The sequence below is a fragment of the Trinickia diaoshuihuensis genome, from assembly GCF_003390925.1.
Classification (GTDB): domain Bacteria; phylum Pseudomonadota; class Gammaproteobacteria; order Burkholderiales; family Burkholderiaceae; genus Trinickia; species Trinickia diaoshuihuensis.
The window spans coordinates 57,672-115,342 of the sequence record NZ_QUBS01000086.1; the positions used below are offsets into that span (position 1 = coordinate 57,672).

Below are 57,671 nucleotides of genomic sequence, written 5' to 3' on the forward strand. Positions count from 1 at the left end.
CTCGTCTCGAGCGAACAGTTTTCCGCGGGCGGCATGAACAGCGTGCGCGGTTATATGCAGGCCGAGGACACGGCCGATAGCGGCGTGATCGGATCGTTGGAACTCGTGAGCCCGTCGGTCAGCAAGTGGCTGGGCAAGACGGTTGGCGACCATGTGGGCGAGTGGCGCTTCCATGCGTTCGTCGATGCCGCGCATCTTTGGCTGCTGAGCCCGCTGCCGGAGCAGACATCGAGCTACAACCTATTGAGCGTGGGCGTAGGCACACGCATGCAGATGCTTAAGTACGCGAGCGCGGATTTCGAAGCGGGGTGGCCGCTCAAGCCTGGGGTCTACACGCGGGCCTACAGTCCGCGCTTCGACTTTTATGTGCGGCTCGGTTTTTGACGGCGGTTCAGATCGATGCGTGCCGGCTGGCGCCGGCGCGGTCCATTCGGGGGTTATGGTGAAGCGAGCATTGGTGTTGATGGTGACCGCAGTGCTGGGGTTGTTGCCCGGCGTGGCGAATGCGTGGTGGCAATCGGATTGGTCGTATCGCAAGGCGATCACGATCGATATGAGCCCGAAGGGCGCCAACGTGGCGAACTTCTCGGGACGCATGCCGCTCCTGATCCGGTTGCATTCGGGCAATTTCCAGTTCGACGGCGTGGCCGATAACGGCGGCGACATCCGGTTCGTCGCGGCCGACGACAAGACGCCGCTCAATTACCAGGTCGAACAGTACGATCCCGTGCTCGGCGTCGCATTGATATGGGTCGACGTGCCGGCCATGCCGGCCGGCGCGGCGCAATCGATCTGGATGTACTACGGCAACAAGAAGGGCGGCGATGCGGGCAAGGCCTCGCAAGTCTTCGATCCCGATTACACGCTCGTCTATCACTTCGACGATGCCGCCGGCACGCCGCCGAAGGACGCGACGGCCTATGCGAACAACGGCCGCAACGCCGCGTTCAAGACGATCGAGGACGGTATTGCCGGCAAGGGAGCGCGCTTGGACGGCTCGAGCACGCTGGCGTTGCCCGCCTCGCCCTCGCTCGACGGCGCGGCCGGCGCGAGTTTCACGTTCAGCGCGTGGCTGAAGCCGGCGGCGCTCGGGCCCAACGTTCTGCTCTACAGCAAGCGCGATCAAAGCAACGCATTGCTGATCGGATTGGACAACGGCGTGCCGTTCGCCGAAGTGGACGGCGGCGCGGCGCCCGTTCGCACGCCTGCCGGCACGGCCGTGGCCGTCAACCAATGGAGCCACCTCGCGGTGACGGCGGACGGCAAGACGCTGACCGTCTACGTCAACGGCAAGGAGATCTCGCGAATCGCGGCCACGTTGCCGGCGCTGACCGGTGCGGCCGTGGTGGGCGGCGACGTCGATGGGGCATCGGGCGGCTTCGCGGCCTATAACGGCGCGCTCGACGAGTTGCGGCTCTCCAAGGTCGCGCGTCCGGCCGAAGAGATCGCGCTCGAATCGTTGTCCGAAGGCTCGGAATCGAAGCTTCTCGCGTACGGCGCCGACGAAAAGCAATCGGGTTTCGGCTTCGGCTATTTCGGCGTGATCGTGCATTCGGTGACGATCGACGCGTGGGTCGTCATCGGCATCTTGCTCGTCATGGCGGCGATCTCGTGGATCGTCATGTGGACGAAGGCGCAGTACGTGGGAACGGTCGATAAGGCCAACGAATTTTTCGTGCAACGCTTCCGTCAAGTCGCGGGCAAACATCTCGTGGGGCTTGCGCACACGGCGGAGGCGAGCGAGGAAGGGCGGCAGTTGAGCAAGTCCTCGCTCTATCGGCTCTACAAAGCCGGCGTCGCCGAAATTCATAGCCGCGTGGACGACAACGGCCGCACCGTCATTACCTCGGAATCGATCGAAGCGATTCGCGCATCGATGGATGCGACGCTCGTGCGCGAAAACCAGCGGCTGTCGAAATCGATGGTGCTGCTGACCATCGCGATCTCGGGCGGTCCGTTCCTCGGGCTGCTCGGGACCGTGGTGGGCGTGATGATCACGTTCGCGGCGATTGCCGCGGCCGGCGACGTCAATGTCAACGCCATTGCACCGGGTATCGCCGCCGCGCTCTTGGCGACGGTCACCGGCTTGTTCGTCGCGATTCCCGCGCTGTTCGGCTACAACTATCTGCTCATCCGCAACAAGAACGTGACCGCGAACATGCAGGTGTTCGTCGACGAATTCGTCACGCGTCTCGCGGAAGCGCATCGGGCGCCCGATCACGCGCTGATGGCCGATTGAGCGGACTGAACCCAAGCGGAGGACATCATGCAGGTTCAGGACGACGACAAGCCGTACGACGACATCAATATCACGCCGATGCTCGATTTGGCGTACGTGCTGCTGATCATCTTCATCATCATGACGACGGCTTCGGTGCAGGGCATTCGCGTCGATTTGCCGAAGGCGAGCTCGTCCACTAGCCTCGCCAAGCCGAAGACCAAAGCGATCACGGTGGCCGATTCGGGTCAAGTTTATCTGGATGCCTATCCGGTCACGATGGACGAACTCGAAAGCCGGCTGCGCACCGAGAAGGCAACCAATCCCGATTTCCCGATCGTGCTCAAGGGCGACTCGGCCGTGCAATACCAAAAAGTGATGGACGTCCTCGATCTGCTCCGGCGGCTGGACTTGTCGCAGGTCGGGCTCGTTACCGGCCGCGCGAAGCAAGGCGGATAGGGGCCCACGATGGAGATGGCATATCAGGGCGGACCGCCGAGGAAAGGCGTGCTGCGTTACGTCAAGCCTGTCGCGATCGGGCTCGTGCTCATCGGGTTGGCTGCGCTCATTTGGCACTACGCGTCGGATACGGCCGGTGTGAAACGCGTCACGGCGCCGCAGGTGACGACCGTCATTCCGTTGCCGCCGCCCCCGCCGCCACCGAAGCAAAAGCCGCCGCCCGAGAAGGTGAAGGAAGAAACCAAGACGCCGGTCGATAAGCCGACGATCGCGCCGAAGCCGTCGGAGACGCCGAAGCCGAGCGATAACCAGCCGAAGCAAATGACGATGAACGCGCCCGCGCAGGCCGGGACCGACAGCTTCGGCATCGGCGCCGGTGACGGCTCGGGCAACGTGGGCAGCGGCGGGGGCGGGCGCTTCGGCAACGCGAGCTACGCACAGTACATGGTCTACGTGCTGCAACGCGCCATCGAACAGGACAAGGGCGTACAGGACGCCGGCGGCGCGCGCTTTACGGGCAGCTTCAATTTGTGGATGGACGCGTCGGGGCGCATCACGAAGGTTGGCATTGCGCAGTCCACGGGCGACGAGAAGATCGATGCGGCCGTGGTGGCCGCCATCGAGGCATTGGGTAAGGTGGACGAAGCACCGCCGCCCGCCACGACGTATCCCGTGCTCGTGAAGCTGCAGGGACGCAAACCGGTATAGCGCGATGCCCGGCTCTAGCTACGGGCGATACCGAAAAAAACAGCAGTTATGCGGAGAGATTTGATGATTCGAAAGACACATCGACGGGGTTCCCCGCGTGCCGAGGCTCGCATGTTCGCACCGCCGCTGTCGCGGATGAGCGCGACGCTGCTTACGCTCGGGTTGATTTGCGCAGGCTCGGTTCACGCCCAATCGCTCGAGACGCAAGCGGCTACGGGCAATGCCGCGCCGACGGAAAGCACGGTGATCAACCTGATCAATCTGCTCGTCAAGCGCGGCGTGATTACGCAGGCCAACGCGAACGATCTGATCCACGAGGCGCAGGCGGAAGCATCGCAAGCGAAGGCGGCCGCGGCCCGCGCGCCCCGCACGGCCGCGGTCGTAAACGGACCCACGCAGCCCGGCGACGTGGCCGTGCCCTACGTGCCCCAGGTCGTACGCGACCAGATCAAGGATCAGGTCAAGCAGGAGGTCATGGCGCAAGCGAAAGCCGAGAACTGGGCGCAGCCCAACACCTTCCCGGACTGGGTGTCGCGCATTACGATCGACGGCGATTTGCGCGTGCGCGACGAGTATCGCTTCTTTAGCGGCCGCAACGCGAACAACGTGACGAACTTCGCGGCGATCAATCAGGGCGGCGGATTCGACGTCAACTCGGCCACGAACAGCGCGCAGGTGCCCACGCTCAATACCACGGGCAACCGCAACAACCTGGAACGTTTCCGCGCGCGTCTCGGCGTCACGGCTCAACTGTCGGAGCAATTGAAAGCCGGCATCGGGCTTGCCTCGGGTAACGACAACGGACCCGTCTCGACCACCGCGACAGCCGGCGGCGGGTTCTCGAAGAAGAACATTTGGCTCAATAAGGCATTCTTCTCCTACCAGCCCACGCCGTGGCTGAACGTTCTCGCGGGCCGTTTCGACAATCCGTTCTTTTCGTCGGATCTGCTGTTCTCGAGCGACCTGGAGATGGATGGTTTGGCGGCCCGTTTCCAGCATGCGTTGCCGGCTAATCGTGACGTGACGTTATTCGGCACGCTCGGCTTGTTCCCGATTCAATACACGTCCGACAACTTCCCCTCGAACAGCGTCCAGAAGGTAGGCGGCGATACGAAATGGATGCTCGGCGCGCAATTCGGCGCGCAATGGAAGATCGATCCGCACAATACGGTCAAGGGCGCGATCGCTTATTACGACTTCCAGAACTTGCGCGGCACGTTGTCCTCGCCCTGCGCGCTATATGCCGGCGTGACGAGTTGCAGCACCGACAACGAAGCGCCGACGTTCATGCAAGGCGGAAACACGCTGCTTGCCTTGCGCAACATCGTGCAGAACCCGAATCTCGCACCGGGCGCGACGCCCGAACCGCAATTGTTCGGGCTGGCTTATAACTACCGCTTGCTCGATGTGAAGGGGCAGTGGGATACGGTGGTGGCCAATCGCCTGAAGCTGCGGCTGGACGGCGAATACGTTCGCAATCTCGCCTATAACGAGGACAAGGCGTTCGGCGCGGCGTCGCTGCCCGTGAACAATTACGATTCGACTTCGATCAACGCGCAGCGCTCGGATTACCGCAGCGGCCCGAACGGGTACTTCGCGAAAGTGACGTTGGGCGAGCCCGAGCCGAATTCGAAGGGGCAATGGAATTTCTCGCTGGGCTACAAGTACTTGCAACCCGACGCGACGCTCGATGCGCTTAACGACCCGGACTTCCATCTGGGCGGGACGAACGCGCGCGGCTATATTCTGAGCGCGGCCTATGCCGTGGCGCGCGATACGTGGCTCTCCGCGCGCTATCTGAGCGCGCGCGAGATCTACGGCCCGCCCGAATCGATCGACGTTCTGCAACTCGAGCTCAACGCGAGATTCTAAAAATGAAATCGGTTCGCCAGATCGCTATCGCGGCGCAGGTTGCCGCCGCGCTGCTGCTGACCACGGCCGGCGCGCACGCGCAGAGCATGGAAGACAAACTGCGCGGACAACTGCGCTTGACTATCATGCAACTGCGTCAGCTTCAGGATAATCAAACGCAGCTTCAGGCCGACAAAACCGCCGCCGAGCAGCAAAGGGACAGTGCGCTCGCGCAAGTAAAGGCGCTGCAAGCGCAATTGGCGGCGGCCCAAGGAAGCTCCGGTGCGCTCGCGGCGGCCGACCGGGCGCTCGCGCAAGAAAAGGCCGGGCACGCTCAGGATGCGCAGCAACTCGTAAAGTACAAGGCGGCATACGAGGCGCTTCAGTCGTCGGCCAAAGCGGCGGAGACGCAGCGTGCGCAGTTGGCGAGCGCTGCGACCCAGCGAGACGCGCAGTTGCAGGCATGCGAGGCAAAGAACGCGGACTTGTATCGGATCGGGCATGAGATCCTCGATGCCTATGAACACGTGGGTTGGGGCGCGATCTTCAGTTCGCGCGAGCCCTTCGCGCAAAAGGCGCGCGTGAAGTACGATCAGATCGGTCAGCGTTACGGCGATCGGTTGTACGCGGGGAAATTCGACCCGTCGGCGCAGCCGGCACAAAGCGCGTCCGGTGCTGTCGCCGCGGATGCCGCGTCCGGCGCGCAGCCCTAATCGATCGCCGCGCGTAGGCGTGTTTATCCGCCATCAAATTTCTTAAATTGCTACCTTTAAGGATTGACCCATGAACGAGCAAGCGACGAATGCCAGCGTATCGAACCAAGACGGTTGGATCGAAGCGATAGGCATCGAAGAACTCGCCGATCTGTTTCGCGGCGCGGGCTACCGCGTGACGGCGGCCGAACAGAACGGCATCGTGCAGTTGATGAGCGCGAGCCAAGGTATCGGCTTCACCGTGCGCTTCGGCAACGTCGCAACGGGCTTGCTGGAGCAGCAGGCGGCCGGCGGCACGCAACCGAATGCCGTCCGGTATCTGGACTACACGCTCAGTTGCGTCATGCAAGTGCAGGGGGAATTGCCGGTCGAACTCGTCGCTAGCTGGAATCGGACCAAGCGCTTCGCGCGGTTGGCCAGCCATGGCGCGTTTCTCGCGCTCGAAATGGACGTCGTCGTGGCAGGCGGCGTCAGCGCGCGGCATCTGCGTTCGACGATCGAGCTATGGGATCGCCTAATCCAAGAATTTCTGCTTCATCTTCGCAATCGTCCCGCGATGGCCGCACAAGCAGCGTCGCCGGACGCGGGAGCGGATCACGCGGGCGGCGCGCCATCGGCGCCGAACGATGCGTCGTCTGCCGCGACCCTGCAATGATCGATCGATTCGCGAGGCCGCAATGACGAGGCCGCGCGCGCAGCGCGTACAAGACGTCGACCGCAGCGGTTGTATCGCCTACGAAGGGCGTTTCCCCGGGCATTGCCCGCTGTGTTTCGGCCCCTTGGTACTGGTGCCCGAGACGCCGGGGCATGCGCGGCATGCCCACATCCGCCAGGCGGCGCAATGCGTATTGACGACGGATCAGTATCAACCGGCCGATCTCGCGGCGCGCGTGCAGCGCAATGCGCGGGTGGCGACGGCGAACCGGCGGCGTTTCGTACAAGAATGGGAACGCCACTATGCGCTGCTCAAGCATCTGTGCCCGACCTTCAGCATGGCGCGCATGACGACGGCGCTTTCGTATGCGGACGTGCTCGGCGTATGGTCGTATTCGAAACTTCGCGAGGAAACGATTGCACCGTTGTTGCTCGCGCTCTCGGGCTTCATGCGATCGAGCACGGCATCCGATCCCCTCGATCCGCCTGATACCCCTGATGGGTTCGGCAAGAGCGTGCGCTGGTTGCGCTTCTGGTTCGATGCGAGCGTGCGCGATATCGGCGATCTCTGGGCACCTCGTCCCGATGTCCCGGGCTTTTTTCGAGTGGAATACAGCGAGCCGGAATCGACGCCGTTTCCGACCGGCGGACAAGTGATGCGATGGACGATGCTGCACGACATCCCGGGTATGTGGGCGAATCTCGAAGCCGGATCGACCGCACCTATCACGCCGGTCGAACGTAATGCCTTCGAGCGTTTTCTCAAGCAGTCGCGAGACGCCTGAACGACCGGCATAAGGAGTGGGCAATGGCATCGAGACAACACGAATCGAATACGTCGGGTGCGGATGTGTCGAACAAGAGGATGATCGCGATCGGCGCCGTGCTGGTCGCCGTGTCGATGCAGATGCCGGCTACCGCGCCGCGTGCGCAAACGCATGCTTCGACCGCTGTAGCGCCCTCGGCGACTTCCGCGGCCGCGCCGAAAAAATCGGTTTGCGTCGACGCACAAGTACAAGGCGAACGCGCGCTGTCTTACGACTGCCTGTCCGACCAACTCAAACCCAATCCCGCCCCTTCCGCCGGTGCGTCGCAAACGGCCGCCGAGGGGCTAGCGAAGTCGCCGTCGAATCGCCTAGGCACCTTCAATCTATCGACCGAACGCAACCGCTTCGGCTCCAACTGGGGTAAATCGGCGACGCCGCAGCGGCCCGCGCCGCCTGTCGCCGTGCCGCCGAAGTGAGCGCGGTTAGACCGCGGCTCGCTTGAGTCCGACCATCTGATGCGCGAGCGCGACGCAAGGCCGCAGCGCCGAAAGCGGGGGCTTTCCGGCTAGGATCAAATCGTCGATCACGCCCAGTACCCCGCGAAAGAGAAACGTCGCGCTCATGTGCGCATTCGGCGATATCCATACGCCCTGCGTGTGTCCGCGCCGGATCAACGCCGTCAAGTCGCGCATGAACGCGCGGTCGGACGCCGTCCAGCGCGGCGACTCGGGGCCGAACACCACGTCGTGCAAGGGGCCCATGTTCACATAGCCCTCGGCCGCGGCCTTCACCCAAGTCTCCAACCGGCGCGGCAAGTCGTCGGGCGGGCAAGCCGCCATCGCCGCATCGATATGCGCCTGAAACGTTTCGATGACGCTCTCGCGCAACGCGACGAGCAGCGCCGCTTTCGATTCGTAATGGTGATAGAAGGTGCCCTTCGCGGTACCCGCCAGTAGCACGATCTCGTCGACGGTCGTCTCCTCGACGCCTTTCTCGACGAACAACGACGCGGCCGCGTCCAGAAGCTTCTTGGCGCTGCGCAGCCCGCGCGGCTGGGATCGCCGTTGCGTGGCCGTGTGAGCGCCCGCTATTTCTTTCGTCGTGGACGTCAAAAGGGTTTCTCGCATCGATAAGGGTTGAGATTCCGGTGCGACGGCCAAGATGCCGCTTACGCACGCCGCATAGTTTACATCGTGGCCACCCGCCCGGACAGAGCGCCGAACCGCCACGTTGACGAAACCGACTGTTAGTCGAATAATTGCACAATATCGACTGAAAGTCGGGTTCGATTCAATGCCGGGAGTCTGTGATGAACGAACATTCGCCGAAAGGGACGGCGACGCCCGCCGTACGAGGCACGCCTTGGAAAGCCGTGGCGGGAACGGCGTTGGTCCTGCTCGTCGTGGCCGCCGCGCTCTGGTTTTGGCGCACGAGCCGGGCGGCTTCGCAGGGTTGGCCGTCGGGTGGGCCTATCGACGTCGCAGCGATGACGCTCAAGGCGGCGCCGGCGCCCGTGAGCATCGACGCCGTGGGCGAGTTGCGGGCGATACGGCAGGTCGACGTGGCCAATGAAATTCCCGGACGCATCCGCGAGATCGGATTCGAATCGGGCCAACGCGCGAACGCGGGGGCCGCGTTGATCCAGCTCGACGACTCGACGGAGCAAGCCAATCTGGCCGCGGCGAAAGCGAGCGCGGTTTTCGCGGAGCAGCAATGGCAACGGGCCAATGAATTGTCGGCCGTGGGCGCCACGTCGAAAGAGTTGCTGCAACAACGGCGCGCGGAGCGCGATCAGGCCACCGCGCAAGTCCGGCAAATCGAAACGCGAATCCGCAAGATGCGCGTGCATGCGCCGTTCGCCGGCGAACTCGGATTGCGCAAGGTCGATTTAGGGCAGTACCTCAACGCGGGCGACCCCATCGTCACCCTGACGGATTTGAGCACGCTCTATGTCAACTTCGACGTCCCGCAACGCCAACTCGAACGCCTGCGCGTCGGGCAACGCGTGACGGTCAAAGCCGATGCGCTCGACGGATCGCCCCAGCAGGCGACGATCGATGCCATCGAACCGCAGGTCAGCAACGAAACGCGCAATGCCACCGTGCAGGCCACGTTGACCAACCAAACGGGCATCTTGAGGCCGGGCATGTACGTGAGCGTCGCGGTCGCGCTGCCGCCCGAGCCCGATGCATTGCTCGTACCGGCAACGGCCGTCATGACGTCCGCCTCGGGCAGTGCCGCGGCCGTAGTCCGCGCGCTCTCGGCCGATAGGACCGGTAAAGCCGATATCGTTCCTATTACGACGGGGCGCCGGATCGGCGACGAAATCGTCGTCACGGACGGCTTGAAGACGGGCGACGTCGTCATCACCGAGGGACAACTGCGCGTGCGGCCTGGGGCCGCGGTCCGTGTCGTCGATCGAGCGTCGGCTGGTATGAGCGCCCAATCGACGAGCGCCCAATCGACGGGGGGATGAGCGATGAGATTCACAGATTTGTTCATCCGGCGCCCGATTTTATCGGTCACGCTGAGCCTGCTCATTTTGCTGACGGGCATTGCCGCGCTCGCGTCGCTGCCGACGCGCGAGTATCCGAAGATGGAAAGCGCGACGATCACGGTCACGACGCTGTACCCCGGCGCGAGCCAGGAAGTCATGCAAGGGTTCGTCACGACGCCGATCGCGCAGGCCATCGCGTCGGCGAACGGCATCGAGTACCTGACGTCCACCTCGACGCAGGGGCGCAGCGAAATCAAGGCGAAGCTCGTATTGAACGCCAATGCCGACCGCGCGATGACGGAAGTCCTCGCGAAGATCCAACAGGTCAAGTACAAACTGCCGCGCGATGCGTACGATCCCGTGATCGGCAAGGTCACGGACGGCGTTTCGGCCGTGCAATATCTGGCCTTCGTCGGCGACAAAGACAAGATTCCCCAAATCACCGATTTCATTACGCGCGTCGCGCAGCCGTTGATTACGTCGGTCCCGGGCGTGGCATCGGCCGATATCGTCGGCGGGCAAACGATCGCGATGCGCCTTTGGGTCGATCCGGTCAAGCTCGCCGCACATGGCATGACCGCGGGGGATCTCGCCGATGCGCTGCGCGCCAACAACGTGCAGGCGGCCCCGGGCGCCCTGAAAGGCGCCGGCACCGTCGTGCCGATTACGGCCGCGACCGACATGCGTAGCGTCGCGGGTTTTCGGGAGATGGTGATCAAGCACACGGCGAACAGCGTCGTGCGCCTGTCCGATGTGGCCACCATCGAGATCGGCGGCGAGAACTACGACAGCAGCTTCTTATACAAGGGCGCACCCTCGGTGGCGCTCGCGATCTCTCCGACGCCCGACGGCAATCCGCTGACGATCGTCGCCGGCGTCGATAAGCTGTTGCCCGATCTGCAGCGGGCCGCTCCGCCGGGACTGAAAATCGTCAATGCATTCGATACGGCTAGCTTCGTCAATGCCTCGATCGAAGAGGTCATCCATACCTTGATCGAGGCGATCGTCATCGTCGTGCTCGTCATTTTCCTGTTTCTCGGCACCCTGCGCGCCGTGGTGATTCCGATCGTCACGATTCCGCTGTCGCTCGTCGGCACGGCCGCGCTGATGCTCGTCTGCGGTTTTTCGTTGAACCTATTGACGTTGCTGGCGATGGTGCTGGCGATCGGTCTCGTCGTGGACGATGCGATCGTCGTCGTCGAGAACATTCACCGGCATATCGAAGACGGTCTATCGCCGGCCCGAGCCGCATTATTGGGCGCGCGCGAGATCATTTGGCCCGTGATCGGCATGACGATCACGTTGGCGGCCGTCTACGCGCCGATCGGGCTCATGGGCGGTTTGACGGGGGCGCTCTTCAAGGAATTCGCATTTACGCTCGCCTGCGCCGTGATCGTGTCGGGTGTCATCGCGCTGACGCTCTCGCCGATGATGAGCAGTTTCTTGCTGAGCTCCAAGCTAAGCGAAGGGTACTTGGCCAAGCGCGTCGAGCAGATCGTGCAGGGACTGACGCGCCGCTACGGAAACTTGTTAGCGCGCACGCTTCACGCGCGTGCCGCCGTGTTGCTCGTCTGCGCAGCCGTACTCGCCGGAATCGTCTTCATGTTCTTCGGCGTACAGCGCGAGCTCGCGCCCACCGAAGATCAAGGCTATGTGTTCGTCCAGACGAAAGCGCCGCAATACGCCAACGTGCACTACACCGAGCAAGTCGCGTCGCGCGTCGAAACCGTCTTTCGAAAATTTTTCGACTACCACAGTAGTTTTCTCTACAACGGCAGCGACGGGCAGAACAACGGCTTCGGGGGGATCGTGCTGAAACCGTGGTCCGCGCGGGCGCAGTCGGCCGCTCAAGTGCAAGCGGCGTTGAACCAGAGCAGCGCGGGCATCACGGGCGCGTTCGTCACGGCGTTCCAGCCGCCCGCGTTGCCGGCGGGCAGCGGTGGTCTTCCGGTACAAATGGTCGTACGCGCGCCAACCGATTTCGCGACGCTCTATGGCGCGATGGAAGGCATCAAAGGCGCGGCGTGGGGCAGCGGTTTGTTCGCGTTCGTCGATAGCGACGTGGCATTCGACAGCCCCCAAGCGCGCATGACGATCAATGCGACGAAAGCCGGAGAGATGGGGATTGCGATGTCGGATATCGCATCGACGCTCGCCACACTCGTGGGCGAGAACTATATCAATCGCTTCAATTGGTTCGACCGTTCCTATGACGTCATCGCGCAGGTACCGCAGCAGGATCGCCGCGCGCCCGGCGATTTGACCGGGTATTACGTGCGCGCCCAATCGGGCAAGCTCGTGCCGCTCTCCACGGTCGTCGACGTGCACGTCGCGCCGGCGGCGAACCGCTTGCCGCAGTTCAATCAAATGAATGCGGTCACGCTGTCGGGCGTGTTGCTGCCGGGCGTGACGATGGGCCAAGCCGTCGATTTCCTCGAGCGGCAGGCGCTGCCGGCCGGCGCGAAGATCGATTGGCTTTCCGATAGCCGCCAGTTCGTCACCGAAGGCAATCGGCTGACCGTCTCGTTCTGCTTCGCACTCGTCGTCATTTTCCTGGTGTTGGCCGCTCAATTCGAAAGCCTGCGCGACCCGCTCGTCATCCTCGTCACGGTGCCGCTCGCGGTTTGCGGCGCGCTCGTGCCGTTATGGCTCGGCTATGGGACATTGAACATCTATACGCAGATCGGGCTCGTGACGTTGATCGGGTTGATATCGAAGCACGGCATCCTAATGGTCTCGTTCGCAAACGATATCCAAATGCGCGAGGCGGTCGGGCCGGCCCAGGCCATTCTAAGGGCGGCCGTGATCCGGATGCGTCCCGTGTTGATGACGACGGCCGCGATGGTGACCGGATTGATCCCGCTTTTGTTCGCGGGCGGAGCTGGGGCCGCCAGCCGGTTCGCGATCGGTATCGTCGTTGTCGCGGGCATGTTGGTCGGCACGCTGTTTACGCTGTTCGTCTTGCCGACCATTTACAGCTTGATCGCGAAAGACCATCGCGAGCACGCGCGATCGACGCGCGCTCGCGAACTCGAGCGCGAGGTGTCGAGCCATGCGTAACGCGCGTATCGCATTGTCGTCCGCGTTGCTCGCGGCCACGCTCGTCAGCGCGTGCGCGGTCGGCCCCGATTATGTCGCGCCGACGGCGCCGGCCAATACCGTCGGGGCGTTCCTGAGCGGGAACGACATCGCCACGGGCGCGCCGCTGCCCCATGATTGGTGGCGCCTTTACGACGACCGCGACCTCGATGCGCTGGTCGAGCGCGCGTTCGCGGCCAATACCGATCTGCGCGCGGCCGTTGCGAACCTCGAGCGCGAGCGTGGCGTACTCTCGGAAGTCGATACGGCCCGCTTGCCCTCCACGCAGGTGTCGGCATCGAAGTCCTATGGCAACAACGCGTCGTCGTCGGGCCAGGCGTTGCCCTTGCCGGAAAAGCAGTGGACCTCGGCGGGCGCGTTTGCGGTCTCGTGGGAAATCGATCTGTTGGGCCGTGTTAGACGCAGCGTGGAGGCCGAGCGCGCGAACGTTCAGGCAGCGGAAGCGGCGCGCGATTCGGTGCGCGCCATGGTGGCGGCCGAAACGACGCGCAACTACGTCGCGGCTTGTTCGCTTGCCGAATCGGTTGCCGCCGCGCACGCGTCGATCGACATCGCGCGTGAAACGCTGACGCTGACGCAGCGGCAAGTCGACGCCGGCGCGGCCTCCGCGTTCGACGCGGAGCGTGCGGGTGCCTCGCTGGCCAGCACGGAGGCCAGCTTGCCTCCGCTCGAGGCGCAGCGCCAAAACGCATTATTCGCGTTGGCAGCGCTCGTCGGTGCGGCACCGGCCGAGGTGCCTGCCGCCGCTGCCGCATGCACGCACCCGCCGAAGCTTGCCGGACCGATCCCAGTCGAAGACGGCGCGGCGCTATTGCGGCGCCGTCCCGACGTACGCGAGGCCGAACGCAAACTCGCGGCCGATACCGCGCGCATCGGCGTGGCAGCGGCCGATCTCTATCCGCGGTTTTCGTTGAACGGCGCGGTGGGTTATCTGCGCGGCGGCACGTCGGGCGGCAGCGTCGAAACGCCCGCTTGGACGTTCGGCGTCGGCCCCGCATTGAGTTGGAGCTTCCCGAACATCGGCGTGGCGCGAGCACGCGTCAAGCAGGCGAGAGCGCAGACGCAAGCGTCGCTCGCCGGTTTCGACGGCGCGGTATTGACGGCCTTGCGCGAGGTCGAACAGGCGTTGACGAGCCTCGGCGCGCAACAGCGGCGCTACGCGTCGCTCGAGCAAGCCGACGCCCGTACGCGCCGCGCCTATGATCTTGCGAACGACCGCTATCGAGCGGGCAATATCTCGCAGTTGGAGTTGCTCGATGCGAGCCGCGATCGCGTGGCCGCGCAAGCCGCCTTGGCCGATTCGGCGGTATCGCTCAATGCCGCGCGCGTGGATCTGTTCAAGGCGTTAGGAGGCGGCTGGTAAGCGGCCGGGCGCCGGAGCGCCGGACCGGTTCACTCGACGCCGAACAGCGTCGCGGGCGTGATATAGAAGTAGCCCTTTTCGATGGCTTTTTCGATGAGTTCGGACTTTGACGTCACGGTGAACTTGTCTTTCAAGGCGTCGATATGATGTTCGACGGTCCTGACGGAGATCGAGAGCAGATCGGCGATCCGGCGTGCCACGCCCCCGCGCAGCAGGAAAAAGAGAATCTCCGTTTCGCGCGGCGTGAGGTCGATATTGCGCTTCTCGCGGTTGATGACGAAGCTGCCGCCGGGCATCGATTTGGGCAGCCCACGAGGGGCCGCATGCTCGTCGCGCACGAGTTTGAGCATGTTGCTGTTGATATCGGTGATATCGGTACCGTGCATGAGCACGCCGCGCGCGTTCGTCTCGCAATCGACGAACGGCTTTTTCACGACGAGATAGGCTTTCACTCCGATGCCGCCCGCGTGATAGATATTGATGCTTTTAACCGTGGCGCCGCGCTCGATGACGATACGATCCTGCGCGAGATAACTATCGTCGTAGGAGCCGAAGGCGGCCGGCAAATCATGATGCCGCAACCCCAGCATCGGAACGTCCTCGTCCAATCCCATCGACTTCTTGAACGCCGCGTTGCCGTAAAGAAATATCGATCCTGCGTCTTTGCAGGCGCAAACGCCGGGTATCTGATCGATCAAGCTAGAGAAGGCGGGGCTGATCAAATCGCTCATGATGCGTTTCTCCCGAATGGTTCGAACAAGACGTCGCAGGCGACCGATTACGCGAACAGCACATTATCCTCGATCCGTTTTGATTATTCACGCCGCGTAAGTCGAAACCTACTGTAATTGGATGTGGATATAGACAGGTTTGGACGCAATGGGTTCGATTGACGCATCGCAAATCCCATTTCGGTTGGGTAGAAAGTACGGAAGCGGCGGGCGCCCTCGAAAGCTATCGTGGCAACAAGAGTGTTGCCGGGCCGAGGCATCGGCGGCGTGATGCCGCACCGCGCCGCGGCTCGCGATTCTCTTATCCCTTCTTTCAGCCCGTTGTGCCTTTTTTGGGGGTCGCGTATCGGGGCGCCTGTCATCCGGCGCCGGACCGGTATCGCTCGCCGGAAGCGGCACGTTTTTCTCTATTGGAGCCATTCATGTCGAAGAACGAAGCGGTCATCAGCGCAGGAAAAGGCGTCACGTTCGTCAACATCATCGAAGTGTCGCCCGAAAATCAAGCCAAGGTGATCGATGTCCTCAACGAAGGCGTCGAAAAGGTCATCCGCCACAAGGACGGCTTCATCTCGGCGAGCATCTTGGCGAGCAAGGACGGCACGAGCGTGATCAACATCGCGCAGTGGGAAAACCCCGACAACGTGAAGGCCGTCCGCGAAGACCCGGCCGCGCAAGAGTACGTCAAGCGCACGGCCGCGCTCGCGAAGGCGGCGCCGAATCTGTACTCGGTCGTCTCCGTGCACGCCTAACCGATTTTGCAGCGACGCGGCGGCCTCGGGCTCGGTTGAAGATTTGGGCGGGGGCCGCCCTTATACGATTCGCGACTATCGGCGCCAGATCATGACAGTCACCATAGACACCGATTATTTGATCGCAGGAGCAGGCATCGGCGGGCTCACGGCGGCGTTGGCGCTGCACGCCCACGGCGTTCATGATCTGCTGATCATCGAAGCAGCGAAGCGCATTCGCCCCCTAGGGGTGGGCATCAATATTCAACCCGCGGCCGTCGCGGAACTCTATGCACTCGGATTGAACCGTTCGATGGAGCGCTCGGGCATCAAGACCGAGCGCGTGGCGCATTTGGACGAGAAAGGCAAGCTGCTGTGGAGCGAAGCGCGCGGTTTGCCGGGCGGCAGTCCCTATCCGCAAATTTCGATTCATCGCGGCGCCCTCGAAATGTTTCTTCTGCGCGCCGTAAAGGCGCGTCTGGGCCGGCGCGCCGTGCGCACAGGCACCCGCCTCGTTTCGTTTCACGAGGACGGCGATCGCGTGGCGGCAGTCGCGATCGACCAAGAGACGGGAAACGAGGTTTGCTTCCGCGCCAAAGGGTTGATCGGCGCGGACGGCATTCACTCCGCCGTGCGAGCTCAGCTTCAAGGCGACGGCAACGCCGTCAAGCGTACCCCGATCACGATGTGGCGAGGCGTGACCGAATGCGAGCGCTTCCTCGACGGGCGCACGATGATCGTGGCCAACGACGTCTACTCGACCCGTCTCATCGCTTATCCGATTTCGAGCGATCACGAGCGCCGCGGCAGGGCGCTCGTCAATTGGGTTTGCATGGTCTCGGCCGATACGCGTTCGATCCTCGATCGCCCCGATTGGAGCGAGACCGGCAAGCTCGACGACATCCTTCCGTTTTTTTCGCACTGGGGCTTCGATTGGCTGGACATCGATGCGCTGCTCAGCGGCAGCGGCACGATTTTGCAGTATCCGATGGTCGATCGCGACCCGCTCGAGCGATGGGGGCGCGGCAAGGTCACGCTGCTCGGCGACGCGGCCCATCTGATGTATCCCGTCGGGGCCAACGGCGCTTCGCAGGCGATTCTCGACGCCTCGGCGCTCGCGTTCGAGCTCACGAGCCGAAAGGATGTCGAAACGGCCTTCACGCAGTACGAAAGCGCGCGAAGACCCGTCACGAGCAAGATCGTGCTCGAAAACCGGTTGAGGGACCGGACCGAACGCACGTTGGCGCTAAGCAATTCGAACGACGGCGAAAAGGCCGTCGTCGTCGAGGGCATGGTTAGCCGTTACAAGCAAAATGTCGAAAACCAAAAAACGCATCATTCATCCACCGAGGGACAATGATCATGAGCACGGTTCAGCAGCGCTACGATGCGATCGTCATCGGCGCGGGCTTCGCTGGCATTTACGCGTTGTACAAGCTGCATCGCGAACTGGGACTGAACGTCCGCTGTTTCGAGAAAGGCGGCAGCGTGGGCGGAACGTGGTATTGGAACCGGTATCCGGGCGCACGCACCGATACGGAGACCCGCGTATACCGGTACTCGTTCGACAAGGAAATCTACGACGGCTGGAATTGGCGCAGCCGTTTCGCGAACCAGCCCGAGGTTCTCGCCTATTTGCGCTCGATCGTGGCGCGCTATGAGCTCGATCGCTATATCACGCTCGATACGTTCGTCGAGTCGGCCCGGTACGACGAGGCCGCGAACGAATGGATCGTGACGACCTCGGAAGGGGAGTGCTTCGCCTGCACGTACCTCGTGACGGCGATCGGCGTTCTATCGAAACTGAATTTTCCGAAGATCCCAGGCCGCGAGAATTTCCGCGGGACGGTGGTGCACACGGGCAATTGGCCCGACGGGTTGACGCTCGAGGGCAAGCGTATCGGCGTGATCGGCACGGGCTCGACCGGCGTGCAGTTGATCAGCGCCGCGGCGAAGACGGCAGCTCATGTGACCGTATTTCAGCGCAACGCGCAATATTGCGTGCCGGCGGGCGAGGATTTGGTGGGCGAAGCCGAGATCGCCGAGTACCGCGAGAATTTCGAACAGATCTGGGACGGCATCCGAGGAACGCGCGTAGCGTGCGGTTTTGCCGAGAGCATCGTGCCGACCTTCAGCGTTTCCCCCGAGGAACGCGAAAAAGTCTTCGAGGAAAACTGGAAGATCGGAACGGGCTTTCGCTTTATGTTCGGCACGTTTTCCGACATCGCCAGCAGCGAGGAGGCGAACAAAGAGGCCACGCGCTTCATCGAAAGAAAGATTCGCGAGATCGTAAAGGACCCGGAGACCGCGCAAAAGCTAATCCCCGATCAGTTGTACGCCAAGCGCCCGATTTCGATCAACAACTACTATGAGGTCTACAACCAGCCGAACGTTTCGCTCGTCTCGGTGAAGAACAACGAAATCGTCGCGTTCACCGAGAACGGCGTGCGTACGGCCGACGGCAAGGAGTATGAACTCGATGTGCTGGCCTTCGCGACGGGCTTCGATACGATCGTCGGCAGTTTCAAGGACGTCGAGATCGAGGGGCTGAACGGTGTCGAGTTGAAGCAGCATTGGAAGGACGAGGCAACGAGCTTCATGGGCATCGCGACGTCGAACTTCCCGAATTTCTTCATGGTGCCGGGACCGAAGAGCGTGTTCTGCAATATTCCTCCCGGCGTGGAGGCGCAACTCGACTGGATCGGGGCGTTGATTCGCAAGGCTCGCGCGACCGAGGCGAGTGCGATTCGCGTCACGCCCGAGGCCGAGCGCGAATGGACGCAACTATGCGATACCTATGCGGCCTATACGCTATTGCCGAAGGTCGATTCGTGGATCTTCGGGGCCAATGTTCCCGGCGGGAAGCGGCAAACGCTCTTCTATTTCGGCGGCCTGAGCGGATATCGGCAAGCATGGTCCGAGCTTGCGCAGAACGACTTCAAAGGGTTCTTGTTCGACCGCGCGGGTTGATCCGGGCGCGCGTGCCGCGGCGTCGCCGGGTCGGCGGCGCGGCGACGCGCGCCGATAGCGGCATAGTCGATCGCGGGGCGCGAATGCGCCCATCCAAGATAAAGCCTCGACGCAATTAAAGAAAAGACGAAAGTCATTTGCATGCGGCGCATGCGATATGCAACTTTTTCCCGCGCAAGAACAATGACGAAAAAGATACCTTGCGCGAGACAATGTGTAAAACATCGTATAAATCCCACACCTTGATAATTTTCGTTGTACTATGCGTCCGTCCTGGGCAATGCGTGGTGCGTAAGCGGCGGCTCGTGAAACATCAGCCGTTCGAAGTTTCGCCAATCGTTATCACGCAATAGCCTAAAGCCGCGCCGTTCGCCTACAAGGCTTAAACGGTCGAAATATTCCATTCATTGGAATACATTCGAAAAACGCGGTCGTTCCGGCGCCGCTCGATATACGATTTTCGCGGGGCGCCTATCATCCTGATCGAGGAGAGCGACGGATGGCTGAATATGGGCAGATAGGTTCATGTGAAGTGAATGTTAAGGAGTCCGAATTAACGGGGCTCGATTATCGTGCCATCGACCACATCGCGCTCGCGGTGCGCGACCTGGAATCCGCGGTGCGATTGTTCACCAACGTCCTCGGTTTCACGCTGATCAGACGCCGCAGCGTCAAGGGCGCACGCACGGGCATGGTCGCGGCCGAGCTCGAAAGCGGGAACACCAAATTCGTGCTGTGCCAAGGCACCGAGCCCGAATCGCAGGTCTCTCGACTCGTTCAGGCGCATGGTCCCGGGGTGGCGCATATCGCCCTCGAAGTGGACGATGTCGCCCACGCGGTGAAAGCCCTGACCGCCCGGGGCATGTGCTTCGATACGTCAGTCATTCACGGCCCGGGCCTCACACAGGCCTTTACGGCACGAGACCCGAATACCGGCATGAGCTTCGAATTGATCAAGCGTCATGGCGAGGAAGGGTTCGTCGACAGCAATATTCAGTCATTGTTCGAGCAACTCGAACGATCCAATTCCTATTGATTGCTTTGCATACCGCGCCGCGAGGTTCGCGGACGGTATCGGCACGCCCGGCTCCCGGCTTGGGCGAAAAATGGCCATTCGCGTTGCATGCGTCGATCGCAACGGAAATAAAACGAGGAATGAGATGTTCAATGACCCAATAGCGCGGTCTTCGCGGTTGTCCGTCATGAATTTCTTAAACGAGGCGGCAAATCGATATCCGACGGCGATTTCGTTCGCCTCGGGGCGGCCCGCCGAATCGTTCTTCTCTTTGGAACGCTGGTTAGGCGCCGTTCCGGTATTTCTCGATCACATGGCAAGAAAAAATGGATCGAGTGTTTCGCTTGCCGAGAAGCGACTTGCGCAATATGGGCCCACGGCCGGGATCATTGAAGCGTTGGTCGCCGAGCAATTGCGCATCGACGAGCATATCGCATGCGAGCCGGAGCGGGTTGTCGTCACGGCCGGGTGCCAAGAGGCGCTCTCGCTGCTGATACCGGCGCTATGCCGCGCGCCGGGCGACGTCGTCCTGGCGCGCAATCCGACCTATATCGGGGCGACCGGCGTCGCCGATTTTGCCGGCATCGAGATCATGCCGGTCGAGCCGCTTGCAGGCGAGGACTGGGCCCGTACGCTCGCGCGCGTCGCGGCGGAACTGCGGCACGCCGGCAAAACGCCTCGCGGCTTGTACTTGACACCCGAGTTCGACAATCCGACGGGCACGGTATTGAACGAGGAGCAGCGGCGCTCGATTATCGCCGGATGCGTCGAACATCGTATCGTCGTGCTCGAAGACAACCCGTATGGGATGTTTCGCTTCGAGGGCGCGACGACACCCGCGATGGCGGCCCTCGACGACGCCGGCTGCGTTGTCTATCTCGCCACCTACTCGAAGACGCTGTGTCCCGCCGTGCGCGTGGGCGCCGCGGTCGTTCCGAAGCGATTGTTCGGCAGCGCGAGCGAGGCCGACCGGCTGTTGGCCGAATTGAGCGAGCGCAAAAGCTTCGTGACCGTCAACACGAGCCAGGTCACGCAAGCGATCGTAGGCGGCGTATTGCTCGAACAACAGGGTTCGCTCCGCGCGATGGTCGAGCGGCCCAGGCTGCATTACCGCCGAAATCGCGATGCGCTGTTGAGCGCGCTTCATCTCGCGTTTGGCGCACGCAATGGGGAGGTTTCGTGGAATCGGCCGGCCGGCGGCTTTTTTCTGAGTCTCTCGCTGCCGTTCGAGTTCGCCAGGGAGCAGACCGCCGCATGCGCGCGAGATCACGGCGTGATCGTGATGCCGATGACGTTTTTCACGCTGGACGAGACGCATCGGCGCGAGGTGCGGCTCGCGTTCAGCAATACCGAAGAAAGCGAGATCGAAGCGGGGGTGGAGCGGCTCGCACGCTACGTCGACGCGCAAACGAGCTTGGTGCATTGACACACCTGCGGGACCGACATCATGTGCAAAACACTGATCATCGATAACTTCGACTCGTTCACCTACAACGTCTTCCAGCTCATGGGCCAGGTGTGCGGCGTCGAGCCGACAGTCGTGCTGAACACGGCGCCGATCGAGGAGATCGGCATGGAGCGTTACGACTGCATCATCGTCTCGCCCGGGCCGGGCAACCCCGCGGTCCCGGCCGATGTCGGGATTAGCGCCCGCGTAATCCGAGAGACGCAACTGCCGTTGCTCGGGATCTGCCTCGGCCATCAATGCATGGCGCACGAGCACGGCATGGATGTCGTCCTGGCGCCCGAGCCGAGGCACGGCCGCGTGAGCGTCGTTCGACACGACGGCCACGGCCTATTTCGAGGTTTGCCGCCGCAAATCTCGGTCGTGCGCTATCACTCGCTCGTCGTGAAGGAAGTAGCCGGTCCGTTTGAATTGAGCGCCTGGGGCGAGGACGGCGTCATTCACGGGATCCGCCACCGAACGCGCCCGCTGCACGGCGTGCAATTTCATCCCGAGTCGATTTGTACCGAAGGGGGCGCGGAGTTATTTCGCAATTTCCGCGATATCGCGCTCGCCCACAAAAGCCGGCGTGCGGCCTGAAAGCGGGTGCGGACGCCGACGGCGGATATGTCTTGTGTCGAGGAGATCCACGATGAACGCTTTTGAGCTCGAGGTGATGCGGATCCCGGGCCACGCCGATGCGGCCGCGCTGTTCGAGCGCGTGTTCGGGCTAGACGCCGCGGCGTTCTTGTTCGAGAGCAGCCTAGTCGTGCCCGGCTTCTCGCGCTTTACGTTCATGGGCGACGCGCACGGCAGATACGGCGAGCGCATTACTTATGACGTGCGTACCCGCACGGCAACCGTCCATACCGGCGGTAACGCGCGCGCTCAGCGGGTCGAAAGTATTTTCGACTTTTTGGAAGCAAGGCTCGCGCGGCGCACGATCACGTGTCGGACACCACTTCCGTTCGGCTTCGATCTCGGATATGCGGGCGTATTCGGCTATGAGGTCAAGGCGGAGACGATCGGCGCCCATCCGCATCGGTCCGCCGTTGCCGACGCGGCCTTTCTGTTTGCGACGCGCATGCTCGTTATCGATCACGCCGCCGATGAAACCTATTTGCTTCATCTAGTCGATGACGATGTCTCCCGCGAGGAGGCGCGCGCGTGGTTCGAGTCGGCATGTGCGACGATCGCGGCGCTACGCGCGAAGAGCGAAGACGAGGCCGCGCCCCATGCAGCCCAGCGGCGCAAGTTGGCGCTCGAGGAGGTGCAAGCCTGGATCGCCGCGCATGCCGAGATCCGGCACCCCCGCCACACCTACGTGAACAAGATCGGCGAGGCCTTGAGGGAGATCTTGCACGGCGAAAGCTACGAAATCTGCCTCACGAACTCGATCACGTTCAAGTATCGCGAGCGGCCGTTCGCTCTGTACCGTGCGATGCGCGCGCTATCGCCGGCGCCGCACGCGGCGTATTTCAACGCGGGCGAATTCGCGCTGGTCAGCGCGTCGCCCGAGCGCTTCCTATGCGTCGATCGGCAGCGCGTGGCCGAGGCGAAGCCGATCAAGGGTACGCGTCCGCGCGGACGCACGCCCGATGAAGACGCGGCGTTCGCGCAGCAACTGAGGACGAGCGAAAAAGACCGAGCTGAAAACCTGATGATCGTCGATTTGCTCCGCAACGATCTGGGGCAAGTCTGCGAAATGGGCTCGGTCCACGTGCCGAAGCTGTTCGACGTCGAAACGTACTCGCACGTACACCAGCTCGTCTCCACCGTGCGCGGCACATTGAAGCCCGGGGTGTCCTCCGTCGGTTGCATTCGTGCGACGTTCCCGGGCGGTTCGATGACCGGCGCGCCGAAAAAGCGAACGATGGAAATCATCGATCGGCTGGAGCAGGGTCCGCGCGGCATCTATTCCGGCGCGCTTGGATGGTTCGGGACGTCGGGCGCCTGTGACTTCAGCATCGTAATCCGTTCGGTCGCGATCAGCGCCGGTACCGCGCATCTCGGGGTGGGCGGAGCGATTACGGCATTGTCCGACCCAGACGAGGAATTCGACGAGACCATGGTCAAGGCGCGCGGGATCGTCGAAGCGGTCGAGCACGTTTGGGCCGGCGGCTCCTAAGCGCCCGCGCTCGCGGCTTCCCGTTATTCCGGCCGACCCAGGTCTGCGCGGCGCACGTTGCGTCCGACGCCTAAAGCATTCGTACGAGGGACACGCATGATTCGCAGCCCATTGCTTTCAAAGACTTTTCCACTGACCACGGCGCAGCGGGAAATTTGGCTGGACCAGCTCGTTCATGGCGATGCGCCGGTCTATAAGATCGGCGGCTATACGGAAATCGAGGGGGCGGTAGACGCCGAGCAATTCGAACGGGCCGTGAATCTGCTGATCGAGAAGCACGACGCATTACGGACGGTCTTGTTGCCGTCTACCGACGACGAGGGGATGCCACTGCAAGCGATCGCGGAAGCGGTGGCGGTGACGGTTCCCGTGCACGACTTTTCGGCAAGCGGCGATCCGCTTGCCGAGGCATGCGCGTGGGCTGCGCGGCAACTGCAAGCGCCATTTCCCTTGGATGGCGCCGCGCCGCTCTACCGATTCGAACTGCTCAAGCTCAGCGATACGCATTACTTCTTCACGCTGAATTTTCATCATGTGATCGTCGACGGGTGGGCGATCGGTCTGCTCGTCGATTCGTTGTGCCGTATCTATACGGCATTGAACGAGGGCGCGGCGGCTCCGTTGGCTGCGCCGTCTTACACGGAATTCGCGGAGCGCGATCGTACGTACCGCGCATCGCCTCAATTCGAACGGCAACGCACATACTGGCTCGATAAATACCGGTCGGTGCCGGATCCGCTATTCGCTCGACGCGAGCGCGAACGCTCGGAGGGAGGCGCATCGCCGAGCGGACACCATGCGGTGAGAATGCCGCGCGCCTTTTTCGATCGCATCGTCTCATTCGCACGCGGGCACGGCTCCACGCCGTTGCACGTCATGCTCGCCGCGCTACAGATCTATTACGCGCGGACGAAGCAACGAGACGAGATTGTCGTCGGTCTGCCTGTCTTGAACCGTCCGAACGCCCGCTTGAAGGACACGGCCGGGATGTGCGTCGGCGTGAGCGCGGTACGTTTGCCGTTCGACGGTGGCGCGTCGTTCGAGGCGCTGCTGCACTCGATCGGGCGTACGCTGAAGCACGATTACCGCTATCAAGGTTTTCCGCTCAGCGAGCTGAACCGGGCCGTGGAGCTATGGAAGTCGAGGCGCGCGCAAATATTCGACCTCTCGGTTTCCTACGAGCGCGACGACTACGACTTGCGTTTCGGCGCGGGCTTGGCTCGTATTCACATGTTGTCGAGCGGCTATGAGCAACTGCCGCTGATGCTGCATATCCGCGACAATCCCCACGACGATTGTGCATGGATCCACTTCATGTACAACCTCGCCTGGTTCGACGCCGGGGAGATCGAGACGACGGCCGAGCGTTTGCTGGCATTGTTGGAGGAGGCGCTCGCCGAGCCCACACGGCCGGTGGAACGCCTTGCATTGACCACGCCGGCCGAGCGGCGCATGCTCGCGCAATGGAGCCGCGCCAAAGCGGCGTTCGCCGCGACGGAAACCATCCACGAACGCTTCGGGCGAATGGTCGAACGCATGCCCGACGCCGTGGCGCTGACGTTCGGCGACCGCTCGCTGACCTATGCCGCGCTCAACGAGCGTGCGAACCGGGTTGCCCGGCGCTTGATGACGTTGGGCGTGAATGCCGACGATCGCGTCGCGATTTGCACCGAACGCGGCATCGAGATGATCGTCGGCCTGCTCGCAATCCTGAAAGCGGGCGGCGCCTATGTGCCGCTCGATCCGGCTTATCCGCCGGAGCGGCTGGCCTGGACGCTCGAGGACTGCGCACCGGTTGCCATCCTCGTCCACGGCCCGACGCTCGAGCATGTCCGCCATGCCGCGATCGGCATACCGGTGCTCGGCCTCGATGATGCGTATGAGGGCGCAAGCCCCGGAGAGCAGGCGGGTAATCCGCAAGCGAACCACGGGAGTCCGGATCGGCTCGCTTATGTCATCTATACATCCGGTTCCACCGGACGCCCCAAGGGCGTCATGGTCGAGCATCGAAACGTGACACGTCTGTTCGACGCCACGCGGGACTGGTTTCACTTCGGCGAGCGCGACGTTTGGGCATTGTTTCACTCGTTCGCCTTCGACTTCTCGGTTTGGGAAATCTGGGGCGCGCTGTTGCACGGCGCTCGCTTGGTCATCGTCCCTTACTTGACGAGCCGTTCTCCCGCAGACTGCTACGCCCTGCTGTGCGAGCAGGGCGTGACGGTGCTCAACCAGACGCCGTCGGCCTTCCAGCAATTGATCGCCGCGCAAGGAGAAAATGCGCGCCCGCATCGTTTGCGCACGGTGATCTTCGGCGGGGAGGCGCTCGAGTTGTCGACGTTGGCGCCTTGGTTCGACCGGGCGGTCAACGCCGATACGCAGCTCGTCAATATGTACGGCATCACGGAGACGACCGTTCACGTGACGTATCGCCCGATCGATGCAAGCGACGTTCGAGCAGGTGAGCGCACCCGCGCCAACTCGGTCGGTCTCCCGATTCCGGATCTGGAAGTCCACATTCTCGACGCGGGCATGCAGCCAGTTCCAGCCGGCGTCGAGGGGGAGCTGTATGTCGGTGGCGCGGGCGTGGCGCGAGGCTATCTGAATCGTCCCGAGCTGACCGGCGCTCGCTTCGTGCGTCATCCGTTCGCCTCGACCGCCGGCGCGCGGCTCTATCGGAGCGGCGACGTCGGACGCTGGCTGCCCGACGGCAGTATCGAGTATTTGGGGCGTAACGACGACCAAGTCAAAGTGCGCGGCTTTCGCATCGAACTCGGCGAAATCGAGGCGGTGCTGTCTGAAGCCGAGGGCGTGCGCGAAGCGCACGTACTGGCGCGCGAGGAGAGCACCGGCGACAAGCGTCTCGTGGCGTATTACAGCGGCGAATACCGCGATGCGCGGACGCTGCGCGAGCACGTGCGCTCACGCTTGCCGGAACATATGGTGCCGGGCGCCTACGTGTACCTCGAGCGCTTCCCATTGACGCCGAACGGGAAGCTCGATCGCCGCGCATTGCCGGAACCGTCGGTCCAGACGTCCCGGTCGAGCGTGTACGAGGCGCCGCGCGGCGAGCCGGAGCAAACGCTCGCGCGCATATGGTCCGAGGTGTTGCGCGTCGAACGTGTCGGCCGCCAAGATCATTTCTTCGAACTCGGCGGGCATTCGCTGCTGGCCGTCAAGCTCATCGAACGGATGAGGCGGGCAGGCCTGACGGCGGACGTCAAAGTGCTGTTCAGCCAGCCGACGCTTGCCGCACTGGCTGCGGCCGTCGCGCCCGCCGTCCGCGACGAGGTACCCGATAACCGCATTCCGGATGCATGTGCTCGGATCACGCCCGAGATGCTGCCGCTCGTGACGCTCGATCAATCGGCAATCGACCGGATCGCCGTGCGAGTACCGGGCGGCTGCGCGAACATACAGGACATCTATCCGCTCGCACCGCTTCAGCAAGGCATCCTTTATCACCATCTGTCGGCGCGCGAGGGCGATCCGTATCTCATCCAAGTGTTGCTCGGCGTCGATTCGAAGGCTCGCCTCGAAGCACTCATCGCGGCACTGCGCGAAGTCGTCGCACGCCATGACGTGTTACGAACCGTCATCGTGTGGGAAGGACTCGACGAACCGGTGCAGGTCGTACTGCGCCGCGCGCACTTGCAAGCCGAGGAGGTTGCATTGGCGGGCGCCGGTCATGAGAGCGGATCCGTTCGCGAGCAATTGAAAGCCCGCTTCGATCCGCGACGGATACGGCTCGACGTCAGGCGCGCGCCGCTGATGAAGATCGCCTACACGCGAGATCCGGACAGCGATGCTTGGTACGCGGTGCTCCTGTTTCACCATTTGATCGACGATGCGACCTCGCTCAGGTTGATGCGGCGAGAGATCGCGCGGATCATGCGCGACGGCGGCGAGGGGCTCGCGCCCCAGCTTGCTTATCGCCGCTACGTGGCGCAGACGCGCAGCCGTGCCGACGACGAAGGCCATGCGGCGTTCTTCCGTGACATGTTGGCGGACGTTACCGAACCGACGCTGCCGTTCGGCATTGCCGACGTTCGCGGCGATGGGCGCGATGTGCGGGAGGCTAAGCTTGCGCTGTCGCCGGGATCGAGCGAGCGCCTGCGCGATCACGCGAGAGCGCTCGGCGTGAGCGTCGCAAGCCTTCATCACTTGGCTTGGGCGCGCGTGGTCGCCGCGCTCTCGGGACGAGACGATGTCGTGTTCGGCACGGTTCTGATGGGGCGTCTGCTCTCGGGCGGCGACGTCGAACGCGCCATGGGGATGTTTATCAATACGCTGCCGGTGCGCATCGATGCCGGACCGGTACCGGTGCGTGACGCCGCGTTGGCCGCGCATGTGCGCTTGAGCGCGCTGCTTTCCCATGAACACGCGCCGTTGGCGCTCGCGCAGCGGTGCAGCGGCGTGGCAGCGCCGGCGCCGCTCTTTGGCGCATTGCTCAATTACCGGCACGGTGAAGCCGAGACCGACGAAGCGGGCGCGGGGCTCGATTGGGAAGGCATCGACATTCTCGACTTCGTCGAGCGCACGAACTACCCGCTCACGATGTCCATCGACGATCTAGGCGATGCCTTCTCGGTGACGGTGCAGGCCGTCGACGGCATCGACGCGGCCCGCGTATGCGGCTATTTCTCGGAAACGCTGGATAGCATTTGCCGCGCGTTGGACACATCGCCGCAAACGCCGGTGCGCGAGCTATCGATATTGCCGGAGAACGAGCGCGAGACGCTGCTCGAAACGTTCAATGCGACCGCCGTCTCATACCCGCAAGGCGAGACCGTGCATGGGTTGTTCGAAGATCAGGCCAAGCGCACGCCCGATGCCATCGCCATTCGCTATGAGGCGCAAGATCTTACGTACCGCGCGCTCGACGAGCGGGCCAACGCACTCGCTCATCGCCTCGCCGAAGCGGGGGTGGGAGCCGGCGAGCGCGTGGCGATCGCCGTTGAGCGTAGCCCCGAGATGGTGGTCGGGCTGCTTGCGATTTTGAAAGCGGGCGCGGCTTACGTGCCGATGGACCCCGCCTATCCCGAGGCACGGCTGCGGTACATGCTCGAGGACAGCGCGCCCGCGGTGCTGCTGACTCACGGCAGGACGGGGAATCTTTTCGAAGACGCGAGCGTCCCCGTGGTCGATATCGGCGCCTTTGGCCGCCCCGATCTTGAACCGCCCGGGCCGGTGACGGCGCCGCCGGTCCTATCCGGCTTCGATGCATATCATCTCGCCTACATCATCTACACGTCGGGATCCACCGGCCGCCCCAAAGGGGTGATGAACGAGCATCATGCGGTCGTCAATCGGCTGCGATGGATGCAAGCGGCGCTCGACACACAAAGCAACGATGTCGTATTGCAAAAGACGCCGTTCAGCTTCGACGTTTCGGTCTGGGAGTTTTTTCTTCCCTTGATGACCGGAGCCAAGTTGGTTCTGGCCCGGGCCGAGGGTCACAAGGATCCGGCCTATCTATGCGATCTGATCGAGCGTGAACGGGTCACGACCGCGCATTTCGTGCCGTCGATGCTGCAAGCATTTCTCGAAACGGCGCAGGTCTCGCGCTGTACGAGCCTCGCCCACGTCGTCTGCAGTGGGGAGGCGCTGCCCGGTAGCTTGCTGCGGCAAACGCATGCGGCGCTGCCGCGAACCAAGGTCCATAACCTATACGGCCCGACCGAGGCGGCCGTCGATGTCACGGCGTGGGTCTCCGCAGGCTCCTCGAGCAACCCGACAAGCGTCGAACGCCCGCCGATCGGCCGCCCGATCAGCAATACGCGGATCTACATCCTCGATCCGAGCGGTCAGCCTGCGCCGCTGGGCATCGCGGGTGAAATTCATATCGGCGGCGTGCAGGTCGCGCGCGGATATTGGAATCGTTCCGATCTGACGGCCGAGAAGTTCGTGAACGATCCGTTCGCGCCGGCAGCCGGAGCGCGGATGTATCGGACAGGCGATTTGGGGCGTTGGCTGCCCGACGGCAATATCGACTATCTCGGCCGCAACGACGATCAAGTCAAGATCCGCGGCTTGCGCATCGAACTCGGCGAGATTCAAACGCGGTTGGCCGAGATCGAAGGCGTGAGAGACGCGGTCGTCGTCGCGCGCGACGAGACGGCCGGCGGCAAGCGGCTCGTCGCGTACCTGACGGGCGCGGCACCGAACTTTGAAGTCATTCGCGCCTCGCTGGCCGAACGATTGCCGGAGTACATGGTGCCGTCGGCCTACGTGCAGCTCGATGCCCTGCCGTTGACACCGAACGGCAAGCTCGACCGCAAGGCGCTTCCGGCGCCCGACCGTGCCGCTTATCGGCAAGTGCGCTATGAGCCGCCGCGCGAAGGCAACGAGCAAGTGCTGGGTGCGATTTGGGCGGCGCTGCTAGGCGTCGATCGGATCGGCCGGCATGACAACTTCTTCGAGCTGGGCGGGCATTCCTTGCTGCTGATCGCGCTGATCGAACGAATGCGGCGCGTGGGCCTGCATGCCGACGTCCGGCTGTTGTTTTCCGCGCCGACGCTGGCGGAATTGGCCGAGCGCGTCACGTCGAACGTTGCCGGCCCGGCGATTCAGCCGAACTTGATCCCGCTAGGCGCCGAGCGCATCAAGCCGGCGATGCTCACGCTCGTCGATTTGCCGCAGCCGGCGATCGATGCAATCGTCGCCAGCGTCCCGGGCGGGGCGGCGAACATCCAAGATATCTATCCGCTCGCGCCGCTGCAGGAGGGCATTCTTTACCACCATTTGTCGACGACGACCGGCGACCCGTATTTGCTTCACGGTATGTTCGCGTTCGAGCGGCGCGCCTTGCTCGACGATTTCATCGCGGCGCTCGAACGCGTCGTGGCGCGACACGATGTGTTGCGAACCGCGGTGGTATGGGAGGGACTCGAAACACCGGTGCAAGTGGTATGGCGCCACGCTTCGCTGGAGGTGGCCGAGCTGGCGCTCGCGTCGTCCGATGGCGACGTCGCGGCGGCTTTGAGGCTCCGGTTCGATCCGCGCCACACGCGTCTGGACGTTAGACGTCCTCCGCTGATGCGCTTGATTTTCGCGCAAGACAGCGTCCGCGATCGGTGGGTGGCCATGCTGCAGTTTCATCACTTGGCACTCGATCATGCGGCGTTGGCGGTCGTGCAAGAGGAGGTGCGAGTCTATTTGTCGGATCCCTCGGCGCACCTTGCGCAGCCGGTTCCTTACCGCGAATACGTTGCGCACGCGAAGCTTGGCGTCAGCCGGTCCGCCCATGAGGCGTTCTTCAGGCAGATGCTCGGCGACGTGGATGAACCCACGCTTCCCTACGGCCGCGGCGAGGTCGGCGGCGATGGCAGGACAGTGACGGAATATAGCGCGGCGGTGCCATCATCGCTCGCCGCGCGCCTGCGCACCACCGCGCGCGTGCTCGACGTCAGTACGGCCAGCTTGGTACATGCCGCTTGGGGACGCGTGTTGTCGGTCGTGAGCGGTGTCGCGCAGTCCGTCGTATTCGGGACCGTACTATTCGGACGCTTCCAGAGCGCGAGCGATGCGGGCCGCGCGGTGGGCCTGTTCATCAATACGTTGCCGCTGCGCGTCGACGCGGGAGTCGTGGAGGTTCGAGCGGCGGTCAAGTCCACGGCGGAGCGGCTTGCCGCATTGCTGGAGCATGAACACGCGTCGCTCGCGCTTGCGCAACGTTGCAGCGGCGTGGCTGCGGGGACGCCGCTGTTCGGCGCGTTATTGAACTACCGGCATAGCGATGCATCGACGGCTTCCACGGCAGCGAATACGGCGCTACCGGGGATCGCGATGATCGATGCGCACGAGCGAACGAATTATCCGCTCGTCTTGTCGGTGGACGATTGGGGCGATGCTTTGTCCCTGACGGTACAAGCCGTCGACGGCATCGATCCCGCACGTGTCGCGGGGTACGCGCTGCAAGCGCTCGAAAGTCTGTGCGACGCGCTCGAGCACGCGCCGCAAACGCCGATGCATGCATTGACGATCTTGCCGGCGCACGAGCGGCGAGAATTGCTCGTCGATTTCAACGCGACCGCCACTGACTACGAGGCGCACGAGTCGGTCCTCGCACTGTTCGAGCGGGTAGCGGCGCGTACGCCGGATGCGGTCGCAATCCGGCACGAGGAGCGGGCGTATCGTTATCGAGATCTGAACCAGTGCGCGGAGCGTCTCGCTCAGCACCTGGTCGAATGCGGCGTGGGGCCCGACGCGCGCGTGGCGATCTGTATCGAGCGCAGCCCGGCGATGGTCGTCGCGCTTCTGGCGGTCATGAAGGCGGGCGGCGCTTACGTGCCGATGGATCCCGCTTATCCCGCCGCTCGCCTACGCTATATGGTGGACGACAGCCGTCCGGTCGCCTTGCTCGTTCATGCGCCCACGGCACATCTCTTCGATTCCATGCCGGTGCCGGCGATCGACATCGGCGATGGCTTGGCACTGGAAGCGGCGGCCTCATCCGAGCCGAGCGCGCTGCCGTCGCCGGCGCCGCATGATTTAGCTTATGTAATTTATACATCGGGTTCGACGGGGCAACCGAAAGGGGTCATGGTCGAGCATCGGCAACTGCTCAATCTGGTGAACTGGCACGTCGGCAGGTTCGCCTTGAAGCCCGGTGATCAAACCACCTCGATGGCCGGGGTAGGATTCGATGCGGCCGCGTGGGAGATATGGCCGGCCTTATGCAGCGGGGCGACGCTGCTGTTGCCGCCGGCCAAGACCGCGGGCGACCCGGAGCGGCTCCTCGATTGGTGGCGGGCCCAACGGATCGACGTGAGCTTCCTGGTGACGCCATTGGCCGAGCTTGCGTATGCGACAGGCCGCGCCAATCCGTGGATTCGCACGTTGCTGATCGGCGGCGAACGGCTAAAGCGGCCGCTCGAAGGACTCGCCGCGCACCAAGCGCTCGTCAACAACTACGGTCCGACCGAGGCAGCCGTCGTCGCGACTTCGGGCCGATTGAGCGAAGGCGACTCCGGCGCGCGGATCGGCCGCCCGATCGAAAACACGCGCATCTACATCCTCGATGCGCAAGGCCAGCCGGTGCCGATGGGCGTGGCGGGCGAAATCCATATCGGAGGCGGACAAGTCGCCCGCGGCTATCTCGACCGTCCGGAACTGACCGCCGAGCGATTCCTCGCCGATCCGTTCGGCGATGGGCCCACGGCTAGGATGTATCGAACGGGCGACCTCGGCCGGTGGCTACCCACCGGAGAGATCGAATACCTCGGGCGCAACGACGAGCAAGTCAAGATCCGCGGTTTCCGTGTCGAACCGGGAGAGATCGAAGCCGTGCTGAGCCGCGTCGAAGGGGTGCGCGAAGCCGCCGTTCTCGTGCGCGAGGATGCGCCCGGCGAGCCGCGGATCGTCGCCTACTACACCGGCGAGGCGGCGCTGGCGCGAACGCTTGCCGACACCGTCTCGCGCGTGTTGCCGCGGCACATGGTGCCCGTGGCGTTCGTGCCTTTGACGGCGTTCCCGCTGACGGCCAACGGCAAGCTCGATCGCAAAGCGCTGCCTGTGCCGGAGACGAGCGTTTCGCATGGGCAAGCATTCGTCCCGCCCGAGACCGGCTTGGAGCAAACGCTGGCGGCGGTGTGGCGCGCGACGCTTGGCGTCGAGCGCGTCGGCCGGTTCGATAATTTCTTCGAACTCGGGGGACACTCGCTGCTTGCCGTTTCGTTGATCGATCGGCTGCGCCGTGCAGGATTGAAAACCGATGTCCGGACGCTATTTGCCGCGCCCACGCTGGCCGCGCTGGCCCAGGACATCGAATCGGCCCCCGGCGAGCAAGGTGAGCCGTCCGCGCCGCCGAATCTGATCCCCGCGGGCGCGCAGCGCATCGTCCCCGAGATGTTGACGCTCGTCACGCTGAGCGAACGGGAGGTCGATGCGATCGTGGCAAGCGTCCCGGGCGGGGCCGGGAACGTCCAAGACATCTATCCGTTATTGCCGCTGCAGGAGGGCGTGCTCTACCATCATCTGACGGCACGGCAAGGCGACTCGTACTTGTTACGCGCCCGTTTCACGTTCGACGACCGATCAGCGCTCGAACGCTTCGCCGCCGCACTGCAGGCCGTCGTCGATCGCCACGACGTACTGCGAACCGCGATCGCGTGGGAGGGATTGGATCAGCCGGTACAGGTCGTGCATCGGCGGGCAACGTTACCCGTGTACGAGGTATCGTTGGATGCGAGCGGCGATGCGCACGCCGAGCTCGCGCGATGCGTCGATCCGCAGCGGTATCGCCTCGATCTCAACGTGGCGCCGCCGATGCAGTTGCATATCGCGCACGACGCGCTTCGCGGCCGCTGGGCGGCGGTACTGCTGTTCCATCACATCGCCCTGGATCATGCGGGGGTGGACGTGCTGCTGAACGAAGTTCAGGCGCATCTGCTGGGGCAGGGGCACGCGCTCCCGCTGCCCACGCCGTTTCGCGAGTACGTGGCGCGTACCCGCCTCGCTAGCCGAGAGAGTGACCACGAGGCGTTTTTCAGGGAGATGCTCTCCGACGTCGATGAACCGACGTTGCCGTACGGTCTAGCTAACGTAGGCAACGGGGGCGAGGTCATCTCCCAAGCGCGGCGGCACCTCACGGCCGATCTATCGGACCGGTTACGCCAATGCTCGCGGCGGCTGGGGATCAGCGTGGCAAGCGTCTTCCACTTGGCGTGGGCTCAGGTGTTGGGGCAGTTGTCGGGCCGCGGCGACGTGGTCTTCGGCACCGTGCTGCTTGGGCGCTGGCAGGCGAACGCGGACGTCGATCGTGCGCTCGGGTTGTTTATCAACACGCTGCCGATCCGAATCGGATTGGACGCAAGCAGCGTACGCGAGGCCTTGCACCAAACACACCGGGCATTGTCCGGCCTGCTGGGCCATGAGTATGCATCGCTCGCGCTCGCTCAGCGGTGCAGCGGCGTCGCTCCGCCGATGCCGCTGTTCAGCGCGCTGCTCAATTTCCGTCATAGCGCCGCACGAGCGGCTGCATCGCGTAATGACCGCCACGCGTGGGACGGCATCGAAATCCTGGAGGGCGAGGAGCGCACCAACTATCCCTGCGCATTGAGCGTAGACGACCTCGGCGATACCTTCGAGCTGACCGCGCAGATCGCCGCGGGCCATGAGGCGAGTCGTCTATGCGGTTACGTCGAGCAAGTGCTGCGGCAATTGGCGCAGGCGCTCGACGTTCGGCCCGAAACGCCGATGCGGGATCTAACCATTCTCACGGACGGCGAGCGCGCGCAACTGCTGACCGAATGGAACGCAACCGAGTGCCCGTTCCCGCGCGACGAAGCGGTGCACGTCCTGTTCGAACGTACGGCCGCGCGCTCCCCGCGCGCACCGGCCGTCGCAGGCGACGGCACGACGCTGACCTATGCCGACCTGAATCGCCGTGCCGATCGGCTTGCCGACGTGCTGATGCGTTCGGGTATCCACCCCGGCGATCGCGTGGCGCTGCTGTTCGATCGATCGTCCGCTTTGATCGTTGCGCAGCTTGCGGTGCTCAAGTGCGGAGCGACGTACGTGCCGCTCGACCGTCATGCGCCCCCGCAGCGCCAAGCGTACATGCTGAACGATTGCGGCGCGACTTGTGTGCTCACCCAGGCGGGGTTCGAGTTGCCCGCCGAAGCCGAGGTGGAGCGCGTCGACGTGGATTCCATTCTCGCCGCGCAAGATCCGGAAGACACCGCACCGCGCGTCGAACGGGCGCAGTGGGAGTCGAACATACCGGCGTACATCATGTACACGTCCGGCTCGACGGGCCAGCCCAAAGGCGTCGTGGTCACCCATCGCGGCATCAATCGCTTGGCGGTGAACAACGGATACGCGGCATTCGATGCGGGCGACCGGATCGCCTTCACCTCGAACCCGGCATTCGACGCCAGCACGATGGAGGTATGGGGTGCGCTGCTCAACGGGGCATGCCTTGTCGTCGTACCGCACGAGACGTTGCTCTCGCCCCCAGAGTTGGCGGCGTTGCTACGCGTCCAGCGCGTCACCGTGCTCCATCTCGTCGCGGGTCTGCTGAGCGCGCACGTCGATGCGCTGGCCGCGGTATTCCCGAGTCTGCGCTATTTGTTGACAGGCGGTGACGCGGCCGACGTGCGCGCGATTCAGCGCATCTTGCGCGATAGTGCGCCCGAGCATTTGATTCATTGCTACGGCCCGACCGAGTCGACGACGTTCGCCACCACTTACGAGTTGCGCGCCGAGCACGCCGACGATCCGATCGTACCGATCGGCCGGCCGATCTCGAACACGCGGGTCTATCTGCTCGATACCGCTGGCAGGCCCGTGCCGGCCGGCGTGGCCGGGGAAATTTGCATCGGCGGCGACGGCGTGGCGCTCGGGTATTTGAATCGCGACGACTTGACGGCCGAGCGCTTCGTCCCCGATCCGTTCTCCACGGTCCCGGGTGCGCGAATGTATCGTACCGGCGACTTGGGGCGGTATAGGGCGGACGGCAATATCGAATACCTGGGGCGTAACGACACGCAGGTAAAGATCCGCGGTTTTCGCGTGGAGCCCGGCGAGGTTCAAGCGCAGTTGGCGCGGCGAGGGCTGGGCGACGCGATCGTGGTCGTGCATGCGGACGCCGCGGGCGAAAAGCGTCTCGTGGCCTATTTCGTCGGCGATACGCGCGATGTGGAGGCGCTCAAGACCGACCTAAGGGCGAGCCTGCCGGACTACATGGTGCCGGCGGCATTCGTCGCACTCGGACGGATGCCGGTGACGCCGAACGGGAAAGTCGATCGCCGCGCGCTGCCGGCTCCGCGTTTCGATGCCGATGCGGGCGCCGTCTACGAGGCGCCCGCCGACGAAGCGGAGCAGACGGTTGCGCAAGTATGGGCCGAACTGCTCGACGTGCCGCGCGTCGGCCGGCGCGACAATTTTTTCACACTCGGCGGCCATTCGCTGCTCGCGGTTCGCGCGATCGGCAGGCTGCGCCGATCCTTCGGCGACGCCGCGACTCTGCGGGCGCTGTTCGAAACCGAGGATCTCGCCGCCTTCGCCGCGCGTTTGGGCAAGCCGGAAGGCGCGGGACTGCCGCCTGCCGGGGCCGAGCGCGCCGGAGCGCTTCCGTTGTCGTTCATGCAGGAACGCCTGTGGCTGATACAGCAGCGCGATGGCGGCAGCGCCTATAACATGCACGGTGCGCTCGCCTTCGACGGGGCGTTGTCGCTCTCGGCGCTGCGCGCGGCCATCGATACGCTCATCGTGCGGCATGAGCCGCTGCGGACGCGCTTTCGCTACGATGCGCAGGCTGGCATGCCGGTGCAAATCGTGGATACCCCACAACCCGTGCATCTCGACATCGCCGACGTCGGCGAAGACGAAGTAAGCGCTGCCCTGATGCGGCACGCGGCGACGGCATTCGATCTGGAGCAAGGGCCCCTTTTCACGGTGGCGGTGCTGCGGGTCACGCCGAGCCGGCATATCGTGTCTTTGTCGATGCATCACATCGTCTCCGACGGCTGGTCGCTGAGCGTGCTCATCAACGATCTGCGCGCCTTGTATGCCGCCCATCGGAGCGGTCCGGAGACAGCCGCTCGCGTGCTGCCGCCGTTGCCGATTCAATATGCCGACTACGCCGCCGGCCAACGCCGGCGCGATCTGTATCGCGAACGCGGCTACTGGAAAGAGATGTTGCAGGGCTACGGGGAGCCGGTCGATATCGCTATCGACGGGGCCGAAGCCGGTACGCGGCATGGGACGCTGGGGCAGGTGCGTCGGCGGCTGCCGACGGCACTGGCCCGCTCCGTTGCCGATTTGAGCGGCGCGCAACGCACGGGTATATTCACACTCTTCCTCGCGACATTGGCGGTTGCGTGCAAGCGGCGCATCGGCCGCGACGATCTTTGCATCGGTACGACGAGCGCCGGACGGGACGAGCCGGAACTCGAAGCGCTCGTGGGATTCTTCGTCAATATCTTGCCGTTGCGATTGAATCTCTCCGGCGATCCGACCGGGCTCGAATTGATCGAGCAGGCGCGCGGCGTCGTACTCGGCGCGTTGGAGCATCAAGCGTTGCCGTTCGAGCATATGCTCTCGCTCGTCCCCGAACTGAGGCAGCCCGACGGCGCCTCGCCGGTGCCGATCGTTCTGCGCCATCAAAGCGTGCCGCCCGTTACGAACGAAGAATGGGACGAGGGGCTCAAACTCGAAGTACTGTCGCAGACGTTCGAGCGGACGGCGCAGTCAGCGCTAGATTTGGAGATTTTCGGTCAGCACGACGAGGTCGAAGTCGTCGCGAATTTCGATAGCGGGCGCTTTGCCGCGCGGGAAGTCGAACTGTTCGTCGAGGTTTGGCTGGACCTGCTCGAGCGGGTTGCCCACTCGCCCGCCGCCCGGCTATCGACGCTCGTCCAACTCACGCCGGCCGAGACTCGCTTTCTCGATTGCGCGCGCGGTCCGAGCCGCGCCTACGACGGAGCCGGAGTCGTCGAACTCTTCGCGCGCCAAGTCGCCCAGCGGCCGGACGCACCCGCTTGTTGGTTCGAAGGGGAGCGCGTTAGTTACGCGCAACTCGATCGCAGGGCGGATGCGATCGCGCATGCGTTGCATCAACGCGCTATCGGCCCGGGGGCGCGGGTCGCGCTACACCATCCGCGGTCGGCCGATTTTCTCGCGTCCATTTTGGCTTGCTTCAAGTTGAATTGCGCGTACGTGCCGATCGACCCCGCCTACCCACGGGCCTATACCGAGCGGATGTTGGACGACGCGCAGCCCAGCATCGTCGTCACGACCCCGGAGGTGACCGCCGCGTATGGGCACACGACGGCGCCTACGCTGTTGCTTGAACCGGAACCGTTTGCTCGCGACGTCGGGTTGACGGGGCGGGTGGGGCGCCTCGATACGCGCCCGGCGCGGCCAAGCGACATCGCTTATATCGCCTATACGTCGGGGTCGACCGGCGAGCCGAAGGGCGTCGTCGTCGAGCACCGTCAAGTGCTCAATTGCCTGCATGCGTTATGGGAGCGGACGCCTTATGAGGGCGACGAGATCGTCGGGCAAAAGACGTCGATGTCCTTCGTGCCCTCGGTCAAGGAAATGCTATCGGGTCTGCTCGCCGGAATCGCTCAGGTCATCTTGCCCGACATCGTGGTCAAGGATGCGCCGGCCTTTGCCCAAGCCATTCACGATCATCGCGTCACACGGTTGAATCTGGTGCCCTCGCATCTGGCCGTTCTGCTCGACTATGAAGACAAGCTCACGAGCCTGCGCCATGTCACGACGGCCGGCGAGCCGCTGAGCCGCCGCCTGCGCGAGCGCTTCGCGCGGTGTTTGCCTTGGGCCAGGCTGCACAATAATTACGGCTGCAGCGAGTTGAACGATATCACCTATGCGTCCGATCAGACGCCTGCCGGCCGCACATCCGTGATCGAAGCGGGCCGCCCCATCGCGAACACTCGAGTACATCTGCTCGACGATTCGCTTAGGCCCGTCGCCGTGGGTGCCGTCGGCAAGGTATTCGTCGAAGGTGCAAGCGTGGGGCCAGGCTACTGGCGCCGGCCCGAGCTGACCGCCGAGCGGTTCGTCGAGCGAGGCGACGGTACCCGGATGATGCGAACGGGCGACCTCGGCCGCTGGCTGCCGGACGGCCAATTGCTCCACCTCGGGCGAGAGGATTTCCAAATCAAGGTGCGCGGCCAGCGCGTCGAATTGCCCGCGATCGAACATGCGCTGGGCGCCCATCCCGAAGTCGCGGTGGCCGCCGCCACGGGGCGGGGCATCGATGGTGTCACCCGCCTCGTCGCCTTTTGCGTACCGCGTCCCGGTGCGCATATCGACGCCAATGCGCTGCATACTTGGCTGCTCGCACGCCTGCCGGCCCATTTGGTGCCGAGCCGGTTCGTCGAGATCGAATCGATGCCGACTTTGCCGAACGGCAAGCTGAACCGCCGCGCTTTGGCATCGATTGAAATCGGCGAAGGCGCGACACATGCCGATGCTTCCGGACAAGCGCCTCAAGGCCCCATCGAGCGCTTGATCGCGGCCCAATGGTGCGATGCGCTGGGCCTTGCGGCGGTGGGACGGCACGACAACTTCTTCGCGCTCGGCGGCGATTCGCTGATGGCGGCCAAGGTCATGACCCGGGTCGGCGAAGCGCTGGAGATGCAACTGACGGTGCGCAGCCTGTTCGAAACGCGGACCGTGCACGCGCTGGCCAATTTCGTGCAAAACGAACGTGCGAGGCGGCAGGGCGGCTCCCCGAGCGGCAACGAAGGCGCCGTGGCCGATGCGGACTTCGTCGCGTTCAATACGGCGGGTACGCAGCGCCCGTTGTTTTTGACGCATACGTTGCAGGGCTACTCGTGGTACTTCGGCCATTTGGCCGCGCACATCGATGCCGATATTCCGGTCTACGGTCTGCCGCCCACGCGCTTAGGCGCCGAGCCGCCCCGGACGATGCAAGCCATCGCGGCACGCTTCATCGGCATCATGAAAAGGATCGCGCCGGCGGGACCATATCGCATTGCGGGCTGGTCGTTCGGCGGCCTCATTGCCTACGAAATCGCGACGCAACTGATCGCGGGTGGCGACGAAGTCGAGTTCCTCGGTCTATTCGATACGACGTTGCCGGCGCCTGGCGGCGAGGTCGATCCGCATCGCGCGGCGGTGCTTACGCTGTACTCGTTCGCCGCCAACAACTTCACCGGCTTCGATCCGGACACGATCGGCTTCGAGTCCGCGTCGCGCGTCGAGGATCTGATCGAACGCCTGGTTCAAGCGATCGAAGCGCGGCGCGCGACGAGCAACCCGCTATGGCATTTGGCTTACGACAGCGCCGAGGAAAACCGCCAGTTCCTGCAACGCTTGGTGGCGCACGGACTGGCCATGAACCGTTGGCGGCCCGTGCCTATCGAGACGCATGCCACCGTGTTCGCGGCACAAGACACCTCGATCACGCCGCTGGAGGGCCATCCCGCACTGCCGGCTCACCTGGGCTGGGATGCCGTGCTCGACGCCTCGAAGATCGAGTTGGTGCCGGTACCGGGGAACCACGAGACGATCGTCAAATTCCATGCGGACCTGCTTGGCCGCGCGATCGCCCGGCGCCTGGCCGTCCGCAGCGTGATCGAATGAGCGGCGCGCGCGATGCACCGCAACCGAATTCAACCATTGGCGAGGGGAAAGAGACGATGATCGCAAGAGTGAGCAGCAAGGCGTTTTCGAGTGAATTCTTCGCCCAAGGGCAGCCGGCCATCATCACCGATGCCTTGACGGATTGGCAGATCGAGACGCGCTGGACACCGGAGGCACTCGCGCGCACCGCGCGCGACAGGCGTATCGTGTCGAGCCGGGCGGGCGACGGCCGCTACCGATTCGCGCCATCCGACGAAGGCTCGCGCTCGAACGTATTCGAGACCAGCGAGATCGAATTCGGTGAAGCGGCTCGGCGGCTCCTGGATCCCGGTGACGGCGACACCGTCTATGTCATGCAGCAATCGATACCGGAGAAGCTTCCCGAGTTGCTCGGCCATGTCGTCGTGCCGCCATGGATCGCGGGGCAGCAGAACGCGATCAATCTATGGTTCGGCAGGCGCACGGCCACTCAACTGCACTTCGATCACTCGAACAATTTCTTCGCGCAGTTATACGGCAACAAGGAATTCACGCTGTTTGCGCCGGCCGATAGCGAACACCTCTATCCGTATCACCATGACTCGGCGACGTCTCATCTGTCGTACGTGGACTTGGACGAGCCGCGTCTGGACAAGTATCCGAATTTCGCGCGCGCCACGGCGGATCGATTTACGATGCAGCCGGGCGAGTTGTTGTTCCTGCCCGCGTTTTGGTGGCACCACGTTCGCGCGTCGGGAGTCGCGGTATCGGTCAATTTTTGGTGGGCGCCGCGCTGGTCCCAAATCGTCGCCGCGCACAATGCGATGCGTGCGCTGTCGAACCTGTATGCGGTCGATCGCTTGAAGACGTTCGAGCAGGCCTTCCTTTCTCCCGAAGGCCTGGACTTGATATCCGGAGCCGATCGATTTCTCGCGGGCGGGAGGACGTGGGGCGCGACGGTGTTGGCGCTGGCCGCGCTCGACGAACGGATCGGTGCGCACGCGTCGCCAAGCGAGGCGCGCGAGCCCGTGGGCTGCCGATTGAGAGCGCTAGGCGCCGAGTTACGGCAAAGGACTCAGGACGCCGACGGCTCGACGGAGCTCGATCTGTCCTTGCTGGACGAGGCGGCTCGACTTGCCGACTTGGTGGCCGATCGTTACGGCGACGACGTGCTCGAGGCTCGGCGCGTCGAAGCGTTTTTGCGAGCGATCGAGCAGGCGCGCGCCCCGAGCCCTCACCCGCGCGATGTATCGTTGGCGGGCGCGGGCGGTGTCGATTCATGAGTGCGTCCGCCCCCGCCTCGGCTCGCACACCGACTCGAGCGGCATTCGGTTTCATCTTCGCCACCGCGTTGATGAACGCGGTTTCGTTCGGCGTCGTGCTGCCGGTCTTGCCGAATTTGATCAAGGCCTTCGCGCATGGCGATACGTCGCTCGCGGCGCAGTGGAGCACGGTGTTCAGCGTGGCTTGGGGCGCGATGCAATTCGTCTGCGGGCCGGCGCTCGGCGCGCTATCGGACCGTATCGGGCGCAGGCCCGTGCTGTTGATTTCCCTCTGCGGCCTCGCATTCGACTTTTTCGTCATGGCGCTTGCGCCGAACCTCGTTTGGCTGCTCGCCGGCCGCATCGTCAACGGCATGACCTCGGCGAGTTTCGCCACGGCCAACGCGTATATCGCGGATGTCACCGCGCCTGGCGACCGCGCGCGCGCGTTCGGCCGTATCGGTGCCGCGCTGAGCCTCGGTTTTCTGGCCGGCCCCGTGGTGGGCGGGATGCTGGCGAGCATCGATCTACGGATGCCGTTCTACGTGGCGGGCTTCGTCACCGCGCTGAACGCGCTATTTGGGATCTTCGTCTTGCCCGAATCGCTTCCGCCGGAGCGCCGCGCGAGCGGGCTCGATCCGCGCGAGCTCAATCCATTCGCGGCGTTCGCGCTCTTGCGCGAGCACGGCGATTTGCTCGTCTTGTGCGTGCTCGGGGCGCTATTCGCGTTCGCCTGGATGGTGGGGCCGTCGGTGTTCGTGCTGTACGGCGGGTATCGCTATGGTTGGGCCGCGGCGGCGATCGGCGTGGTGATGATGGCGAGCGGCGGCATCGGCGCTATCGTTCAGACCGCTCTGGTCGGGCCGGCCGTCGCGCGTCTGGGCGAGCACGGCGCGGCTTTGCTCGGCGCGGTTGCCGCGGCGATCGGTTACGCGGCGTTCGGCTTGGCCGGGACCGGATGGGCCTATCTTGCCGTGATTCCCGTGTTCGCGTTGCACAACGTCTTTACGCCCGCGCTTCAGGGACTATTGACGCGGCATGTCGACGAGGGCGGACAAGCGCGGTTGCAAGGCCTCGTTCAGGCGACGCAGGGCATTGCCTCCGTCGTCGGGCCGTTGGTGTTCGGAATCGTCTTCGCCTGGTCGACGCGGGCGGGAACAGGCCCCGCGTTATCGGGCAGCCCGTTCTTCTTGGCGTCCGCGATCATGTTGGTCGTGTCGTTAGGCTTGATCGCACTGCGTAACGCCGCGCGATAACGGGCCATAGCCGACCGTGGCGGTGCGAAGATGGTGCGGGCGGACGTCGGCAATACTGGCGCATCCGAGCATGGCGAGCGTCCGGTCGATCTCGTCTTGGATGATTTCGATCACGCGCAACGCACCCGCTTCGCCGGCGGCAGCAAGGCCGTAAAGCGTGGCGCGTCCCAGCAGCACGGCGTCGGCACCGAGTGCGACGGCTTTGACGACGTCGGATCCACGCCGGATCCCGCTATCGAGCATGAGGGCGCCGGCAGAGGCGCAGGCGGCTTTTACCTCCGGCAGGATGTCGAGGGACGCGACGGCATCGTCGAGCTGGCGTGCTCCATGATTGGAGACGATGACGCCGTCGGCGCCCAATTCGATGCACCGTAATGCATCGTCGGGGCGCAAGATGCCCTTGACGATCAATCGATGCGGCCATCGATCGCGCCATCGGCTCAAATCGTCCCATGCGAAGCTCGCGTCCATCTGCCGGCGCAGCAATGCGGCACGCGCCTCGATGCCGGTACCGTTATCGGAGTCGATGTTGGCGAGCGTGGGCACGCCACCGCTGCGCAACAGCGCCCAAGTCCAGCGCGGATGGGCGAGCGCATCGAGACACGCCCGGGGGGTGAAGCGCAACGGCAGTGCGAAGCCGTTGCGCATGTCGCGTTCGCGTTTGCCGTTCAGCGTGACGTCAACGGTTGCGACAAGCGTGCGATATCCGGCTCGTGCGGCACGTTGGACCAAGCTGTCGGCCAAGTCGCGCTGCAAAACGTAGAGCTGAAACCACAGTTCGCCGCCTGCTTCGCCGGCCAGCCTTTCGAGCGAAACGTTCGACGCCGTGGACATGACGAACGGAATACCGGCGCGGCGCGCGGCGCGTGCGAGCGCGATGTCGCCGTTCGGCCACACCAGTCCGTTCATGCCGGTCGGCGCGATCAAGAGCGGGGCGCCAATCGTCTGTCCGAGCAGTTTCGTCGACATATCGCGCCGGCTGACGTCGACGAGCCGCTGCGGCAGGAATTCGATGCGCTCGAACGCAGCCCGATTGCGGCGCAAACCGCGTTCGTCCTCTGCGCCCCCGTCGACATAATCGAAAACGCGGCGCGGCAGTCTGCGGCGGGCGAGGGCGCGGAACGCCTCGACGTTGATCGGAATTCGCATGGTTAGGAGCGTACGAACTGAACGCCGTTGCTGTCAAGCAAGCATGCGCGTTTCGTGTGCTCGTGCGAAATCGCCGTCAAAACTTGTAATTGAGCGCCGCGAATGCGGTCAACTCCGTGTGCCGCTCGGTGATCGGACTATGCGCCGCATCGCCTTGCAGCCGGCCCAGCGTGGTATTGAGCGAGCCGGCCCAGTGCTTGGTGAAGTCATGCGACGCGTAGAACGTGACGTGCACGTCGCGCACGCCCGCGCCCGCGGAATACGCCGGCAGCCCGGACGCCGCGCTTTGCGCAGGCGATACGCCGAACAATTTGCGCGTGTACGCGGCGCTTGCCCATGTGAGGCCAGGACCGACCGAGAACAGCCAGCCCGTCACCGGCAGCGACGCGTAGAGGTCGGCGCTCGCCGTCAAGCCCTGGCCGTTGCCTGCGATATCCTGCAAGAGCGCAAACGAACCGGTGAACGCCCACACCGTATAGTCGGCGAACAGCTTCAGCTTCGGCCCGTCATGGACGTCGCCGAGTCCGTGCAAATGCGGATCGTCGGAGGCATTGCGGGATTGGAAGTCGAAGGTCAGCGCCGTCCCCACGTGATAGTTTTCGGCGCGCAGCACGTTCACGCCCAGCACGTCGGGCCCTTGCGAGAAGAAACGGTCGTCGTAGGAGATGTCGAGTGCGGGAAACGGATACAGCTTGAAGCGACGCGCGCCGGGGTAAGCCGGCGCGAGATACACGCCCGGACCGACGGCGATTTTCCAGCGCGACGCGGCCGGCGCGGTCGGCGGCTTGGCCGCATCCGTTGGCGCGGGTGCCGCCGCCGTCGAGGCCGGGCCGTCGTCCGCGCGCGCTTGAGCGCAGATGGCCAGCGCCGCCACCGCAATCGTCGTCGTGAAGCGCCGCATTAGTTGCGCCCTCCGGCGACGGCCGCGAGTTGGCGCAGGCGCCTTGCCAGTGCCTTGGAGACGACCGGCTGGCTGCCTGGATCGCTCGCGCCGCGCGCCATCTCGCTCTCACGCAGGAATAGGGCGGTTTCACGCGCGACGATCTCGCGCTCGTTGTCGGATGTGATCATGTGATAGGAATCGTCCAGCCAAATCGTGCGTAAAAAGCTCGCGCCGATGTTCTCGATGATGAAGCGCGGATTTCGCGGGCTCGACGTTTCGTCGTCGATCGCGTGGATCAGGAGCGTGTCGTTCGCGATGGCCGCTACTTCCTTTCGGACGGAGCGCGCGAGGCGCGCGGCTTGGTGCAACGCGGGCAGCGAAATCGTCGATGGACCGACTTCGCTGAATGCGTTGCGCTGCATCGCGCGCGCGATCTTCGCGCGCAGCGCTTCGTTGCGCAGCCCGAACGGCTCGGCTTCGCGATAGCGATAGCGGTTGCGCAGGGGCGTGTAGTAGGCCCAATCGAGCAAGAAGCGGTACCACGGGATCGCCCAGCCGTCGTAATCGAGCGTGAGCGACAACAGCGCGAGCGCCTGCGCGTTCGAACGTTCGCGAATCAGCCGCAGCGCGAGGGCCCCGCCGATCGATAGCCCGCAGACCGACACGCGATCGTATTTCGCCGCGAGCGCATCGAATTCGGCAATCGCTCCTTCGAGCCAGCGCTCCATCGGGGCCTCGGCCGACCCCGCGCTGTAGCCTTCGATCACGGGCGCGCAAATCGTGAAGCCTTCCTCGTGCAAGTATCGCGCGAGGTAGCGCAGTTCGAGCGGCGAACTCGACAAGCCGTGCAGTAGCAGCACTGCGTGGCCGTCGCCTTCATTGAAGATGCGCCCGGAAGAGGGGGCAAGCGTTTCCATCGCCGGGATTGCACTATCGGGCACGCTCAGTCCTCCGTCCGAAGCACGAGGAAATCGCCCGCATGCGTCGTGAACCGTTCGCAGGTGCACTGTGCGATCGCGTTCTCGGCGCCGTGCCCCTGTTTGCGCAGACGCACGCGATGGCTGCCCGGCCACAGTATTTTCGATAGACGCTGCACGTCCTCCGAGTGCACCTCGTGAAAGCGCGGACCTTGCGCAATACCCGACGGAATCGGGCTCGGCGCGGCGCCGGCGCTTTGGCCGACGCTCGCGCGTTGCGCGGCGTCGCGCTCCAGGGCCTTGATCAGCACGATCTGGGAATGATGCTGCGCGAGGTGGCGCAGCAATCGGTGCGTTTCATCGACGGCGCGTTTGGCCAGTGCGCGTTGATTGTCCTCACGCAGCAGCATTTCATAACGCGACTGCGCGACCGAGGAGATCAGTTGCGCACGAAACTGAGCCCGGCGCAGCCGCTCGATCAATGCGATGACGAGCAGCGTAACGAGCGGATACGACACCAGCAGGACGATGTCGTTTTGGTTGATCACCGAAAGGGTGGCGTAGGGCGGCACAAACAGATAATCGGCGATGCACAGCCCCAGCAGCATCACGGTCAGAGCCGGTGCGAGCCCGAGGTAATACTGGACGAGCGATGCGGCAATGGCAAATGCCGTGCCGGGCATGACAGGACCGATGAGCGGGTGCAGCGCCAGCCGTACGCCGGCAGCGACGCTCAGTGCGCCCGCCGCGAGCAGCCAGCGCCGAGCGCCGCGAGGTGCCCAACTGCGGGCATTACGAACGTCCATAAATCCGTGGTTATTCGACCGATATTTGGTTATCGGCAGATAATCTGAAATTTTTAGTAATAGACCGAGAGGATCCTACGGACGGGCTGTTTTTGCAACCGGCAATGCCACGAAGGGCGCTTGCAACGCGGCAACTATCCGGGTAACCACGTACGAATCGAACGCCGTTGCCGTCGGGCAAGCATGCGTTTTTCGCATGCTCATCCGGACAATAAATCGTTTGCTCGCGCTTGTTTCGGCGCCGATACTGCCCCGAAAGGTCCATCCGGCGGGGCAGACGCAATGCATACATACCGAAATTTCATCGACGGCGAGTTCGTTGCCGAAGCGAGCGAACGGATTGCCGTCATCAATCCGGCAACGGGCTTGCCGATCGGTGAGGTGAGCGCGGCCAGCAAAGCCGATGCGGTCCGAGCCGTCGAGTCCGCCGTGCATGCCCAACGCGCCTGGCGGCGCCTGCCCGCCGCGGAGCGCGGCGTTTGTCTGAACCGATTCGCGCAAGCCATCGACGCGCGCGCCGCGGCGATCGGCGCCGCGCTCGCGTTGGAATCGGGTAAAAGCCGGCAGGACGCTACCGCCGAGGCGCATTATGCCGCCGAAATCCTTCGCTACCACGCGCAGTGGGCTAGACGGATCGAAGGCGAGGTCATTCCGAGCGATAACGCCGGTGAAAACCTGATCCTGATGCGCGAGCCGATGGGCGTCGCCGCGTGCCTGATCCCCTTCAACTTCCCCGTCTACACGTTGCTGCGCAAGATCGCGCCGGCGCTGATCGCGGGTAATGCGGTGGTCGTGCGTCCCAGCAACAACACGCCTTGCAGCGCATTCGAAGTCGCGCTGGCCGCGCAAGAGGCGCAGTTGCCGGCCGGCTTGCTCAACGTGCTCGCAATGGATCACGAGACGGCCGCAACGTTGTGCACGCAACGTGGCGTCGCGATGATTACGTTGACCGGAAGCGTCGCGGCGGGACGCAAGGTACTCGATTACTGCAAAGAGCATATCGCGAAGCCGTCGCTCGAATTGGGCGGCAAGACGCCGGCCATCGTCGAACCCGATGCCGATCTCGAATCGGCCGCTGCGGCCATCGTGCGCTCGAAGACGACGCATTGCGGGCAGCTTTGCACGGCCATCGAGCGCGTGTATGTCCATGAGCAAGTCCATGACCGCTTCGTCGCGCTGCTCAGGCAGAAGATGAGCGCCATCCGCTTCGGTGATCGGTCGATCGATGAAACCCTGATGGGGCCGCTCGTGAACGCGCAAGCGCGCGAGGCCGTGCACGGGATGGTACAGCGCGCGATCGAAGCGGGCGCCGTGCTCGAAACGGGCGGCCATATGCCCGGCGGCCCCGGCTACTTCTATCCGCCGACGCTGCTCAGCCAGTGCCGTCAGGACATGGAAATCGTTCAAGAGGAAATCTTCGGGCCGGTATTGCCCGTGTTGCGCTACGCATCGCTCGACGAAGCGCTGCGGATGGCTAACGATCACCAGTTCGGCCTCTCGTCGGTCTTGTATACGGAGAGCTATCGCACCGCGATGCGTACGGCCAACGAGATCGAGGCCGGAGAACTTTACGTCAATCGCACGCCGGCCGATCCGTATCAAGGGTTCCATGCGGGATGGAAGCGTTCGGGCCTCGGCGGGGACGACGGTAAGCATGGGATGCTCGAATTCACGCAGACGCGCCTCGTCGTCATGCCCTATTGATGCACTTGGCGGGCGGCCTCGCAGGCGCTCGCTCGACTATAGATCCACACTCGCATTCGCCCAATCATGAAAGTCGTTTCCATGCAGACGCATGTCGTCGCCGTTCCACCGCCGCATTTGGGCGGAATGTACTGGATCTTCGTCACGCTGCAAACCGATTGCGGCATCGAGGGGGTAGGCGAGGTCTACGCTTCCACGTTCCACCCCAGCGTACTCGTGCCCGCGATCGAGGACGTTTTCGAGCGCTATCTGCTCGATCACGATCCGCATCGTATCGAGCGCTTCTGGCGCGAAGCGTATTCGAGCGGCTTCACGCAACGGCCCGACCTCACGATGATGGGTATCGCGAGCGGTCTGGAGATGGCCTGCTGGGACATCATCGGCAAAGCGTGCGATAAGCCGGTGTATGAATTGCTCGGCGGTCTCGTCAACCACCGGCTTCGCTCCTACACCTATCTGTACCCCACGAATCAAGTCGGCGAATACGATTACGACGATCCCGATCTTGCCGCGCAATGCGCGGCGGACAATGCCGAGCGCGGCTTCACCGCCGTGAAGTTCGATCCCGCGGGACCCTATACCGCCTATTCGGGGCATCAGTTGTCGCTCGAGGTGCTCGACCGCTGCGAGCGCTTTTGCCGTCGCGTGCGCGAGGCCGTGGGATCGCGCTGCGATTTACTGATCGGCACGCACGGTCAGATGGTGCCGTCCTCGGCGATTCGCCTGGCGCGGCGCCTCGAAAAATACGATCCGCTCTGGTTCGAAGAGCCGGTGCCTCCCGGGCAAGAGCAGGCCATGGCGCAAGTCGCGGCGCATACGAGTATTCCCATCGCGGCCGGAGAGCGGCTGACCACCAAGTACGAATTCTTCAAACTGCTCGAAAGCGGAGCGGCTTCGATCCTTCAGATGAATGTCGGCCGCGTGGGCGGATTGCTGGAAGCGAAGAAGGTGGCGAGCCTGGCCGAAGTCTATTACGCGCAGATCGCGCCTCATTTGTATAACGGTCCGGTCGGCGCGGCGGCCAGCATTCAGTTGGCGGCTTGCACGCCGAACTTCTTGATCCAAGAAAGCATCGGGACGTGGGACGGCTTTCATGCCGAGATTTTGAAGCGGCCGATCCAATGGGAAGACGGATATCTGATTCCGTCCAAAGCGCCGGGGCTGGGCGTCGAACTCGACATGGACGTCGTTCGAGCGCATTCCCCTTATACCGGGGAGCGGCTGCATTTGCAGATGCAGCGCGAACCGGCCGATGTCAGGGATACGTCGCCGGCGCGCGGCTGATCGATTATCGAGGAACGAGGAGCGGGACATGATCTACGACTACGTCATCGTCGGCGCGGGCTCGGCCGGCTGCATCGTCGCCGAGCGGCTCAGCGCATCGGGCCGCTACTCCGTGCTGCTGCTGGAGGCGGGCGGCCCCGATACCTCCCTCTGGTTCAAGGTGCCGATCGGTTACGCCAAGCTTTACTACGATTCGGCCCACAACTGGATGTACTACAGCGAACCGGAACCCGAACTCGGCGGCCGCTCGGTGTATTGCCCGCGCGGCAAAGTGCAAGGCGGATCGGGTTCGATCAACGCGATGATCTATGTCCGCGGCGCCGCGCGCGATTTCGACGATTGGGCCGCGGCCGGCAACCCGGGTTGGTCGTACCGCGAAGTCTTACCGTATTTCCGCAAGCTCGAATCGCATCCGCTCGGCGATACGGAGTACCACGGGGCCGACGGTCCCGTGCGCATCACCTCGATGAAGGACGACGTTCATCCGATCTGCGAGCGCTTTATCGAAGGCTGTACGCAACTGGGATACCCGCACAACGCCGATTTCAACGGCGAGCGTCTCGCAGGCGCCGGCGTCTATGACATCAACACGCGCAACGGCCGGCGCGATTCGAGCAGCGCGGCGTATCTGCATCGTGCCGGCGCGCGTCCGAACTTGACGATCGAGCATCACGCCCATGCGACGCGCTTGTTGTTCGATGCGCGGCGCCGCGCGTGCGGAGTCGAGGTGACGCAGGGCGGTGTCACGCGAACGTTCGCCGCCAGGCGCGAGGTGATCGTCGCGGCCGGCGCGGTCGATTCGCCCAAACTGCTTCAGCTCTCCGGTATCGGCCCGCGAGCGATCCTCGCGCGGCACGGCATCGACGTGCTGTGCGATTCGCCCGCCGTCGGCCGGAACCTGCAAGACCATCTATGCGTCAGTTTCTATTACCGCGCTCGCGTGAAAACGCTAAACGATGCGTTCCGCAGTTGGACCGGCAAGCTCAAGTTCGCCGTGCAGTATTTGACGAAGCGCAATGGCCCGTTTTCGATCAGCGTGAATCAAGCCGGCGGATTCTTCGCGACCGTGGCGGGCCAGACCGATCCTCGCGTCCAGATCTACTTCAACCCACTCTCCTACAAGATTCCCAAATCGAGCCGGTCGCCGTTGACGCCGGAGCCGTACTCGGGTTTTCTCGTGGCGTTCAATGCCTGCCGTCCGACGAGCCGCGGCTCGATCGAAATCGCCTCCGCGCGCGCCGAGGATGTGCCGCTGATTCGCGGCAACTATCTCTCTACGCAAGAAGACCGTGACGAGGTCGTGCGCGGCGCTCGCCTCGTTCGCGAGCTGATGCAGGCGCCCGCACTCAAAGCGATTACCGAAGAGGAAGTGACGCCCGCCGCCAGCGTCACCGACGACGCGAGCATGCTGCGCTATTTCCGTGAGCAAAGCGGTTCGATCTACCATTTGTGCGGGACCTGCGCGATGGGTCCCGACCCGCGCAACGCCGTCGTCGATGCACGCCTGCGCGTGCATGGCGTGACGGGGTTGCGCGTGATCGACGCCTCCATCTTCCCCAACATCACGTCCGCCAATACGAACGCACCGACGATGATGGTCGCGGAAAAGGGCGCGGCCATGGTCTTGGAGGATGCGGAAGCAGACCAGGCATCGGCGGCTTCGAGCGATCGAGCGGGCGTTCAGGCCGCCGCGGCGATTTCGTCTTGAAGCCATTGGCGGAATAACCGCAGCGGCTTCGACTCCTTGCGCTCGGGGCGAACCACGAACCAGTACGATTGATGACCGTCGACGTGCACGTCGAGCAGCGGAACGAGTTGGCCGTCGGCGAGCTCGCGGCCGATCATGTTGCGGTCGGCGATCGTGACGCCGAGGCCCTCGATGGCCGCGCGTATCGCATGGTCGAGCAGATCGAACTCATATCCGCCCGACGTATCCACACCGGCGATTTGCGCCGCGTCGAGCCAATGGCGCCAAGTCAGATAACGCTGGTTATCGCCGGCCAGCACGTGCAGCAGCGTCTGCCGGGTCAGATCGACGGGGGCGCGCGCGGCGAGCGACGGCGCGCAAACGGCAATGTGCTGCTCGCTCATGAGCAGCGAACTGTCGAGGCCCTCCCATTCCCCATCGCCGAATCGGATCGCGCAATCGAGCGCGGTGGAATCGGCCAAGCTGTCTCTGAGCCGCGTGGTCAGGCTCAATTCGATCGAGGGATGGCGCTCGCGCAGCAGCGGGAGCCGCGGCACGAGCCAGCGGCTGGCGAACGTCGGCGGTACATTCACGCGCAGACGATTGAGGTCGCTCTTCTGCTGAATCGCTCGAACGGTCAATTCGATGCGGTCGAACGATTGCTGCAAGGTATTGAGCAGCGCCCGGCCCGCTTCCGTAAGCTCGAGGCGATGATGGTGGCGCTCCAGCAGCGCCTCGCCGAGCTGGTCCTCCAGTTGGCGAACTTGCCGGCTGACGGCGCTTTGCGTGACGTTCAATTGCTCGGCGGCTCGCGTGAAGCTGCCGCTCGTGCCGGCGGCCTCGAACGCCTTCAGTGCGTTCAGCGCCGGCATTTTCCTTTTCAATTCGGCCTCCTCCTCATGCGGCGCCGGGGTGGGCCGGCGCCTCGTATGATGGGCGGAGTATACCGGGATGGCGTTGGGATCCGCGGCTCAATGCGTCGTGCCTGGGCGGCGCTCGACGAAGCGGCGGACGTAATCGTCGGCGGGATGGCGCACGATCTCCTCGGGCGTCCCGCATTGGATCAATCGGCCGTCGCGCAGAATCGCGATTCGCTTGCCGATGCGCAACGCTTCCTCGATGTCGTGCGTGATAAAGACGATCGTCTTTTTCAGCGTCGTTTGCAGCGCGAGCAACTGATCTTGCATTTCGGTGCGGATCAGCGGATCGAGCGCGGAGAACGCTTCATCCATCAACAATACGTCCGTATCGGCGGCGAGCGCGCGCGCAAGCCCCACGCGCTGGCGCATGCCGCCCGACAACTCGTCGGGATAATGATTCGCGTATCCGGCCAGACCGACTTTATCGAGCCAGTGCAGCGCCATTTCGTGAGCGGTGCGTTTATTCTCGCCGCGGGTCACGAGCGCGTACGCCGCGTTGCTGAGCACCGTTTGATGCGGCAGCAAGCCGAAGCTTTGAAAAACCATGCTCACTCCGAAGCGGCGCAACTCGCGCAATCCGCTTTCGGGGAGCTTGAGGACGTCTTTGCCGTCGATCAGAATCTCGCCCTCGGTCGGTTCGATCAACCGGTTGAAGTGCCGCACGAGCGTGGATTTACCCGATCCCGACAAGCCCATGATCACGAAAATCTGGCCGGACTCGATCGATAAGCTGATGTCGTTCAGGCCGACGTTGCAACGTGTTCTCTCGAGTACCTCGGCCTTCGATGCGCCGCCGCGCAACAATCCCAGTGCTTGCCGGCTGGCCTCTGGCGTGCCGAACAGTTTATAGACGTGCTTGACTTCGATGCCGCTCATTTCCATGACCCCTTACGATCGCTGACTTGCTTGCCGCGTTGCCGCCTTCGTCGCGGCCGCCGGCTATGACTTCACGGGTTGACCGGTGAGGCCGTCGTCCGCCGTTGGCTGATTTCCGGTCCCTTCGTCGCGCGCGCGGCGCGACGAGGTGCGCGCCGGCTGCTGTTGCCGCCTGAGCCGACGGATACGGCTGCCTTCGCCATAGCCTTGGCTGATCCGGTCGATCACGATCGCCAAGATCACAATGGCAATGCCCGCTTGGGTGCCCTTGCCGACGTCGAGTGTCTGAATGCCGGCGAGCACGTCTTCGCCGAGCCCGCGAGAACCGATCATCGATGCGATGACGACCATCGAGAGCGCCATCATCGTCGTTTGGTTGATGCCGGCCATGATGCTCGGCCGCGCGAGCGGTAATTGGACTTGGAACAGCAGTTGCCAACGCGTCGTGCCAAAGGCGCGCGCCGCTTCGACGATCTCGCCGTCCACATGGCGGATGCCGAGATCCGTCAGACGAATGAGCGGGGGCAACGCGTAGACGACGGTGGCAAAGATCGCCGGGACTTTGCCAAGCCCGAACAGCATCAGCACCGGGATCAAATAGACGAAGCTCGGCAGCGTTTGCATCACGTCGAGGACGGGCAACAGCACGCGCCGCAATCTTCGGCTCGACGCGGCGACGATCCCGATCGGCACGCCGAGCGCCACCGAAATCATCGTCGCCACGAACATCAGCGCGAACGTCTGCATCAGCTTGTCCCAAAGCCCGAAGCAGCCGATCAAATAGAGCAGGGCGACGAACATCAGCGCAACGCCGATGCGGCGCGACGCGTGCCAGCCGAGCAGCCCCACGGCGGCTAGGACGAGCCAGGGCGGCGTCGCGCGCAGCAGGCCTTCGAGGGGCACCAATACGTCGCGCAGCATGGCAACGCTGAAGTCGTGAAACGCGTCGCCGTAGCGTTGGACGAACACGGCGACCGCGTTGTTGACCCCGTCGGCGATCGACAGGTGCAGAAAAAGCGAATTCATGACGACCTCGTCTCCTCCCTTCCGGGATGTAATCGTCAGCCGCGAGGCTGCGTTTCTTGGATAGTCGAGCGCAGTCTAACGGGAGCGCTCGCGCTTGCGAAGCCAAGAATAGTCATCGAATCATTACAAGATCTCATGCTGCCGGCAACCGTTGCGTGCAATGAGTCCGCCTCATACCTCCATGAGAATTCATAGCTTTTGAGCGTCCGATCCCTATGCTGCAATTGCTCACGACGCGCACGAAGGGTGCGATTCGGCGGAGCGCCTCGGCGCGGCGTCAACGACGCTCAATAGGAGACAGAGCAAGATGAAAGCATTGCAGGTGTATATCGGCGAAGGATTCGCGGGACCCGGCGTGAACGCCGCTCATATCAACATCATGATCGGCCCGCGTAACGGCCCCGTTGGGCAAGCATTTACGGGAAGCCTCTCGTCGCCGTCGCAGGGACACGTTCCGTTCATGGTGGTGGCTCAGCCGAACGTACCCGTGAAACCCGTCACGTTGTATGTGAATAAGGCCGACATTCGCGGCGAATTACACGGCAACGCAACCTGGGGCGCTTCCCAGGCGGCGATCGCCAAAGCGGTGACCGAAGCGATGTTGGACGGCACGCTGCCCCCGGAAGCCGAGAACGAGTGGTGCATCGTCACGGCGAACTGGGTGAATTGGGCGTGCGACGATCTCGACGTCGTCTACGAGAACAATTACCAGGCCTGCAAAACGGCGATTCATGCCGCGATGAACGGCTTGCCCGACCTCGACCGGCTCGCGGCGATTCGCGACAAGATCAGCAATCCTTTCTACACGCCCAAAACAGGCAACGCGTAAGCCGCGGCCACGAGACGAGGTAACGATCATGCAATATGTTCAACTAGGCCGCTCGGGGCTCAAGGTATCGCGCCTTTGCCTCGGTACGATGAATATGGGCACGCCCGATTGGAAGCCGTGGATCATGAACGAGGCTCAAAGCGAGCCGATCGTCGCGCGGGCGCTGGACGCCGGCATCAACTTCATCGATCTGGCCGATTTTTATTCCACGGGCGTCGGCGAGGAAGTCGTCGGGCGCATCGTGCGCCGTTTGGCAAAACGCGACGAACTGGTGCTGACGACCAAGGTCGGCTATCCGATCGGCGCGGGCGCGAACAATCAAGGACATTCGCGCAAGCATGTCATGGAAGCGATCGACGGCTCGCTGCGCCGGATGCAGACCGATTACGTCGATATCTACATGCTGCACTACTTCGACGTGAATACGCCGGTCGAAGAAACCATGGATGCGCTCAACGACATCGTACGGGCGGGCAAGGCGCGATATATCGGCGTCTCGACGATGTTCACGTGGCAATTCGCGAAGATCTTGCAGGTGTGCGAGCGGTACGGTTTCGCCAAGCCGATCAACATGCAATTGCAATTGAATTGCGCTTACCGCGAAGAAGAGCGCGAAATGATTCCGTTTTGCATCGATCAAGGCGTGGGAGTATCGGTATTCAGTCCGCTCGCGCGCGGTTTGCTGTCGGGCGATGCGCAATCGGTCCGCAATCAGACCGACTTCTTTACCGTGCAGATGTACGACGACGAGACTTCGCGCAATATCGCCCGCTCGGTGGCCGAGGTCGCCCTCGCGCGCGGCGTGCCTTGCGCGCAGATCGCTCAAGCCTGGGTGCTCGGGCGAGCGGGCGTCGCATCGATGCTCGTGGGCGCCGACAGCGTTGCGCAACTCGACAGCGCGCTTGCCGCGCTCGACACGCAACTCGATGCGGACGAACGCTATGAACTGGAGCGCAACTACACGCCGTGCGACGTCATCAACGATTATGTGACCGCGCGTATCGCGCGCACGCCGCGGCCGTCGCGCCGCTTGGAGATCGCGGCATGATCGCGGGGCTCCTTGACGCCGGCCTATGGCGCACGTCGAGCTATATCGACGGCGAATGGATCGACGGCGACGCGACCTACGCAGTGCTCGATCCGGCGAGCGGGCAGCCGATTGCCGACGTTGCCCGCGCGGGGGCGCGCGAAGCGCTCCATGCGGTTGCCGCGGCGGCGCGCGCGTTCGCGACCTGGCGCGAGACGACACCTAGCGAACGCGCCGTGGTGCTTCGCCGCTGGGCTGACCTCATGCTCACCCACCGCGACGACCTCGCGCGCATCATGACCGCCGAACAAGGCAAACCTTACGCGGAAGCGCAGGGCGAAGTTGCCTACGCCGCCAGCTTTCTTACGTGGTTCGCGGAGGAGGCGCGCCGCGCGTACGGCGACGTCATTCCCGCGCCGAAGGCCGGCGCGCGTATCGTCGTGACGAAAGAGCCGGTGGGGGTCGTGGGCGCCGTCACGCCATGGAATTTCCCGCTGGCGATGGTTACGCGCAAAGCCGGTCCCGCGCTCGCGGCCGGCTGCACGATGGTGCTCAAGCCGTCGGAGGAAACGCCGCTGTCCGCGCTGGCGCTGGCCGTTCTAGCCGAGCGGGCCGGGGTACCGCCCGGCGTCTTCAATGTCGTCTCGGGCGATGCGCCGGCCATCGGCGACACTTTGATGGCGTCGAAGGCCGTGCGCAAGATCTCCTTCACGGGCTCCACGCGCGTCGGAAAACTGCTCATGCGCGCTGCGGCCGATAGCGTAAAGAAGATATCGCTGGAGTTGGGCGGCAACGCCCCGTTTATCGTTTTCGACGATGCGGATCTCGATGCGGCGGTCGCCGGCGCAATGGCCTCGAAGTTTCGCAACACGGGACAAACGTGCGTCTGCGTGAATCGGTTCTTCGTTCAGTCGGGCGTGCACGATGCGTTCGTCGACAAGCTCACGCAAGCGGTGCGCGGACTTCGCGTGACGAACGGCATGGAGCCCGGCGCAACGCAAGGGCCGCTCATCAACCGCGCGGCGCTCCAAAAGGTCGAAGCCCACGTGGCCGACGCGCGCGAAAACGGCGGGACAGTCATCGTAGGCGGCCGCCCCCATGCGCTCGGCGGCACCTTCTACGAGCCGACGGTCATCGCCGGCGCGCACGGCGGGATGCTGCTCGCTCACGAGGAAACCTTCGGCCCGGTGGCGGCCGTCTTTCGCTTCGAGACGGAGCAAGAGGCGATTCAAGCCGCGAACGACACCGACTACGGGCTCTCCGCCTACTTCTACACGCGCGACGTCGGCCGTGTGTGGCGTGTGGGCCAAGCGCTCGAAAGCGGCATGGTCGGCATCAACGAAGGCATCATTTCGACCGAGGTCGCGCCGTTCGGCGGCGTGAAGCAATCGGGCCTCGGCCGCGAAGGCTCGAAATACGGCCTGGACGAGTACCTCGAGATGAAGTACATGATGATGGGCGGTTTAGCCTGAGCGCAGTGGCCGGGCCTAGCCGGCGTAATGCTCGATGAGCCACTGACTGAAGTGCCGCACACGTTGCGTGTCTTGCACTTCGGAGCGTACGTCGAGCCAATATCCGGCCGGGCCGGCCACTTCGATCGGACTCAACTGAATCAAACTGCCGTTCGCGAGCTCCGGTT

General features: G+C 63.7%; 38 protein-coding genes (2 of these 38 cut by a window edge). 28 read left to right on the forward strand and 10 right to left on the reverse strand.

The window, feature by feature from the left end; genetic code table 11:
• From DXT59_RS24175 to DXT59_RS24215, 9 genes are all read left to right on the forward strand, one after another.
• Positions 1–384: the end of a ShlB/FhaC/HecB family hemolysin secretion/activation protein gene (locus DXT59_RS24175; RefSeq protein WP_116139971.1), read on the forward strand. It extends 1,278 nt beyond the left edge of the window; 384 of the gene's 1,662 nt are visible here — the last part of the coding sequence; the start codon falls outside the window, past its left edge; the stop codon is at positions 382–384.
• Between the two features lie 55 nt (positions 385–439).
• Positions 440–2,239 (forward strand): DUF2341 domain-containing protein, encoded by a 1,800-nt coding sequence (locus DXT59_RS24180; protein ID WP_116139973.1) that lies wholly within the window; start codon positions 440–442, stop codon positions 2,237–2,239.
• A gap of 27 nt (positions 2,240–2,266) precedes the next feature.
• Positions 2,267–2,677: an ExbD/TolR family protein gene (locus tag DXT59_RS24185; RefSeq protein ID WP_116139975.1), complete on the forward strand. Its 411-nt coding sequence runs from the start codon at positions 2,267–2,269 to the stop codon at positions 2,675–2,677.
• Between the two features lie 9 nt (positions 2,678–2,686).
• Positions 2,687–3,385, forward strand: coding sequence for an energy transducer TonB family protein (locus DXT59_RS24190; RefSeq protein ID WP_116139977.1), 699 nt, complete (start codon positions 2,687–2,689; stop codon positions 3,383–3,385).
• A 111-nt stretch (positions 3,386–3,496) separates the two neighbouring features.
• The gene (locus tag DXT59_RS24195) at positions 3,497–5,257 is read left to right on the forward strand and encodes a putative porin (RefSeq protein ID WP_240324651.1); all 1,761 of its coding nucleotides are present in this window, start codon (positions 3,497–3,499) and stop codon (positions 5,255–5,257) included.
• Between the two features lie 2 nt (positions 5,258–5,259).
• Positions 5,260–5,949, forward strand: coding sequence for a hypothetical protein (locus DXT59_RS24200; RefSeq protein ID WP_116139981.1), 690 nt, complete (start codon positions 5,260–5,262; stop codon positions 5,947–5,949).
• Between the two features lie 70 nt (positions 5,950–6,019).
• Positions 6,020–6,604: a YbjN domain-containing protein gene (locus DXT59_RS24205; RefSeq protein WP_116139983.1), complete on the forward strand. Its 585-nt coding sequence runs from the start codon at positions 6,020–6,022 to the stop codon at positions 6,602–6,604.
• 22 nt (positions 6,605–6,626) lie between these two features.
• The gene (locus DXT59_RS24210; protein ID WP_116139985.1) at positions 6,627–7,388 is read left to right on the forward strand and encodes a hypothetical protein; all 762 of its coding nucleotides are present in this window, start codon (positions 6,627–6,629) and stop codon (positions 7,386–7,388) included.
• A 23-nt stretch (positions 7,389–7,411) separates the two neighbouring features.
• Positions 7,412–7,846 (forward strand): hypothetical protein, encoded by a 435-nt coding sequence (locus DXT59_RS24215; RefSeq protein ID WP_116139987.1) that lies wholly within the window; start codon positions 7,412–7,414, stop codon positions 7,844–7,846.
• 6 nt (positions 7,847–7,852) lie between these two features.
• Here DXT59_RS24215 and DXT59_RS24220 read toward each other — a convergent pair whose 3' ends face one another.
• Positions 7,853–8,482 (reverse strand): TetR/AcrR family transcriptional regulator, encoded by a 630-nt coding sequence (locus DXT59_RS24220; protein ID WP_162878230.1) that lies wholly within the window; start codon positions 8,480–8,482, stop codon positions 7,853–7,855.
• A gap of 197 nt (positions 8,483–8,679) precedes the next feature.
• Here DXT59_RS24220 and DXT59_RS24225 point away from each other — a divergent pair, with 197 nt between their 5' ends.
• Genes DXT59_RS24225 through DXT59_RS24235 form a run of 3 tightly spaced genes read left to right on the forward strand, consistent with a single transcriptional unit; the run spans position 8,680 to position 14,329 of the window.
• Positions 8,680–9,846, forward strand: a complete 1,167-nt coding sequence (locus DXT59_RS24225) for an efflux RND transporter periplasmic adaptor subunit (protein ID WP_116139991.1) — start codon at positions 8,680–8,682, stop codon at positions 9,844–9,846.
• Between the two features lie 3 nt (positions 9,847–9,849).
• Entirely contained in the window at positions 9,850–12,927 is a 3,078-nt protein-coding gene (locus tag DXT59_RS24230; protein ID WP_116139993.1) for an efflux RND transporter permease subunit, read from the forward strand.
• On the forward strand, positions 12,920–14,329 hold the full coding sequence (locus DXT59_RS24235) for an efflux transporter outer membrane subunit (protein WP_116139995.1): 1,410 nt from the start codon (positions 12,920–12,922) through the stop codon (positions 14,327–14,329). Before DXT59_RS24230 ends, DXT59_RS24235 begins: the two co-directional genes overlap by 8 nt.
• 29 nt (positions 14,330–14,358) lie before the next feature.
• On the opposite strand, the gene DXT59_RS24240 is transcribed toward DXT59_RS24235, so the two are convergent.
• Positions 14,359–15,060: a LuxR C-terminal-related transcriptional regulator gene (locus DXT59_RS24240; protein ID WP_116139997.1), complete on the reverse strand. Its 702-nt coding sequence runs from the start codon at positions 15,058–15,060 to the stop codon at positions 14,359–14,361.
• A gap of 422 nt (positions 15,061–15,482) precedes the next feature.
• Here DXT59_RS24240 and DXT59_RS24245 point away from each other — a divergent pair, with 422 nt between their 5' ends.
• The 10 genes from DXT59_RS24245 to DXT59_RS24285 all read left to right on the forward strand — a co-directional run bounded on the left by DXT59_RS24245 (position 15,483) and on the right by DXT59_RS24285 (position 42,924).
• Positions 15,483–15,809: an antibiotic biosynthesis monooxygenase gene (locus DXT59_RS24245; protein ID WP_102644691.1), complete on the forward strand. Its 327-nt coding sequence runs from the start codon at positions 15,483–15,485 to the stop codon at positions 15,807–15,809.
• Between the two features lie 91 nt (positions 15,810–15,900).
• Positions 15,901–17,148 (forward strand): FAD-dependent monooxygenase, encoded by a 1,248-nt coding sequence (locus DXT59_RS24250; protein WP_116140105.1) that lies wholly within the window; start codon positions 15,901–15,903, stop codon positions 17,146–17,148.
• 2 nt (positions 17,149–17,150) lie between these two features.
• Positions 17,151–18,758 carry a flavin-containing monooxygenase gene (locus DXT59_RS24255; protein ID WP_116140107.1) on the forward strand — a complete coding sequence of 536 codons (1,608 nt, stop codon included), beginning with the start codon at positions 17,151–17,153 and terminating at the stop codon, positions 18,756–18,758.
• 532 nt (positions 18,759–19,290) lie between these two features.
• Positions 19,291–19,794, forward strand: a complete 504-nt coding sequence (locus DXT59_RS24260) for a VOC family protein (RefSeq protein ID WP_240324652.1) — start codon at positions 19,291–19,293, stop codon at positions 19,792–19,794.
• 166 nt (positions 19,795–19,960) lie between these two features.
• Positions 19,961–21,199, forward strand: coding sequence for an aminotransferase-like domain-containing protein (locus tag DXT59_RS24265; protein WP_240324653.1), 1,239 nt, complete (start codon positions 19,961–19,963; stop codon positions 21,197–21,199).
• 21 nt (positions 21,200–21,220) lie between these two features.
• The gene (locus DXT59_RS31005) at positions 21,221–21,817 is read left to right on the forward strand and encodes an anthranilate synthase component II (protein WP_205417469.1); all 597 of its coding nucleotides are present in this window, start codon (positions 21,221–21,223) and stop codon (positions 21,815–21,817) included.
• 52 nt (positions 21,818–21,869) lie between these two features.
• Entirely contained in the window at positions 21,870–23,345 is a 1,476-nt protein-coding gene (pabB, locus tag DXT59_RS24270; protein ID WP_205417470.1) for an aminodeoxychorismate synthase component I, read from the forward strand.
• Between the two features lie 96 nt (positions 23,346–23,441).
• Entirely contained in the window at positions 23,442–40,427 is a 16,986-nt protein-coding gene (locus tag DXT59_RS24275; protein WP_116140003.1) for a non-ribosomal peptide synthetase, read from the forward strand.
• Between the two features lie 56 nt (positions 40,428–40,483).
• Complete coding sequence (locus tag DXT59_RS24280) at positions 40,484–41,689, forward strand: cupin-like domain-containing protein (protein WP_162878231.1); 1,206 nt, start codon at positions 40,484–40,486, stop codon at positions 41,687–41,689.
• Positions 41,686–42,924 (forward strand): MFS transporter, encoded by a 1,239-nt coding sequence (locus tag DXT59_RS24285; RefSeq protein WP_116140007.1) that lies wholly within the window; start codon positions 41,686–41,688, stop codon positions 42,922–42,924. The genes DXT59_RS24280 and DXT59_RS24285 overlap by 4 nt, the downstream gene beginning before the upstream one ends.
• Here DXT59_RS24285 and DXT59_RS24290 read toward each other — a convergent pair.
• The 4 genes from DXT59_RS24290 to DXT59_RS24305 all read right to left on the reverse strand — a co-directional run bounded on the left by DXT59_RS24290 (position 42,889) and on the right by DXT59_RS24305 (position 46,679).
• Positions 42,889–44,073 (reverse strand): alpha-hydroxy-acid oxidizing protein, encoded by a 1,185-nt coding sequence (locus DXT59_RS24290; RefSeq protein ID WP_116140009.1) that lies wholly within the window; start codon positions 44,071–44,073, stop codon positions 42,889–42,891. The genes DXT59_RS24285 and DXT59_RS24290 overlap by 36 nt on opposite strands.
• A gap of 76 nt (positions 44,074–44,149) precedes the next feature.
• A complete protein-coding gene (locus tag DXT59_RS24295; RefSeq protein ID WP_116140011.1) occupies positions 44,150–44,974 on the reverse strand; it encodes a MipA/OmpV family protein in 825 nt (274 codons plus the stop codon).
• Positions 44,974–45,873: an alpha/beta hydrolase gene (locus DXT59_RS24300; RefSeq protein WP_116140013.1), complete on the reverse strand. Its 900-nt coding sequence runs from the start codon at positions 45,871–45,873 to the stop codon at positions 44,974–44,976. Before DXT59_RS24300 ends, DXT59_RS24295 begins: the two co-directional genes overlap by 1 nt.
• Before the next feature lie 26 nt (positions 45,874–45,899).
• The gene (locus DXT59_RS24305; protein ID WP_116140015.1) at positions 45,900–46,679 is read right to left on the reverse strand and encodes a DUF4118 domain-containing protein; all 780 of its coding nucleotides are present in this window, start codon (positions 46,677–46,679) and stop codon (positions 45,900–45,902) included.
• A gap of 282 nt (positions 46,680–46,961) precedes the next feature.
• On the opposite strand from DXT59_RS24305, the gene aldA reads away from it, so the two are divergent.
• The 3 genes from aldA (at position 46,962) to DXT59_RS24320 (ending at position 51,375) form a co-directional block, all read left to right on the forward strand.
• The gene (gene aldA / locus DXT59_RS24310; RefSeq protein WP_116140109.1) at positions 46,962–48,383 is read left to right on the forward strand and encodes an aldehyde dehydrogenase; all 1,422 of its coding nucleotides are present in this window, start codon (positions 46,962–46,964) and stop codon (positions 48,381–48,383) included.
• 66 nt (positions 48,384–48,449) lie between these two features.
• Complete coding sequence (locus DXT59_RS24315; protein WP_116140018.1) at positions 48,450–49,667, forward strand: mandelate racemase/muconate lactonizing enzyme family protein; 1,218 nt, start codon at positions 48,450–48,452, stop codon at positions 49,665–49,667.
• A gap of 28 nt (positions 49,668–49,695) precedes the next feature.
• Positions 49,696–51,375, forward strand: coding sequence for a GMC family oxidoreductase (locus DXT59_RS24320; protein ID WP_116140020.1), 1,680 nt, complete (start codon positions 49,696–49,698; stop codon positions 51,373–51,375).
• Here the strand turns inward: DXT59_RS24320 and DXT59_RS24325 are convergent.
• From DXT59_RS24325 to DXT59_RS24335, 3 genes are all read right to left on the reverse strand, one after another.
• A complete protein-coding gene (locus DXT59_RS24325) occupies positions 51,348–52,226 on the reverse strand; it encodes a LysR substrate-binding domain-containing protein (protein WP_205417473.1) in 879 nt (292 codons plus the stop codon). The two genes, DXT59_RS24320 and DXT59_RS24325, sit on opposite strands and share 28 nt — an antisense overlap.
• A gap of 99 nt (positions 52,227–52,325) precedes the next feature.
• The gene (locus DXT59_RS24330) at positions 52,326–53,150 is read right to left on the reverse strand and encodes a quaternary amine ABC transporter ATP-binding protein (protein WP_116140111.1); all 825 of its coding nucleotides are present in this window, start codon (positions 53,148–53,150) and stop codon (positions 52,326–52,328) included.
• Positions 53,151–53,213: 63 nt separating this feature from the next.
• The gene (locus DXT59_RS24335; protein WP_116140024.1) at positions 53,214–54,176 is read right to left on the reverse strand and encodes an ABC transporter permease; all 963 of its coding nucleotides are present in this window, start codon (positions 54,174–54,176) and stop codon (positions 53,214–53,216) included.
• A gap of 307 nt (positions 54,177–54,483) precedes the next feature.
• On the opposite strand from DXT59_RS24335, the gene fae reads away from it, so the two are divergent.
• The 3 genes from fae to DXT59_RS24350 are packed head-to-tail and all read left to right on the forward strand — an operon-like array spanning position 54,484 to position 57,504.
• Complete coding sequence (fae, locus tag DXT59_RS24340) at positions 54,484–55,005, forward strand: formaldehyde-activating enzyme (RefSeq protein WP_116140026.1); 522 nt, start codon at positions 54,484–54,486, stop codon at positions 55,003–55,005.
• 28 nt (positions 55,006–55,033) lie between these two features.
• Complete coding sequence (locus DXT59_RS24345) at positions 55,034–56,053, forward strand: aldo/keto reductase (protein WP_116140028.1); 1,020 nt, start codon at positions 55,034–55,036, stop codon at positions 56,051–56,053.
• On the forward strand, positions 56,050–57,504 hold the full coding sequence (locus DXT59_RS24350; RefSeq protein WP_116140030.1) for an NAD-dependent succinate-semialdehyde dehydrogenase: 1,455 nt from the start codon (positions 56,050–56,052) through the stop codon (positions 57,502–57,504). Before DXT59_RS24345 ends, DXT59_RS24350 begins: the two co-directional genes overlap by 4 nt.
• A 15-nt stretch (positions 57,505–57,519) precedes the next feature.
• Here DXT59_RS24350 and DXT59_RS24355 read toward each other — a convergent pair whose 3' ends face one another.
• Positions 57,520–57,671: the end of a LysR substrate-binding domain-containing protein gene (locus DXT59_RS24355; RefSeq protein WP_116140032.1), read on the reverse strand. 751 nt of this gene lie beyond the right edge of the window; only the last 152 of its 903 coding nucleotides appear in the window; its start codon lies beyond the right edge, outside the window; its stop codon occupies positions 57,520–57,522.

Coding starts and splice junctions, on each gene's coding strand:
- DXT59_RS24180 (WP_116139973.1), top strand. CDS start 440: ATGGTGAAGCGAGCATTGGTGTTGATGGTGACCGCAGTGCTGGGGTTG.
- DXT59_RS24185 (WP_116139975.1), top strand. CDS start 2,267: ATGCAGGTTCAGGACGACGACAAGCCGTACGACGACATCAATATCACG.
- DXT59_RS24190 (WP_116139977.1), top strand. CDS start 2,687: ATGGAGATGGCATATCAGGGCGGACCGCCGAGGAAAGGCGTGCTGCGT.
- DXT59_RS24195 (WP_240324651.1), top strand. CDS start 3,497: ATGTTCGCACCGCCGCTGTCGCGGATGAGCGCGACGCTGCTTACGCTC.
- DXT59_RS24200 (WP_116139981.1), top strand. CDS start 5,260: ATGAAATCGGTTCGCCAGATCGCTATCGCGGCGCAGGTTGCCGCCGCG.
- DXT59_RS24205 (WP_116139983.1), top strand. CDS start 6,020: ATGAACGAGCAAGCGACGAATGCCAGCGTATCGAACCAAGACGGTTGG.
- DXT59_RS24210 (WP_116139985.1), top strand. CDS start 6,627: ATGACGAGGCCGCGCGCGCAGCGCGTACAAGACGTCGACCGCAGCGGT.
- DXT59_RS24215 (WP_116139987.1), top strand. CDS start 7,412: ATGGCATCGAGACAACACGAATCGAATACGTCGGGTGCGGATGTGTCG.
- DXT59_RS24225 (WP_116139991.1), top strand. CDS start 8,680: ATGAACGAACATTCGCCGAAAGGGACGGCGACGCCCGCCGTACGAGGC.
- DXT59_RS24230 (WP_116139993.1), top strand. CDS start 9,850: ATGAGATTCACAGATTTGTTCATCCGGCGCCCGATTTTATCGGTCACG.
- DXT59_RS24235 (WP_116139995.1), top strand. CDS start 12,920: ATGCGTAACGCGCGTATCGCATTGTCGTCCGCGTTGCTCGCGGCCACG.
- DXT59_RS24240 (WP_116139997.1), bottom strand. CDS start 15,060: ATGAGCGATTTGATCAGCCCCGCCTTCTCTAGCTTGATCGATCAGATA.
- DXT59_RS24245 (WP_102644691.1), top strand. CDS start 15,483: ATGTCGAAGAACGAAGCGGTCATCAGCGCAGGAAAAGGCGTCACGTTC.
- DXT59_RS24250 (WP_116140105.1), top strand. CDS start 15,901: ATGACAGTCACCATAGACACCGATTATTTGATCGCAGGAGCAGGCATC.
- DXT59_RS24255 (WP_116140107.1), top strand. CDS start 17,151: ATGAGCACGGTTCAGCAGCGCTACGATGCGATCGTCATCGGCGCGGGC.
- DXT59_RS24265 (WP_240324653.1), top strand. CDS start 19,961: ATGAATTTCTTAAACGAGGCGGCAAATCGATATCCGACGGCGATTTCG.
- DXT59_RS31005 (WP_205417469.1), top strand. CDS start 21,221: ATGTGCAAAACACTGATCATCGATAACTTCGACTCGTTCACCTACAAC.
- pabB (WP_205417470.1), top strand. CDS start 21,870: ATGAACGCTTTTGAGCTCGAGGTGATGCGGATCCCGGGCCACGCCGAT.
- DXT59_RS24275 (WP_116140003.1), top strand. CDS start 23,442: ATGATTCGCAGCCCATTGCTTTCAAAGACTTTTCCACTGACCACGGCG.
- DXT59_RS24280 (WP_162878231.1), top strand. CDS start 40,484: ATGATCGCAAGAGTGAGCAGCAAGGCGTTTTCGAGTGAATTCTTCGCC.
- DXT59_RS24285 (WP_116140007.1), top strand. CDS start 41,686: ATGAGTGCGTCCGCCCCCGCCTCGGCTCGCACACCGACTCGAGCGGCA.
- DXT59_RS24290 (WP_116140009.1), bottom strand. CDS start 44,073: ATGCGAATTCCGATCAACGTCGAGGCGTTCCGCGCCCTCGCCCGCCGC.
- DXT59_RS24295 (WP_116140011.1), bottom strand. CDS start 44,974: ATGCGGCGCTTCACGACGACGATTGCGGTGGCGGCGCTGGCCATCTGC.
- DXT59_RS24300 (WP_116140013.1), bottom strand. CDS start 45,873: ATGGAAACGCTTGCCCCCTCTTCCGGGCGCATCTTCAATGAAGGCGAC.
- DXT59_RS24305 (WP_116140015.1), bottom strand. CDS start 46,679: ATGGACGTTCGTAATGCCCGCAGTTGGGCACCTCGCGGCGCTCGGCGC.
- aldA (WP_116140109.1), top strand. CDS start 46,962: ATGCATACATACCGAAATTTCATCGACGGCGAGTTCGTTGCCGAAGCG.
- DXT59_RS24315 (WP_116140018.1), top strand. CDS start 48,450: ATGAAAGTCGTTTCCATGCAGACGCATGTCGTCGCCGTTCCACCGCCG.
- DXT59_RS24320 (WP_116140020.1), top strand. CDS start 49,696: ATGATCTACGACTACGTCATCGTCGGCGCGGGCTCGGCCGGCTGCATC.
- DXT59_RS24325 (WP_205417473.1), bottom strand. CDS start 52,226: ATGCCGGCGCTGAACGCACTGAAGGCGTTCGAGGCCGCCGGCACGAGC.
- DXT59_RS24330 (WP_116140111.1), bottom strand. CDS start 53,150: ATGAGCGGCATCGAAGTCAAGCACGTCTATAAACTGTTCGGCACGCCA.
- DXT59_RS24335 (WP_116140024.1), bottom strand. CDS start 54,176: ATGAATTCGCTTTTTCTGCACCTGTCGATCGCCGACGGGGTCAACAAC.
- fae (WP_116140026.1), top strand. CDS start 54,484: ATGAAAGCATTGCAGGTGTATATCGGCGAAGGATTCGCGGGACCCGGC.
- DXT59_RS24345 (WP_116140028.1), top strand. CDS start 55,034: ATGCAATATGTTCAACTAGGCCGCTCGGGGCTCAAGGTATCGCGCCTT.
- DXT59_RS24350 (WP_116140030.1), top strand. CDS start 56,050: ATGATCGCGGGGCTCCTTGACGCCGGCCTATGGCGCACGTCGAGCTAT.